Consider the following 57,671-nt stretch of genomic DNA (forward strand, 5'->3'; position numbering starts at 1 on the left):
CGGAATTCTTGCAGGAGTTACAGCAGGGGCTGCCTTGTCTGTTGACTATGTAATGACTGTAGCGGTAAGTATTTCATCCGGAGTTGAGCAGTTTACAACGGCTTTTAAGGGCTTTAAGCCGTACTCGGTTGTCATAGCAGTTGCTATGGTAATTTTGCTTATGATAGGTAATTTAAGAGGAATAAGAGAGTCTTCAAGAGTTTTTGGTATTCCTGCTTATGCATTTATAATCGGTATGGTTGTTATGATAGCTGCCGGTTTTGCAAAGGTGGCCGGAGGATATGTTCCTCCACCGGCTGCGGATATGCCTGACGTTGTGAAACCTTTGACCTTAATGTTAGTGCTGACTGCTTTCTCAAATGGTTGTGCCGCTGTTACGGGTGTCGAGGCAGTAAGTAATGCAGTACCAAACTTCAAGAACCCAAGTACAAAGTATGCTAAAAGAGTTCTGTTTCTTTTGTCCATGGTTATTCTTGTTTTGTTCGGCGGAAGTTCTATAATAGCAAACATATACCATGTTAATCCATCTCATGGAAATGCTATGCTTGTAATGATAGCCGGTGAAATTTTCCATAATACCAAGTTTGATTTTATGTTCTATTATATAACTGCTACTACATTTATCATACTTGTTCTTGCAGCCAACACGGCTTATTCGGGGTTCCCAATGCTGATATCAATTATGGCAAAAGACGGATATGCTCCAAGACAGCTAAGTATGAGAGGTGACAGACTCAGTTATGACAACGGAATAATTCTGTTGTCAGTACTTGCAAGTGTCTTAATGGTTGTATTTAAGGCAGATGTTTCAAAATTGATAGGACTTTATGCAATAGGTGTATTTATCTCCTTTACACTGTCTCAGACCGGTATGTTTATAAAGTGGAAGAGGAGCAAAGAAAAGGGCTGGAAGCACAAAGCTATAATTAACGGGACAGGAGCAATTGTATCAGGTATTGTTGTTATAATCATTGCCTTTACTAAGTTCAGGGAAGGTGCATGGCTGGTTGTAATACTTATACCAATACTTATTTTGTTAATATTCAAGGTAAAGAAGCACTATGAAGCTGTTATGAGACAGTTAAGGCTCAAGCCTGAAGAAATCGCTAACTTTGATATAAATAAGGCTGTTTACAGAAACAGAGTTATTGTCCCAATAGAAAGTATTAACAGGTCAAGCCTGAGAGCACTTAGGTATGCAAGAACAATATCTGACAATATAACTGCTTTTAGTGTGGTCATTGATGAAGCAGATGCAAAAAAAATAAAAGAAAAATATAAAGCATTGAATATGGATATTCCTATAGTTGTCAAGTATTCGCCTTTTAGAAAAGTTGTTGACCCGATGCTTAAATTCATTGAGTCGGCTGAGTACGACTATCAGAACGGTGATATGATAACTGTTATACTTCCGCAATTCGCTGTTAAGAAATGGTGGCATAGATTCCTTCACAACAATACCAGATATTATGTTGAAAAGGAACTTTTAAAGCATAAACATATAGTTGTATCAGTTATGCCTTTACAATTAAGGGACGATGATTTTGTTCTTAACAGTCGTAAATATGATTGATTAGCATGTTATAGAGAAATAAATAATATCATTATATAAATGAGGCGTGTTAAATGAAATATACTATTGGTATTGAATTGGGAGTCAAAAATATAGTTGCAGGTATACTTGACAAAAATGGTAAATTAATTCGCAGAGATACTGTGCCCACGAATAAAGACAGAGAGTTTCAGGAAATAATTAAGGATGTTTGTACATTAATCAAAAAAATAGCTGAAGATGAAGATATTGAAATAAAAAATATCAAATATATAGGAGTAGGATGTCCCGGAGTGACCGATAATAAGAGCGGCATTGTTATAAAAAACTACTCCCTGAATTTCACGAATGCTCACATCAGAAATGAGATTCAGAAGCACATAAATCTCCCTGTCTTTGTTGAAAATGATGCAAACTGTGTAGCTATAGCCGAATATCTGCTTGGTGCCGCATACGGTACTGAAAGTTCACTTATTATAAAAGTAGGAGTGGGCATAGGCGGAGGAATTATTATTGACGGAAGTATATATAACGGATTTAACTTCGGTGGGACAGAGTTCGGCCATATGGTTATAGAGTATAATGGAAGGCAATGCAGCTGTGGTAGAAAAGGTTGTTGGGAGCAGTATGTATCGGGGTCTTCTCTTATTAATCAAACCAAACAACTGGCAGCAGATAATCCGGATTCCATTTTAGGAAAAATGGTTATGAATAATGTTGCACAGATAACTGAATTAACAGTATTTGAAGCTGCGAAGGCCGGTGATGAAATGGCCAAAAAGCTTTGCTCTGAGTTCATTGAGTATTTTGCTGAAGGCTTAACAAACATTGTAAATATATTAATGCCTGAAGTTGTAATAATTGCAGGGCCTATAAGTAAATTGGGAAATACTATTGTAAACCCGTTAGTCGAGCTTTTAAAAGATAGAATATATTCCAAAGAACTTAATCTTCCGGAATTTAAAATGGCTGAGATGGGTAATGCGGGTATTGTAGTAGGTGCGGCTATGTTAGGGTCTTTTAAGGACGAAAAACTTGATGACTTAGTATAAAATTTGGGAGGATTGTTATTTATGGCTGAAATAAAGTTTGAAATAACCGAAAATATTGGTACCTTATCAGAGTCCGGCAAAGGCTGGTACAAGGAATTTAATTTGGTCAGCTGGAATGATAGAGACCCAAAGTATGATATCAGGGATTGGTCTCCGGAGCACGAAAAGATGGGGAAGGGTGTTACACTCACAAGAGAAGAAGTGGTAGAACTGAAGAAACTTTTAAACAGCTTGGACATATAGAAGTTGGGAAATAATAGAGCAAATAAAAGCATAATAACTCGTAAAAACCTATTTTAAGTAGGTTTTTGTATGCTAGATTTTTATTGCATATAGGTTATTATGCTATTTTATTTGCTATTTTTTGCCTGCAATATTATATAGTAAAAAATCAAAACAAAAAACGATATAGGCAGAAAATAAATCTTAATTAAAGCATACAGGCTTACATTTAGATACATCAAAATAATAACTTGTTGACACAATATCTTGAGAGTGATAGTATAATTGCACAACATATTGTTGTGGGAGATGAATACAATACATATTCAAAACATAAAATAAATAAGGTACAACAGCATAAACAAGATGTCCCAAGCTACTGCGATGTTGCTTGTGGTCGTATTTATTGTGCAATTTCCTCTGCACATTTTTATTTGTGCGCATATTTTGCTTTTTGGCAAAAGGAAAAATAATTACTATACTGCAAAAGAAAAAAATTGAGAAGGGTGGCTAGCCACATGATAACCAAAATCAGAAAGCGTGACGGAAGAGAAGTACCATTTAACATTGAAAAAATTGCCAATGCTATTTTTAAGGCAGCTAGTGCTACCGGAGGTAAAGATTACAGGACGGCAATGGAGTTGGCAGAAAGAGTTGCTGATTTCATTGAATCAAGTCTTGACAGAAGGATACCCAGTGTTGAAGAATTACAGGATGCAGTTGAAAAAGTGTTAATTGAGACAGGCCATGCAAAAACGGCCAAGGAGTTCATTTTGTACAGGGCTGACAGAACAAAGGTACGTGAGATGAACACACGCTTAATGAAGGTTTATGAAGAGCTTACTTTCAAAGATGCAAAAGATAATGATTTAAAACGTGAAAACGCAAACATAGACAGTGATACTGCTATGGGAACTATGCTTAAATATGGCTCGGAGGGTGCAAAACAATTCTATGAAATGTATGTACTTAAACCGGAGCATGCGCAAGCACATAATAATGCGGATATACATATACATGACCTGGATTTTTTGACCTTGACTACTACCTGCTGTCAGATAGATATACAGAAGCTGTTTAGAGGTGGTTTCAGTACAGGACACGGATACCTGAGAGAACCAAACGATATCAGCAGCTATTCAGCCTTGGCTTGTATTGCAATCCAGTCAAATCAGAATGATCAGCATGGTGGTCAAAGTATTCCGAATTTTGATTACGGAATGTCAATGGGTGTTGCAAAGACATTTGAAAAGGGATATAAGCAGAATTTAAAGAAATCGTTGGAATTACTCCTCGAAAATGATTTTTCAAAAGAGATTGCAGAAGCCCGTGAAGAAATATATAAAGAATTCGGTATAAGGCCGGCATTAAATAGGATGGAAGCATATGTTAAAGCAGAAAAGAAAATTCTGCTGAAATATATTCCTGATGAGTCCTTGCTTGAAAAGGCTCAGAAATTTGCAGTAAAGAAAACTGAAGAAGAGACTGACAGAATCACATATCAGGCTATGGAAGCATTTGTTCATAACCTTAACACTATGCATAGCAGAGCAGGAGCACAAACGCCTTTCAGTTCCATAAATTACGGGACTGACACTTCTCCGGAAGGACGGCTTGTAGTGAAAAATCTTTTACTGGCTACCGAAGAGGGTCTTGGAAATGGTGAAACTCCAATATTTCCAATACATATATTCAAGGTAAAGGACGGAATAAATTATAAGGAAAGTGACCCGAACTATGATCTTTTCAAACTGGCTTGCCGTGTCAGCGCAAAGAGATTATTTCCTAATTTTTCTTTTATTGATGCTCCATATAACCTAAGATATTATAAGGATGGAGATCCCAATACAGAGATTGCGTACATGGGTTGCAGAACCAGAGTTGTTGGAAATACGTATGACCCGGACAGGGAAGTGATATTCGGTAGGGGTAATTTGAGTTTTACAACTATAAATTTGCCCAGAATAGCCTTAAGAAGCAATAAAAATCTTAATATTTTCTTTGAAGAATTGGATAAGAAAATAGATTTGGTAACTGACCAACTTTACGAAAGATATCTGATTCAAGCAAAGAAAAAGGTTAAAAATTTTCCTTTTCTTATGGGACAGGGAGTATGGATTGATTCTGAAAACCTTGACTGGGAGGATACAGTAGGTGAAGTATTAAAGCATGGTACACTTACAATGGGCTTTATTGGCTTAGCAGAGTGCCTAAAGGCTTTAATCGGAAAACACCATGGAGAATCTGAACAAGCTCAGAATCTTGGACTTGAAATTGTAGGCTATATGAGAAAGAGGATGGACGAAGCAAGCGAAAAGTACAAAATGAATTTTTCTCTTATTGCAACTCCGGCAGAGGGTACGTCCGGCAGATTTGTAAAGTATGATAAGAATGTATTCGGCAGCATTGATGGTGTGACAGATAAGGAATATTATACAAACAGTTTCCATGTGCCTGTTTATTATAAGATAAATGCAATTGACAAGATTAAAACCGAAGCTCCATACCATGAGTTAACAAATGGAGGACACATAACCTATGTCGAAGTTGACGGTGATCCACTGAACAATCTTGAAGCCTTTGAAAAAATAATAAAGGCAATGAAGGAGTCGGGAATAGGATACGGCTCAGTAAACCATCCTGTTGACAGAGACCCTGTGTGCGGTTATACGGGGATAATAGGCGATACATGTCCTAAGTGCGGAAGAGATGAAGATGAGGATAGGCATTTTGAAAGAATCAGACGTATTACCGGTTACCTTGTAGGAACACTTGAGCGTTTCAATGATGCTAAAAAAGCCGAGGTACGTGACAGAGTAAAACATATGTAAATAATTCAATAAATAATATAAAATATGCCAAATGTCACATCATTTGGCATATTTATTGTGGTGATAAAGATGAGCAAACAGATAAGAATATCAGGAATAATCAATGAGTCTATTGCTGACGGCCCGGGAATACGTATGGTAATTTTTGCACAAGGCTGCAGACATAACTGCAAGGGTTGTCACAATCCCCAAACTCATTCCTTTGACGGCGGTGAACTTATTGAGATTGAAGCTATAGTGGAGAAAATACGTAAAAATCCACTTTTGGACGGAGTTACTTTCAGCGGAGGAGAGCCATTTGAACAGGCAGATGCTTTTGCGGTTCTTGCCGGGGAAATTAAAAAACTCGGACTAAATGTTATGGTTTATTCAGGGTATACCTTCGAACACTTGATTAAAAATCAAAATCATATAAAAGGCTGGACGGAACTGCTTAATAACATAAAAGTACTGGTTGACGGCCCATTTATAGAGGAACAAAAGGATCTTATTCTTAGGTTCAGAGGTTCTGCAAACCAACGTATTATTGATATGGAAAAAAGTCTGGCAAGTGGAAATATAGAGCTCGCTGATTTGTAAATAAAATTATGGATACCGGGGCTATTTACAAAGACAATTATTAGACCTAAAATAGTATAGGTAAATAAGGAACGGCAGGTAAAATAACATATTATTTTTACTTTCCGGGAATGGAGTTAAAAATGGTGAAATTATTTCCGCCTAAATCTAAAAAAAGGATTGAATTGGGATATATTTGGACTTTTGTATTAATAGCTGTTTTTACAGTGCTTTTAACAATAACAGGCTTTCTGCTTCAGCCAAATGATTTCCATACCATAGCCGCAAATGTACTCAAACATCCTTCTTTATTTATACTTAACGGGTTTCCTGTTTTTGCAGGCATATTGTTTTTTTACTTTGTATTCAATAACGTGTTTTTTTCATTTGCTTTGGTTTCGACAGTATTCCATGCATTATCTCTGATAAATCGGTTTAAGATTATTTTCAGAGATGATCCTTTTGTACCTCAGGATGTTTTTCTTGGTGCTGAGGCAGCTAATATAATGTCAGATACAAAGATGAAGCTGGATATTACTTTAATCTCGGTAGTACTGATATTTTCTTTAGTCATGTTGGTATTAGGAGTATTTATAAAGTTTAAAAAAATAAAAGTACCCGTTAAAATAGCAGGATGTGTTGCTATTGTTGGGATAGCAATTTTATCAAATACCTTTGTATACAGCTCCAGACAAATATACGACAGAATGCCGTCTAAGTCGAAAGCAAATGTAGCAGCTGTTTTTAATGATATTGGTTTCAATTATTGCTTCTTGTATAATATGAGTGCATACAAGATGGAAGTACCTGAAAAATACAGTAAGGCTGCTGCAGAAAAGTTGGTTGAAAAATATACAAAGACAAAAGCTGCACCAAAAGTGAAGGCTAATGTGATAATTGTTATGAACGAAGCCTTTTCTGATATAAGCTTGGACAAAGCCTTCAAGTTCAGCCCTGAGGATGATCCTCTCAAAAATTTCAAAGCTATAGACAAGGAAAAAAATGCGGTGTCGGGGCATCTGGTAGTACCTAATTTTGGCGGTGGGACAGCAAATACCGAATTTGATGTAATGACGGGAATGCAGACAGTAAACCTGAATACAGTACCAACATCGTCTTTCAGACTTATTCACAGGAATATTAAATCCATTGCCGGAATATTAGGCGGTGATTCATATAAGAAATATTTTATGCATCCCGGTGACAGTTGGTTTTATAACAGGGCAAACGTATATAGTTTCCTTGGGGTGGAAAACCAGACCTTTATAGATAAATTTAATAAGCCCGAAGACTTAAAGGGTTCATTGATATCAGATAAAGCAGCAGGGGAAAAGATAATCAGTCTGTACGAAGAAAATACTGATTCAGGAAAAAATCCGGTATTTAATTACAATGTAACTATTCAGAATCATATGCCATATACCGCTAGTAAGTACGGAGGCTTAAAGGTCAAAGAAGTGCCCACGGACAAACAGCTGTCCTCTCAGGCCAAAACCCTCTTATCAAATTATTTTGAGGGTGTAAGGGATGAGGATAAGTTGCTTAAAACCTTAACGGATTACTTCAGAACAAGACAGGAACCTGTTATCCTTGTATTTTTCGGGGATCATAAGCCTTCATTGGGAGACAGTTACCTTGCGTACAAAGAAGCCGGTATTGATATAAATGAAAGCGGAACAATAGAACAGGCTATGAAGAGCCGTGAAGTGCCATTTATTATCTGGGCAAACGATAGTGCAGGCAATAGTTTGGATTTTGCTAGTTCTGCCCGAAACCTTGGCTTGCCGGAGGATAATATAATCAGTGCCAACTATCTTGGAGCAATTGTTCTGCAATTAATGGGCTATAACGGATACGATCCTTATTTTGATTTTCTGAATGAATTGAGAAAGGAACTTCCTGTTATAACACGATACAATTTTAAAACAAAGAACGGGTACACTGATAAGCTCACACAAATACAGAAGTCTATGGTGCAAGACCTGAAAATATGGCAGTATTACAGGATGACCAGCGATAAAGCAGAATGAGATAAATAATAAGGGATTGAGGCAAAACAGAAAGCTTTTCTGTTTTGCCTCAATCCCTATTAACATGAGTATAGCTACAACACTTCTCGCATTGAAATTCCTTCGGTATTAAAACATATTGCTGCACCAACTGCAGTTGCATACTCTGCATGTTCAGGTATTTGGAAGTTAACGTTGTATAATGCACTGAGCTGATCAAATATGTTTTTAGCTTGAGGTACATTTGTAAGATTCCCTGTGAGAACAACATCTTTGGTATTATCAATTCTTGTATTAAATACAGCTACCATTCCTATTGTCTGAAAAACAAGGTTTATAATTCCCAGTGCTAAATCCGCTTTTGTTACAAGGTCGCTTAATTTCCCAAAATTAGATGCAGTGGTTTCACTGGGCAGGGTTTCAAGAACTTCCTTGGATATGTCACCAATAGTTAAGTCAACGTTAGATAAATTTCCTTCGGAGGCTGTCTCAATAAGTTCATCAAAATGTCGCACATTGAGCATCCTGTTTGAAAGTCCCAGAAGTGTGCCACCGCCGATACCGGTTCCTCCAAGATGTACAGCTGCATTATTTTCAGCTTTAACGAGTGCGGTGCCTGTCCCCATACTTACGATGATGGCCTTTTTCAAATTACTTAGAAACAGACCGCCCAAACCAATAGCCATAAATTCGTCGACTTTAGCTGTAGGTATGCCGAAAAGCCTGCTGTCTACAAAGGATGAACCAACGCCGGTTACCATAATCTGCTCAATGTCCTCTATTTTAAACGAATTTATACTTAAGAATTTGCCAAAAGCTCCGTAAACCGATGCAATGGGGTCATTTGCACGAACAAGAAAAGGACTAATCATTATTTTACCGTCAAAACCCACAATCTTGGTAGTACTTCCTCCAAGGTCAATTCCTATTACCTTACCCACAAAACCACTCCTCATTTTAAAAATTATGCTCTTGTAAACATTTTAACCAATGCAATACCAACCCCTGTGATACCTTCACCGCCAAGAAGCCCTGAAGCTGCAACAGTACCGGCATCATCCTCTGATGACTTACTTCTTACACGGTCTGCTATAAACCTTATTACTCCACCTATAAATACTGCAGATGAGATTGTAAAGGGAAGGAAAACTCCTATACCGAGAGTTGCAGTTGGAAGCCCCAAAAGATATAGCACAGCCCCTATGGCCACGGCAATACCAAAAACAACAGGATATCCTATTCCATTAATCATTGCTGAGACACTTACTGCCTGAGCTGCGGGTAAGGCAGTCTTTGAGCCAACCTCACCAAATTGATTGATAATTGCAAACAAAGAAAGGGAAGCTACAACAGTACCTACAACGCCTCCGACAATCTGAGAAATCAGTTGTGCTTTGGGGTTGGTTCCCAAAACCTGACCTGCCTTATAATCATTGAACAAGTCTCCTGAGAAGCCGCTGGCAATAGCAGTACAAGCTGCAATCATCAGTGCATCCGTGGCATCAATTTTAACAAAAACCCTTATAGCCAGAAGAAGGATTATGCCAAATGTTTCCATGGGATTTATACCTGTCTGGCCCGTAATAGTTGCAGCCATTAAAGAAACGACGTAAATACCTATAATCAGTAAAACAGAAGGTAGCACAGGAATTCCTGTGGCAACTGTAAAAATGAAAGCTATGACAGTGCCCGATACAATCAAAATTCTTCCGGGATTGAAAATGTTACTTTTATTTTTAAAAATTTTGGCTTTTTCTGAGTAAACATCCTTTTGTCTGTTTTTTAGTTTTTTGATATATGAATATATTATCCCTACCAAAACACCGAGACCGGTACCTACCAGAAGTCCTATACCCGCACTGATTGTAAAGGAAGATGCGGCTTCTTTATTTGGAAACCACCCCAGTCTTAAGCCAAATGGAATTATAAATACGTTTGAGAATAATGCACCCAGAAACCAAACCCCTGTATAAAGTGCTCCGAGAATGTAGCCCATACCCACTGCCATAGGAGAATTCCATACACCAATAGGTGAGTTTTTATTAAACATAAATGCATTGGGAATCAGCCCTATCTGATCTCTTAGAAATGTATAAACTGTTGAAATAAACATTGTTCCAAAAAGAACTACGGATTTTTTACCGCCATCGTCGCCTGCTTTTATAGTTTCAGCTGCAGCTTGTCCGATTGGAAAGGGCAGAGCGTTTTTTACGATATATCTGTATCGCAGAATGTAGGAAGTAACACTGCCTAAAAGCATACCTGCAATAGCAATAGCTAATACCTTAATATAGTTTGATGAGAAATCTGCAGAGCCTTTCCAGATACCCATAATCCATAAACCGGGCAGAGTAAAGGCGATTCCTCCGGCTACCATTGCACCTGCAGACATTGCTGTCTGCGTTATATTGATTTCATTGTTAGTCGTTTTTCCAAAAAGCTTCAGAAGACCCATCGACAATACCGCTACAAAAATTGTGGGCCATGGAAGGGCACTCATTCTCAAAGCGACATACATGGAACTTGCAGTTATGACACAAGAGCCCAGAGCGCCGATTATCAAACTCCTCAGTGACAATTGCTCGACGCCCATAAAATTTCTTTCCTTATTATTCAAAATAAAACTCCTCCCCATTCAGTAAACATGTTATACAAGTTTTATGCCATTTATTCATAGCTAAACAGCATCAAATAAAAGAAGTAGCATATGGCGGATACTTCTTTTAATAATAAAACATTACACTTACATAAATTGGAAAAAGATTTAAGTTTGAAAAACAGATATGAAGTACATCATAGAATCAACCCCCGTTCTCATTCCCTAATGGGATATAAGTCGAATTAAATACAGTTAGTAAAAACATGTCTGGTTTCATAATGAATACCAGCTAATAAGATATGATACCATATTAGAAAAACCAGTGCAATCTTAACAAATGTGCAATTATTATTTTTGGGAAAATAGAGGCAATAGTTAACTTTATATACAAAACAAGGGCTTAATGTGCTAGTATTAAGTTAAGTGATTTTATAAATGAAAGGAGTAGAGTGAAAAATGAGTCCTGATGAAATGAGGCTTGCAGTATTGATAGATGCAGAAAATGTGCCTTATAGCAATGTTAAGGGTATTATGGAGGAGATTGCAAGGCACGGTACCCCTACGATAAAAAGGATTTACGCTGATTGGACCAAACCAACTATGTCAGGTTGGAAAAATGTGCTATTGGAGAATGCAATAACGCCGATACAGCAGTACAGTTATACATCAGGCAAGAATTCTTCTGATTCGGCTATGATTATTGATGCAATGGATATTTTATATTCAGACCAGGTAGAAGGTTTTTGCATAATATCCAGTGACAGTGACTTTACCAGACTGGTTACCAGACTGCGTGAAGCAGGTAAAAAAGTATATGGAATAGGGGAAAGGAAAACCCCCAGTCCTTTTATTGCAGCTTGTGACAAGTTTACATATATTGAAATAATAAGTGCCTCACTTCAAAACAGCAGGACATTTGATAGCGGGGTCAAAAAAGAGGAAATAACAGAAAAGGAACAAAGAAGCGGTACTATATCCATTGGCAAGGATATAATAAACCTAATATCCGTTTCAATTAATGATGTTGAGGATGAGAACGGCTGGGCGTTTCTAGGCGATGTAGGCAATCTTATTATCAAGAAGCAGCCTGACTTTGACCCCAGAAACTTTGGTTTTTACAAGCTGACGCATTTGATAAGAAAGCTAAAAGAATTTGAAATAGAAGAACGGGATACCAACAATTCTAAAATTAAACACATTTACGTCAGAAACAGAAGCAAACGTACAGACTAGATTTGTAAAGTAAAAATACTTGACAATATACTATGATTGTTTTAAAATAAGCTGTAAAGTAAAAATACTTGACGATGAGTTTGATTAACCCCACATTAACTAATGGAGGTTAATATGAATAAGATATATGAAACTTCACTGCTGCTTGATTTTTACGGACAGCTCCTGACAGATAGGCAGTATGAAATACTTGATCTGCATTATAACAATGATTTTACTCTGACAGAGATTGCAGAACAGCTGAATATCAGCAGACAGGGTGTATATGATAATGAAAAGCGCGGAAGGGCGCTGCTGGTAGAATATGAAAACAAACTGGGACTGCTCGGTAAATTTTCACAGCAAAAGCACAAGGCACAGAATGTGCTTGAGATGATGAAGAAACTCAGGCCTGATGAATTGGGCAAAGAAAACACAGATATTATTGAAAAAGTAATTACTGAAATAGAAGATTTGGCAAATAATATATAATAGAGGCTTTTGTTTAGCAGATTGGAGGTTTTTAGATGTCAGTTTTTGAGGGTTTGTCAGGAAAGCTCCAGGAGACAATAAAGAAAATTCGCGGACAGGGCAGAGTATCCGAAAAAGATGTAAAGGATATGATGAGAGAAATCAAGCTGGCTCTGCTTGAAGCCGATGTAAACTTTAAGGTTGTTAAAGAATTTATAAGCAAAGTATCTGAAAGAGCGGTAGGTTCTGATGTATTGGAGAGCCTTACACCGGGGCAGCAGGTAGTTAAGATAGTTCATGAAGAACTGATAGAATTGCTTGGCAGGGAGCAAAGCAAGGTAACCTTTGCATCAAAACCCCCCACAATTTTTATGATGGCAGGGCTTCAGGGTGCAGGTAAAACCACTACGGCGGGAAAACTTGCAAATCTCTTGAGGAAACAGGGGAAAAACCCTTTGCTTGTTGCTTGTGACGTATACCGTCCGGCAGCTATAAAGCAACTTCAAGTGTTGGGTAATCAGTTAAATATTCCTGTATTTACACTGGAGGACAATCAGAATCCTGTTCAAATAGCTAAAGAAGCAGTTAGCTTTGCAGAAAAGAAACAGCATGATTTGGTTATAATTGATACGGCAGGAAGACTCCATATTGACGAAAAACTTATGGATGAACTGTTAAATATAAAGAATTCAGTTAAACCCCACGAAATACTTTTGGTTGTTGACTCCATGACAGGTCAGGATGCAGTAAACGTGTCTGAAACCTTTAATAAAAAGCTGGGTATTGACGGAGTAGTTCTTACGAAGCTTGATGGTGATACAAGAGGCGGTGCTGCTCTTTCTGTTAAATCCGTAACAGGTAAGCCAATAAAATTTGCCGCAATGGGCGAAAAACTCAACGATATTGAACCGTTTTTCCCTGACAGAATGGCATCCAGAATACTTGGAATGGGCGACGTTCTCAGTCTCATAGAAAAAGCTCAGGAAGCATATGACGAGAAAAAGGCTATTGAACTGGAAAAGAAAATGCGTACCATGACGTTTACTCTGGAGGATTTTCTGGACCAGATGCAGCAAATAAAGAAGATGGGACCTATCGGTGATTTGCTTGGCATGATGCCGGGTGTGGATTCAAAGGCTTTAAAGGACATAGATATTGATGAGAAGCAGATGGGACGTACGGAAGCTATTATACAGTCAATGACAAGAAAAGAAAGACTGGATCCGTCAATAATAAACGGAAGCCGCAGAAAAAGAATTTCTGCGGGAAGCGGTACTACCATACAGGAAGTAAATGCACTCTTAAAGCAGTTTGAACAGATGAAGAAAATGATGAAAATGATGAGTGACATGGGCAAGAAAGGTAAAAAAGGCGGGCTTGGAAAGTTTAAGATGCCTTTTTGATAAATGATTTTGATTATAATCCTTTGAAGGAGGTGAAAATAAATGGCAGTAAAGATTCGTTTAAAGAGAATGGGTGCTAAGAAGAACCCTTTTTACAGAGTAGTTGTTGCTGATTCAAGATACCCAAGAGACGGTAGATTTATCGAGGAAATCGGTACTTATAATCCTGTTGTAGAACCAGCTCAGGTTAAAATTGATGCTGAAAAGGCTCAAAAATGGATAAAGAACGGTGCACAACCAACTGATACAGTTAAGTCACTTCTTAAGAAGCAAGGTATTATTGAATAATTATCTAAAGTATAAAACAAAGGGGCTAAAAGGCCCTTGTGTTTTATTTGGCTGGGGTTAGCCTCTTTTATTCTCTTACATACCGAGAATAAAGGAATTCATTTAGTTACAATTCGAAAGCCGCTTTAGGCTCATGGAGGCTAATATGATGAGAGAATTACTTGAAAGTATTGCAAGAGCCCTTGTGGATTATCCGGATGAGGTTTTTGTAAATGAAATTCAGAATGAAAAGTCCATAATACTTGAACTCAAAGTTGCAAAAGACGATATGGGCAAGGTTATAGGCAAACAAGGCAGAATTGCCAAAGCAATCAGAACTGTTGTCAAGGCTGCTGCAGTCAAGGATAACAGAAGAGTGGTTGTTGATATCATTCAGTGAGATAAGGGGCATAAGCCCCTTTACTTGCGTTTGGAAAGTCATATTTTTGGTAAAGGCATGGTGACAATATGCTGGAATATTTGATTGTAGGACAATTGGTAAATACCCATGGCGTAAAGGGTGAACTGAAGGCAACAGCCCAAACTGATGATCCTCAGAGGTTCAGAAAACTAAAATGGGTTTATATAGATAAAAATGGCAGTCTTGAGAAGTGCAATATAAGTGGTGTTAAATTTTTCAAGCAATTTGTTATAATAAAATTTGAGGGCATAGACAGCATTGAAGAAGCTGAAAAGCTCAAGGGCTTTTACCTTAAAGTGGACAGGGCAAATGCCGTAAAGCTTCCTGAAAACTCATTTTTTATAGCTGATATTCTTGGACTGAAGGTCTATGATGAAAACAATCAGCTTCTTGGAGAATTAAAGGATGTAATACAGACAGGCAGTAATGATGTATATGTTGTAAGAGATTCCGAAGCAAAAGAAATTCTTGTACCCGCACTAAAGAGTGTTGTGAAAGAGATTTCTATTGAAGAAGGAAAAATTTCAGTTATATTACCGAAAGGACTGCTTGATTGATGAAATTTGACGTACTGACGCTGTTTCCGGAGTTATTTGTTAGCGTAATGGGAGAAAGCATTATCGGGCGTGCCCAGAAAAACGGCCTTGTTGAAGTAAATGCGGTAAATATCAGAGACTATTCAAAAGACAAACACAGAAAAGTTGATGACTATCCTTTTGGCGGAGGCAATGGAATGGTAATGATGTGCCAGCCTGTTATAGATGCCTACAAAGCCATAACAGAAGAAATGGAGCAAAAGCCTAAAGTATTGTACATGAGTCCACAGGGCAAAGTATTAACTCAGGATATGGCCAAAGAGCTGTCAACGCAGGAACATCTGATTCTTTTATGCGGACACTATGAAGGCATTGACGAACGTATAATAGAAGAAATAGTTGACGAAGAAATTTCTATTGGAGATTATGTACTTACAGGCGGTGAGCTGCCGGCTATGGTTCTTATTGATTGCGTAAGCAGACTTATTCCCGGAGTATTATCAACGGAAGGCTCTTTCAGTGACGAATCACACTTTAACGGACTTTTGGAATATCCTCAGTATACAAGACCCGCAGATTACAATGGAAATAAGGTTCCTGATGTATTATTGTCGGGACATCATGCAAATATAGATAAATGGCGGATGCAGCAGTCCTTGAACAGAACCAGGGAAAAGAGACCTGATTTGTATGAGAAATTTAAATAATAAATATACAGGCATTCCTTTAAATTAAAAGGAGTGCTTTTTTTATTTTGAATAAATTAATATAACTATTGACAAATAATTCAAGTAGTAATATAATATCAATAACATATTAAACATATATGAATTATAAATTTACTAGGAATTATTAATGTTTAATTGAAATGAAAAGGTGGTGCTGTTATGGGTCAACATCAGCAAAGTATTGAGCAATCAAAAGTACCAATCTCAGAACAAGATATTCAAAAACTATATGATATGGCCAAATCAATAAGATATGGCTCAATTACTTTGGTCTTTCAAGATGGAAATCTGATACAACTGGAAAAAAATGAAAAGGTCAGGGTAAAATAATAGAATATATAGATTTAGTTGACTAAAAAAATTAGAGGCTAGGTTAAAACCATTGTTGGTTTTGCTTGGCTTTTTTTATTGTACATACACATAAAGGGGGGGCGGTACTATGACAAACTGCAAGGTTGAAATCGAAGAAGTGAAAACTGTTGGGAAATTTGATCATCTTTTGGGAAAACACCCGTGTTTTAGTGAAAGGGCACATTTTAAATACGGAAGAATACATTTGCCTGTTAGTCCTACCTGTAACATTCAGTGTAAATTCTGCAAAAGGTGCTTAAATAAAATTGAAAACAGACCGGGCGTTGCAGCAAAAGTACTTACTCCCAAGGACGCGGTTACAATTATAGCTAAAGCATTGAAACTTTGCCCTGAAATAAGCGTGGCGGGTATTGCAGGTCCCGGGGAAACACTTGCTACCGAAGATGCTCTTGAGACTTTTGAAATATTGGACAATAAATACCCTGATTTAATCAAATGTCTTAGTACAAACGGTCTTATGCTTGACAAATGCTCCGAGAGAATTATTAATGCAGGGGTATATATGACAAGGTTTTACACACATATAGGTAAAGAATAGTCAGGACTAATTAATCAAACATCCAAAGGGGGATTTAGTATGGAAAGTGACATGATAACAGAGGCAGACTTGCAAAGCTTAATTAGTACGCTGGTAATACACGGAGGGACAGAAGGTGATGAAAGAACAGGTGCCGTAAGTGTACCAATATATCAGACCTCAACCTACAAACAGCAGGAGCTTGGTGTAAATAGCGGATATGAATATTCAAGAACGGGCAATCCTACAAGGGAGGCCTTGGAAATACTTATAAAAGAACTGGAGGCCGGAGCGACAGGTCTGGCATTTGCCTCAGGAATGGCAGCTATAACTGCAGTATTAATGCTGCTCAAAAGCGGAGATAGTGTTATAATACCCAGCAATATCTATGGAGGAACCTTCAGAATACTTGACAAGATTTTTAAAAATTTCAATATAGATTATGAAATAGTAGATACCTCTGATTTAGAAGAGGTAGAAAAACGGATTAATCCAAAGGTGAAGGCAATATTAATAGAAAGTCCTGCCAATCCTTTGCTTACAATAACAGATATAAGAGGTATTTCAGAAATCGCCCATAGACACGGGGCCTTGGTTATAGTTGACAATACTTTTATGACTCCATATCTCCAAAGGCCGTTAAATCTGGGTGCAGACATAGTACTACACAGTGCTACAAAATATCTGGGAGGGCATAGTGACGTAATTGCGGGGCTGGTTGTGGCAAAGGGCAACAACATTGGAGAGCGTTTAAAATTTATACAGAATGCTACAGGAGGCGTTCTCTCTCCTTTTGATTCGTGGCTCCTTGTAAGAGGAATAAAGACGCTGACGGTTCGTATGGACAGACATGTTGAGAATGCAGAATATTTAGTTGAATATCTGAAAAACCATGCCGGAGTAACAAAAATATATTATCCGGGGTTACCCGAAAATGAGGGATATTCCGTTCATAAACAACAGGCTTATGGCCCGGGAGCAATGATTTCCTTTGTACTGTCAGAGGATTATGATATAAAGGAGTTTTTCAGAAATATAAAAGTAATAACCCTTGGCGAAAGTCTGGGCGGAGTTGAATCTCTGGTGAGCCATCCGGCTAGTATGACACATGCTTCTATTCCTTATGAGGTAAGACAAAAAGTGGGAATCGTTGACAACCTTATAAGACTATCTGTTGGGATAGAGGACAGTGGCACACTTATAAACGATCTGGAAAATGCTTTTAAAAAAGCAGGAAAGTGAGGTTGTTTATGAGATATTACAATGATATTCGAGAGCTTATAGGCGGTACACCCCTTCTTAAACTTAATCATTACAATATAAAAGTAGATGTAAATATTTATGCAAAATTAGAGCTTTTTAATCCCGGAGGCAGTGTAAAAGACAGAATGGGTGTTGCACTAATAGAAGACGCAGAGAACACAGGAATCTTAAAAAAAGGTTATACAATCGTAGAGGCTACAGCCGGAAATGCGGGTATTGGAATAGCTTTAGCTGCATTAAACAAAGGATACAGGATTATTTTTGCAGTTCCTGAGAAATTTTCACATGAGAAACTGGTTATAATGCAGGCATTGGGAGCTGAAATAATACATACCCCCCTTGAAAAGGGAATGAACGGTGCCTTTGAAAAAGTAGAGGAACTGCTGGCAGAAGTAAACAATTCCGTATGCCTTAGCCAGTTTACCAATCAAGTGAATCCAAAGATTCACTATGAAACCACAGGACCTGAAATATATAGTGATATTGAAGGGAAAATAGACTATGTAGTGGCCGGAGCAGGTAGCGGCGGTACAATAACAGGAGTAATGAAGTACTTGAAGGAGCAAAATAAAAATATAAAAGGGGTACTGGCTGACCCCGTTGGCTCCACAATGGGAGGAGGATTGCCGGGATGTTACTCAATAGAAGGAATAGGAAATACGTTTATGCCCGAAACCATGGATTCCTCCCTGATTGATGAAGTAATAAAAGTTAATGACAGTCAGGCTCTTGAAGAGGTGAAACTCCTTGCTAAACAAGAGGGTTTGCTTGTAGGAACTTCTTCAGGAGCTGCAATGTATGCTGCAAAGGTCATTTCGCAAAAGGTTGAAAATGCAAATATTGTAGTTATATTTCCTGATCGTGGTGACAGGTACATAAGTAAAAACATCTTCAAATAAACAATACATCCTCCAAAAAAGGGGTATACACGGCTGTAAACCATATACCCCTTTGATTTTTTGCAATTAAAGATTCAAATTTAAGTCTCAATTGACAATTGCTGATATGTTTTGTATAATTAGAAATGTATGGATAATAAGTATGAAAGGAGTTGTTTAAATGTCTGTAAAAAATGTTGAGGTGGTTTTTTATTAATTAAATATTGCACAGTATATAGATTATACCGTGCAGCTTCTTTCGAGCAACCTATATCGTGTATATATGCAGTTATGTGTCGGCACGCATTTAAGTAGCGTGTTTTTTTATTGCACTTTTTGCATTGTAAAATCTCTTTTATACCCGCAGGTGGTCGTGTCTGCGGGTTTTTTGTATGCTTTTTAGGGTTGCGAAAAGGTATGAATGGAATAATAAATTTATTTAGAAAAATTATAAAATGGAGTGATGATAATGGCAAAAAAGAAAACTACTTTTGATTATATGAAAGAAATACGTGGAAGCTGGGTTATAAATCCCAGAACCAGAGTTCAGGAGAACAATATGAGAAACAAAAAGAAAAGAAGGCAGGAAGAAAAGAAAATTATAAAGGATGGGCAATAAATGAATATAAATGAATATGGCTGGGACGAGTATTTTGAGAGTGAATGGAACAAAATGCAGGCCCAAAACATGTACCCGGCAAGAATAATAGCTGACTACGGGCAAATGTTGAGAGTTGTTACCCACAAGGGAGAAGTATTTGTTAACAGACCCTTGCATAAGGATAATAACTATTTACATCTTGCCGTGGGTGACTGGATTGGCCTTGAAGAAACTGAAACTGCTGAATTTCCGTTAGTACGCTTTGTACTTTCAAGAAAGACAAAGTTTTCAAGGGCTGCTGCAGGTATAGAAGCAAAGGAGCAGATAGTTGCCGCAAATGTCGATACTGTTTTCCTTATACAGTCATTAAACAGGGACTTCAATATGAAACGACTGGAAAGATACCTTATAGCAGCCTGGGACAGTGGAGCACTGCCTGTTGTAGTGCTTACCAAGGCGGACTGCTGTGATGACATACCGCAGAAGCTGGCTGTAGCAACGGCATCTGCACCGGGTGTTGAAGTAATAAGTATCAGCAGTAAGACGGGGGAAGGATTAGAAGAAATAAAAAAATTTCTGTTACCAGGTAAAACAATAGCCTTACTGGGTTCATCAGGAGTGGGCAAATCAACACTTTTAAATACTCTGGCGGATAAAGAACTTCTAAAAACACATGAGATAAGGGAGGACGACAGCAGGGGCAGACATACCACTACTCACAGGGAACTTGTACTTTTACCCGGGGGAGGAATACTCATGGATACACCGGGAATGAGAGCACTGTCCATTTGGGAGTCCGACACGGGTATGGAAATAATGTTCGGGGATGTGGAAAAACTTACCGGTCAATGCCGGTTTTATGATTGTAAACACCAAAATGAACCGGGATGTGCTGTCAGATTTGCACTGAACTCCGGGGAACTTGACATTGCCAGATGGGAAAGCTGGCTTAAACTGCAAAAGGAAATGGCACACCTCGAGGCTAAAAAGGAGGGAAAGCTGAGATTACAGGAAAAGCAGTGGGGACGACAGATTTCAAAGCTTCAGAAGGAATTACGAAAAAAGTAAGAGTAGACATAACCGAGATATAAATTAAGTATTATAATTTAGAATTTTTACTTTACAGTATATATTTTCTTATGTTATAATATCACTCGTGTGTAATACGGATGGTCCTCTGCACTTATGATGCACGAACATCTAGGAGAGGGAGGAGGAAACAAATAATGGATATATTGAAGTCAATCGAAAATGAACAAATAAGAACTGACCTTCCTAAATTGGAAATTGGTGATTTTATCAAAGTTCATGCTAAGATTAAGGAAGGAAACAGGGAAAGAATACAGGTATTCGAAGGTACTGTTATAGCTTTAAAAGGTTCCGGATTAAAGGAAACTTTTACAGTTAGAAGAGTATCCTACGGTGTAGGTGTTGAAAGAGTATTCCCTGTTAACTCACCAAGAATCGACCATATTGATGTGGTTAGAAAAGGTGTTGTTAGAAGAGCTAAGCTGTACTATCTGCGTGATAGAGTTGGTAAGGCTGCTAAAGTTAAGGAAAGACTTGACAAAAAATAAGTATTAGAAACAAAAACCTAGGAGCGCTTGTTCCTAGGTTTTTAGCTATACAAAAAAGTAAATAATAATATTTATTTAAATCATATTTGAAAAAAGTGTTATATTTATATATAATAGTAACGTTCTAATGGAAATTTGGAAATCCTGATTGTATAAATTAAAAGGTGGTGTTTCAATGGAAAACCAGAATATTGATGATAAAGATCAATTGAATATGGAAGATAAGGAACAATTGGACTTGGATAAAAATATTTCTGAAATTAACTCAGAAGACTCTGAAAATAGTGAAGTTGTTGAAGAAGAAACAGGTAATGCCAAAAAAAAGACTTCTTTAGGCAGAGAGATTTTTGAGTGGTTTTTGGTGATTGTTGCAGCGTTAGTTATATCCATGGTAATAAAGGCCTTGGTATTTTCAACCTACAAGGTTAATATGGTATCAATGGAAAATACACTTTTTGAAGGCCATAATGTAATAGTTTACAAGACAGGTTATTTTTTCAGTCAGCCAAAACATGGGCAGATAATAGTCTTTACACATGAAGAAGGCCAGTTTAAAGGCTTGCTTAAATATTTGCCTATAGCAAACCCCGGGGAAGTTGATTATATAAAAAGAGTAATCGGAGTACCGGGAGATGAGATTGACATCAAGGATGGTTATGTTTGGAGAAAATCCTCCGGAGATAAAGATTTTGTTAAGTTAGATGAGCCATATGCAAAGGGGCTTACAGATTCACATGGAATGCAGCTTCCCTATAAAGTGCCTGAGGATAAGTTATTTGTAATGGGCGATAATAGGGAACAGAGCCTTGATTCAAGGCAAATTGGTCCGGTTGATATTGATTCTGTCATAGGACACGCTGTAGTAAGGATATGGCCTTTATCAAAATTTGGCGGTTTAAAGTAATATAACTTCATATACAAAGGAGAAATTATGAACATTCAATGGTTTCCGGGGCATATGGCAAAAACAAGAAGGTTGATAGCCGAGAATTTAAAGCTTGTTGATGTTATTATTGAGCTTCTTGATGCGAGAATACCATTTAGCAGCAGAAATCCTGAAATTAATTCATTAATAAATAATAAGCCCAGACTGATTGCTTTCAATAAATCTGATCTTGCAGATGACAGAATATCAAGACAGTGGATAAAGTGGTATGCTGAGCAGGGTATTGATTGTATTCTGATTAATTCCATAAATGGAAAGGGCCTTAACGAAATTAAAGCCAGAGCCAGAGAATTAATGTCTGAAAAAATAGAGCGTAACAAAGCAAAGGGTAAGCTATTTACTCCTGTGAGAACCATGGTTGTGGGTATCCCCAATGTGGGTAAATCTTCCTTTATAAACAAGATTGTCGGTAGGGCAACGGCAGTTACCGGTGATAGGCCCGGAGTAACCAGAGGCAAGCAGTGGATAAGAATAAACTCAGAAATAGAGCTGCTTGATACACCGGGAATACTCTGGCCCAAGTTTGAAGATCAGGAAGTAGGCATGAACCTTGCTTTTACGGGAGCCATTAAGGATGATATTATGGATACTGGTGAGGTTGCCATGGAGCTTCTTCACAGGTTGTCAAAAACATACAATACTGAACTTTGTACTCGCTTCAAGCTTGAGCCTGAAACTATAAAAGATATGAAGCCTCTTGAGCTGTTGGAGACGGTTGGACGTAAAAGAGGGTGCATTGTTTCAAAAGGTGAGATAGATTATTCAAGAATTTCAGCTATAGTTCTGGATGAATTCAGGGGTGGTAAGATAGGACGTGTAACCCTTGAGAAGCCGGGGGACAGGGCTGAAACAAAGACTGAATAGAAATAGAAAAGGTTGCCCTTTTAGGGCAGCCTTTTTATGGCAGGAGGCATTATTTATAACACCAGCCATTACAAATAATATATAAGAAATTAAATGTGTTTATTATATTGTATATATTGGAGAATAAAAATGGGAAATTTAACACTAAAGCAAATTCAGGAAGAGGCTCAAAAGCTTACGGTTCATGAAGCAATTGAGTACTTGTCGTCTTTACATAACACAGGTTTTAAAGTAGATAAACTTTTAGAAAAATATTATAAAATAAAGCAAAAGCACGAAAAGGAAATGGAAAGACTTCATAAAATGCTCTGTTTTGAAAGACAGGCTATAAGTGAAGGCTTTGATTATATTGCAGGCGTTGACGAAGCAGGGCGTGGACCTCTGGCAGGCCCTGTAGTGGCGGCTGCTGTAGTTTTACCCAAGGGACTGACAATAGAAGGTGTAAATGATTCAAAAAAACTTTCAGAGGCTCAAAGAGAAAAATTATTTGATGAAATAAAAGAAAAAGCTCTTTCTTATGGGATTTCAGTTGTTGATGAAAAATACATAGATGAGGTTAATATATTAAATGCAACAAAAATGGCAATGACTGAAGCCTTAAACCGACTTGACCCCATTGCTGACTGTATTCTTTTAGATGCTGTAAGTCTTGATAATATAAGTACAAAGCAGGTTCCCATTATAAAAGGTGATAGCCTTAGTCTGTCCATTGCAGCAGCATCAATCCTTGCAAAGGTTACAAGAGACAGGCTTTTAATGGAATATGATGCAAAATATCCACAGTATGGATTTGCTGCACATAAAGGATATGGAACTCCTCAACATATTTCTGCTATTAAAAAATTTGGTCTTTGTCCGATACATAGATTAAGCTTTGTTAAAAATTTCGTGGAGTGATACGTATTCTTCAAAAGATTTGCATAGCAATTTATTGTATGGCTGGAGGATAAGAGATTGAGAATAGATGGGTTAGCAGCAGGTCAAATAAATATTTCAAATAACAATACGGATATTCTGAATAAACTTAAACCGGGTGACGTAATCAGGGCACAGATACTTGAGAACAGCGGAGAAGAACTGACCATAAAGCTTTCAGACGGTTCTGAGGTAAATGCAAATGCCTTAAAAACAATTAATGCAAAAGAAGGAGACTTTGTCAACTTTGTTTTCAAGGGAACAGAGGATGGTAAGCTTGTTCTTGAGTCTTTAGGAGCAAACTCGTCCCAGCCTGTTAATGAGGCTCTTATAAATGCTAAAAGTGCTTTAGCTTCAATTAATGTGCCTATTTCTGATAAAAATATAGAAATGGCTATGGCATTACTTAAGCAAAACTTGCCTGTAACCAATGAAACCTTATTAAAAATGGCAGAACTGACTGGCTCAGGCAAGGGGTTAAAAGCGGATGCGGCTGCTTTTCTTATAGCATCAAAATTATCTGATAATAATAGTAATATTGAAAACCTCCAGAGCCTGCTTTCCGGCCGTTTAAAAATAACAGATAACATAAGTGGTCTTATAAAACTTGTTGAGGGTACAGGGGAGACTGAAGCCCCTAAAACGCCACAAGAAATTGTTAACAGACTTGCAAGTCTTGTAAAGGAAAACAATGAAAATATACCTGTTAAAGCAGCAGTTATTGATAATATCCTTGACAGGCTTATTTCAGGTATAAAAATGAAGCTGGGAAGTGGGGAGAGTATTGCTGAGGGAAGCAGTGCAAGTAATAGCCCTGCAGGAAAATCTGAAGCAGCACTCTTGAAGGGAAATAGTCCCGCCACAGGTGTACAAAATTCTGCTGTGGATGAAAATCAGCCAAATACGTCAAGTACTCAAAACAGTAAGGCTAAAACTGAAATCAATCAGTTATTACGTGAAGAGAAGGGTTTTAGCATAGATAAAAACATATCCTCTGAACCACTTTCAAAGGCAGACCTGCCGATTCTCAAGGATATAAGAAACCAACTTCAAACTATTGCAGAGGAACAAAAACTCACTCAAGAACAATTTACGGCTATTAAATATATTGCCAAGGAAATTAACAGTACTATTGACAAAATAGGATTAAGACAGCAGGAATTGGATAGCTTCAACTTAGATGCAGGTAAACAACATATTATAAAGGATGCGGTAAATACTCTTAAAAACCTGATTGTCAGAATAGACCGCCAAAACAACGAGGAAATTAATCCTGTAAAGCTTTACAATGACTTTGAAAGCTCCCTGACAATAGTAAAAAATGCCATACAGCATTTGCCTTCCGCAGCCAGGGAAGCAGCGGTAAACATAATCAATAACTTGGAGGGTAATGTTAATTTTATAAACCAATTGAATAATTACAGTTCATATGTTCAGCTTCCCCTGAGCATATTCAACAAAAACACTACCGGTGAGCTTTATATGCTTAAAAAAGGTTCCAAGGCAAAAAAGCTGGACCCGTCAAATTTGACGGTACTCCTTTCATTGGAAACTAACAATATCGGAAGGATAGATACCTTATTAAGCATAAAGGAAAAGGATGTCAGCACAAATTTCAGGCTTGAAGACAGCGGAGTTTTCAATATATTAAAGGACAGCCACAAGTTGTTGTACAATTCACTGCTGGAAAAGGGCTTTAGGTTAGTGGATTTTACTTATAAGCTCTTGGAAGACCCAATCAACATCGTAAATTTTGAAGAAGAAGCTAAAAAAGAGTTTATCAAAACGCCAAATAATATCGATATTTTAGTGTAAATACATCAAAATCAAAATTACGAATGGTGGGGATGACGGTTGAAGGAAGACAACGTAAAAAAACAAATAAAACATGCAGCAGCCCTTCAATATTCACCTGATTCTGACGCAGCTCCCAGAATAGTTGCAGCCGGAAAGGGTCAAATAGCAGAGAGAATTATTCAGAAGGCACAGGAAAATAATGTTCCGTTATATCAGGACACAAATCTGGCCCAAACTCTTTCCTCTTTAAGTATAGGGGATGAAATACCTCCTGAAATATATGAAGTGGTTGCAGAGATACTTATTTTTATTGGCTGTGTGGATGAAAGCTATGGAGATTTGTACGATGACTGATGCGAATAAAAGGGAAATTGGAGCAGTCGGTGAGAGAGAAGCTGCGGAATTCCTTCAAAGAAACGGATACACTATTCTGAAAATAAATTACAGAGTAGGACGTTTGGGCGAAATAGATATAATTGCCAATGATAATGAATACATATGTTTTATAGAGGTAAAAACCAGAAGAACAAGTACATTCGGATCACCCGGTGAAGCAGTGACAAAGACAAAACAGCAGAAGATTCGCCAAATAGCAGCTATCTATCTGACAAACACAAGAAAAATGGATAGTAACGTAAGATTTGATGTTATTGAAATATTAATGAATAAATCCATGGAAAGTGTAAATAGCATAAAAAGTATTAATCTTATAAAAGACGCCTTTTAAGAAAGTATCAAATTCATATTGTTAAAATGGAGATGACAGAATGACTTTTGTTGACGCACATTGTGATACCATTACAACTATAATGAAAACAGGTGAAGCCCTGAAAAGTAACACCGGACATATTGATATGGACAGACTAAAAAAGTATGATAGTTTTGTTCAGTTTTTTGCAGCATTTATTTCGCCTGAGCAGGCTAAAATGGGGGCTTTAAGGCGGGCACTTGATATTATCGACAAACTCTACAGAGAAATAGAAATTAATAAGAATGATATAATGTTATGCCGAGATTACAATGATATAGCAAATGCAATAAAGAGTCGTAAAGTAGCTGCTGTTCTTACCATTGAGGGCGGGGAAGCACTGGAGGGAAGCTTGGCTGTATTGCGTATGCTTTATCAATTGGGTGTGAGGGCAATAACTCTCACTTGGAATTACAGAAACCAGATTGCTGACGGTGTAGCTGACTCTGTTACAAAAGGAGGTCTTACACCTTTTGGAAGGGAAGTAGTTGCTGAAATGAACAGACTGGGAATGCTGGTAGATGTATCCCACCTGTCAGAGTCGGGATTTTGGGATGTAATAAGTCTTTCGTCATCACCCATAATAGCATCCCATTCAAATGCTATAAAGATTTGCTCTCACAGCAGAAACTTAACCGATGAACAGCTTCTTGCATTGAAAAAAAATGGCGGTGTAACAGGTATAAATCTTTGCCCATACTTCATAGTTAATGAGGGTAAAGCCGAAATAAAACATGTCATATCTCATATTGAGCATATTGTAGGACTTACAGGGGAAGATACTCTTGGAATCGGAGCTGATTTTGACGGAATAGATGAAACGCCTGTGGGACTTGAAGGAGTACAGTCCATATCGGATTTAATCAATGAATTGCTAAAATTAAATTATAGCGAAGCACTTGTAAATAAAATTGCAGGAGAAAATTTTTTAAGAGTGCTGAAAACAGTTATTAAGTAAGAAAAATTACAAGCCGCTAATCTCAACTGGACAGGAAGGGGGAGCATTAGCGGCTTATATTATTAATCTTGGAAATGCCTTTTGAAGGCATTCATTTCTGATATGGAAGCCTTATAGGCTTCTTTACTTTTCTGAAATAAGATAACTATGGTTTACATAATATTTTAATATGTAAATTATTATACAAAGCACATGGAGTAATGTCAATTGACTAAAATGTGTAATATCTGTGTTTTCTACTTTATTTCTCCATTAGGTGTAGGGGGGCTATAACCGCCTTTTATTGCTATATTTCAACATAAAAGGCTTTATAAAAAATTAACTGCAGTTTGATTCTTAGATTCCTGCATAAATTTTAATAAAAGTCTTTTAAAGAATATTAGGGGTTATTTTTTTGAATTAGCAAGAACATAAAACTTGCAAATATTAAAAATATGTATTAGAATTGATATATGTTTGTAACAGGTCAAAATGGCAGTTGGAGGAGATAATTATGAAGAGTTATAAAGATTTATCCAAAGAAGAATTAAAAAATGAAATTGAGATATTAGAAAAAAGATATAATGCTTTTAAAGCGCAGAATCTTAAACTCGATATGACCAGAGGTAAGCCCTGTGCTGAACAGCTTGATATAAGCATGGATATACTTGATATACCTGCAAAAGAACTCAGAAAGGCTGCGGATGGCACAGATTGCTTTAATTATGGAGTCTTAGACGGTATTCCTGAAGCAAAGGCACTTTTTGCTGAAATGCTGGAGGTAAATACAGATGAAATCATTGTTGGAGGCAATTCCAGTCTGAACTTAATGTACGATACTATTGCAAGAGCTATGTCACTGGGTATCTTGGGAAGCACTCCATGGTCAAAGCTAGATGGTGTAAAATTCCTTTGTCCGAGTCCCGGATATGACAGACATTTTGCTATATGTGAATTATTTGGAATAGAAATGATTACCGTAGATATGAAACAGGACGGACCGGATATGGATACCGTTGAAAAACTTGTTTCTGAAGACGAAAGTATAAAAGGTATATGGTGTGTACCAAAATATAGCAATCCTGACGGAATTACTTATACTGACGAGGTTGTTAACAGATTTGCGAACCTGAAGCCAAAAGCAAAGGATTTCAGAATATTCTGGGATAACGCTTATTGCGTACATCATTTGTCAGAAAATCCTGACAAATTGAAGAACATACTTAAAGCCTGTAAGGATGCAGGAAAAGAGAATATGGTATATATTTTCAGTTCAACATCAAAGATAAGCTTCCCGGGTGCAGGGGTTGCGGTAATGGCAACAAGTACAGAAAATTTAAAAGGAATCAAAAAGAGTCTTACTATACAAACAATTGGTCACGATAAGATAAATCAATTAAGACATGCAAAGTACTTTAAAAATCTTGAGGGTATTAATACTCACATGAAAAAGCATGCTGGCATATTGGAGCCAAAATTCAATACAGTTCTTCAAATTTTACAAGAAGAGCTTGGAGGCAAGGACATTGCTTCATGGAATAAGCCAAACGGAGGATACTTTGTCAGCCTCAATACTCTGGACAATTGCGCAAAAGAGGTTGCTAAGCTTGCAGGCGAAGCAGGAGTGGCATTAACTAAAGCAGGTGCTACATTCCCCTATGGAAATGACCCAAGGGACAGGAACCTGAGAATAGCTCCAACAATGCCTCCTGTTGAGGAATTGAAGAAGGCAATAGAAGTTCTGGCAATATGTGTTCAGCTTGTAAGTGCTTCTAAACTGTTAAATCAATAATTATTTTATAAATAGCTTGAACAGGTGCATTTTTCAAGCTATAATAATCCATGAGTTAGAATTGTAATGCCAATTACAATCTCATATTCATAAATGTCTAAAGCGGGAGAGTATCCCGCACTTTTTTTGCAACTTTCAAATCCGAACATTTTTAAATTTATTGATGCAAATATTCGGTATATGTTGTATAATATTTGAGTGATATGAGAAATGATTAATTTAAATATTTTGTTTGTTGGGGGATTGTTGAATGAAAAACGTTTATGAAAGTCCTTTTAATGCAAGATATGCAAGCAGTGAAATGCAGCAGATTTTTTCGCCGGATATGAAGTTTACTACCTGGAGAAAACTCTGGATTGCACTGGCAGAAGCAGAAAAGGAACTGGGATTGAATATAACCGATGTTCAAATTGAGCAAATGAAGAAGAATCAGGATAACATTAATTATGAAGTTGCCGAAAAGTATGAAAAAGAGTTCAGACATGATGTTATGTCTCATGTTCATGCTTTTGGTGAGCTTTGTCCCGACGCAAAGGCTATAATTCATCTTGGAGCAACCTCCTGTTATGTAGGAGATAATACAGATATTATAGTAATGAATGAAGCATTGAAGCTTGTAAAAAATAAAATGTTAATTCTTATTAAGAAACTTTCTGACTTTGCGATGGAGTACAAGGAGCTTCCAACTTTGGGTTTTACTCACTATCAGCCGGCACAGCTGGTTACAGTAGGTAAAAGGGCTACTTTGTGGATTCAGGAACTTCTGATGGATATGGAAGATTTGGAGCATGTACTTGAAAACATGAAACTCCTTGGCTCAAAGGGTACAACCGGTACGCAGGCAAGTTTTTTGAATCTGTTTGACGGCGACCATGAAAAAGTTAAGAACCTTGAAAAATTAATTGCTGAAAAGATGGGTTTTAAAAATGTATTTGCCGTTTCTGGCCAGACTTATCCAAGAAAGCTTGACAGCAGAGTTCTTGGTGTATTAAGTGCAATTGCCCAAAGTGCTTACAAATTCAGTAATGATATGAGACTGTTGCAGAGTATGAAGGAAATAGAGGAACCTTTTGAGGAAAAACAGATAGGTTCGTCTGCAATGGCATACAAGCGTAATCCTATGAGATGCGAGAGAATTTCTTCCCTTGCAAGATATGTTATAGTTGATGCTTTAAATCCGGCTATTACAGCGTCTACACAGTGGTTTGAAAGAACACTGGATGATTCGGCTAATAAGAGAATTTCAGTACCCGAGGCTTTTCTTGCAATAGATGCTATACTTAACATATATATTAATGTAGCAAGCGGATTGGTTGTATATCCTAAAGTTATTACAAAACACGTTATGGATGAACTTCCTTTTATGGCTACTGAAAACATAATGATGGAAGCTGTTAAGCGTGGGGGAGACAGACAGGAACTTCATGAATTGATTAGAACTCATTCAATGGAGGCTGGCAAGCGTGTCAAAGTTGACGGTGAGAAAAACGATCTTATAGAAAGAATTGCCGGAGATGCACGTTTTGGAATGACCCTTGAAGAACTGAATTCTGTTTTGGAGCCAAAGAACTATATAGGAAGAAGTCCGGAGCAGGTTGTTGAATTTATAGCTAATGAAGTTACCCCGATACTGGGTACAGAACACTTAGCTGATATTCAGGTTGATTTGAAAGTTTAGGAATATTTATGTTGAAGTTTGGTATTATGTTGTTATAATTATAAAGATAGGATGTCTATACATCATCCTATCTTTTATCATATTTTGGGAGTGATTCAATGATAAATAAATTTAGCAGCATACCGCTATATCTGCAGTTAAAAGATTTAATAATTAAAAAAATAGAAGATAATGAATTCCCTGCAAATTCCCAAATACCTTCCGAACAGGATTTATGCCAGATGTATGACATAAGCAGGCCTACTGTGAGACAGGCTGTCAGTGAGCTGACTAACAGTGGTTATCTTTATAAGGAGAAAGGAAAGGGAACATTTGTTTATGGCAGGAAAAATGTAATAGATATCAAGAATTACAGCGGGTTTACAGATTCAATACTTGACTGCCAGACTCCTGCTGAAAAAAACATTATTGATTTGAAAAACATGGAAAGTTCATCTGTTAGTCATCTAAATGAAATATTCAACTTTAACTCAAGTATGTCAGTTGCAGAAATAACTTATTTATCATTTATAAATAATCAGAGAAATGAAGTCTATTCTCTCAATAAGTCATACATATCTCTAAGTCTTTTTCCTGACATTATTTCCCAATTAAAAGATGGAAAATCTTCAATTGATATTTTAAGAGGAAAATACCCTTTAATTCCTGATAAAAGCAGGAGTATACTTGAAATAGTGTTTGCAGACCAGAATGATTCTCCGCTTTTGAGAGTTCAGCCGGGTCAGCCACTTATTAAGCTTCAGAATACACTGTTTTCAAAAAGCGGTCAGCCCGTTGAATATATAATATCAAAATATAGGGCCGATAACTGCAGATTATTGTTTGAAAATAGTAAATAACATATATATTTTACAGATTACATTAATTCTACTATAATAATAGAGGCAAATGTAATTTTACACGGAGGATAAAATGAGTTCTTACTATTTTAAAAATGAAAAAAAATATAAAAAAAGACGTGCACTTATTACTACAATAGGTGTGTTAGGAATAATAGCTATAGTTATGGCAGCATACCTTTTTATGAATAAAGGGAAAACAGCGGATACTGCTCCCACAAGTTCATCAAACTCTGCAACTGCACAGTCAAGTATATCCACGACAACACCAACGTCATCAGATTCTACTGCAGCAACAACATCAGGTTCAGACATCACATTAAACGGAGTCAAGACAACGGATCACGGCTTTCTTCCTAATATCGGTTCTGTTAAAAAAAGCGGTAAGATGGATGGACTAAAGAAAATAATAACTGACTACACCGCAGGGCTATCAGGAAAGTATGGAGTTACGTTTATTGATTTGGCTACCGGGGAGATGGTCAATGTTAGAGACACCGACAGATATATAGCAGCAAGTACCTCAAAGCTTCCTATCAATGTTCTTTTATATAAAAATATTGAGTCCGGTAAAGTTAAATTGGACGATATGCTTACTTATCAGAAGGAAGATGTTGAACCCGGTACAGGGATAATTCAGAAATCTGCTTTCGGAACCCAGTATACGGTTCGTGAAACATCAAAGCTGGCAGTAACAAAAAGCGATAACTGCGGTGTCAATATGATAATCAGGCTACTGGATATTCAAAATGTCCGTCAGTATCTGGTTGATCTTGGCGGAAAGGTCTATTATGATAATCACCATCGTTCATGCCCATACGATATGGCATTGGTAGCACAGGATTTGTACAAACACTATCTGAAAAATGAAGCTGTTTATGGAGAGCTTATAAATAACCTTGAAAATACAGATTGGCATGACAGGATTGATGCACAGCTTACAGGGGTCAAAGTTGCTCATAAAATTGGAAATCAGGTAAAAACTGCCAATGACGTGGGTATAGTATTTGCGTCCCATCCATATGTACTTTCGATTATGACAGATAATGTGGATTTTGGAACAGCTTGCAAGAATGAAGCAACATTGTCAAAAAAGATATACGATTATGTAGAGGGTTACGCAGGGAAAGACTAATTACTAAAAATAATATGAAATATACAAATTGCAAAAGCTCATTCACAAGTCATGTGCAATGGGCTTTTTAAATTTTCAGACAATCTATGAGTAGTTGGGTATAATAGATATATGTTTACCAAGGAGGCTCCTAAAAATAATGCAAAATTTTATATTTAATTTGATACATCATGTAATAGACAGAAATGTTATTGTTACATATCTATTTTTCTTTTTGAACGGAATACTTCAATTGATATTTCCGCCGTTTCCTTCAGATGTTATCATTGTCTTTGAAGGTTATCTTACAACATTGGGAGGACAATTCCATTTAGTACCGGTATTAATTATTTCAATACTGGGTAGTCTTGTGGGTTCTACTCTTGTTTATTGGTTCGGATATAGAAAGGGTAATGAAGTTTTAAGATATAAGATAGTGTTAAAATATATTGACGAAAAGCACATAAAACGTTCGGAAAAAGTATTTCATAAATATGGTAAATATGGGTTGATACTGAGTAAGTTTATTCCAGGGACAAGCACCATAATGGTTTTATTCTCAGGTGTTTTCAGAGTTAAAAAGAGAGTTTATTTTTCATATATAGTTATCTCAATACTATTACAGCAGATTATATATATGATTATAGGACGTCTTATAGGCAATAATCTTACCAGAGTAAACAAATTTTTATCATACTTTAATATTGTTTCTGTAATAGTATTAGCTTGTGTGATTATAGTAGGGTTTATATTCTACAAAGTTAAAAAGTCCAAAAAAAGTGTAAGTACAGATAACGAGTAATTTTTATAATGTTAAAATTTCCTTAGTTTAATTATTTATTATGTGAGAATAATACCTCTTAGTACAGCATTACAGAAAAATAATACTGGGAGGTGATTGTGAATGGATGCACCTTGTATGAAAGTTAAGTGTGGAGTCATAAACTGTGCCTACAATGAAGGTCAAATGTGTTATGCCAATGCGCTTGAGGTTAACTCAATGGATGGAGCCAAAGCCAGTATAAGTGATGAGACATGCTGCACAACATTTAAAGAGAAAACTTGATATATGATAACCTTGAATAGGATAATCGGTTTATTGCTGGTTATCCTATTCTTTAGATGGGATAAATATATTAAACAGGGAGAATTTAATTGAGCAGTAAATCTATAAAAAAAGGGTTCAGCAGAAACCATCTTATTATAATGGCACTTGGAAATATAATAGGTTCAGGCATATTTCTAGGAAGCGGAACAGTAATTTCAATAGCCGGACCTGGGGCAATCCTTGCTTATATTTTTGGCGGGATTATTATGGTGATGGAAGTAATGTTTATAACTGAAATGACTATTATTAATCCCGCACCGGGGTCTTTCAGAGTACATGCGTCAGAAATTTTTGGTCCATGGATAGGGTTTGTAAATGGTTGGATGTTTTGGTTCAGCGGTGTTCTTGGAATGGCCAGTGAAGTTGCTGCTGCGGCAATTTTTACAGGATTGTGGTTTCCCGGTATTCCACTAGGGGTGTTCTGTGTTATTTATGCACTGGTAATGACGGTAATAAATCTAAAGGATGCCAGAGGCTTGAGTATAATTGAGAGTTTTCTTGCTTCGGTTAAAGTTTTATCTCTTGTTGTCTTTATAGTATTTGCGCTTACTACTATAGTAGGTATAACCTCTTTTGGAGGAATTAAGCTGCTTCCTGTGTTTCAATCAGCCAACAGCTTTATGCCTAATGGATTCAGAGGCATTTTTGCATCTATGATTATGGTTATGTTTTCCTTAACAGGTACTGGTATCATTGGCATTGCAATTGCCGAGTCAGAAAATCCTGAAAAGGATGCACCTCCTGCAATTTATACAATAACTATTACGGTTATAGTTCTTTACACCCTTTCAATATTTTTTATTATATATTTGATGCCATGGAAGGCATTCTCAACTTCAGAAAGTCCTTTTGTTGAAATTTTAAAAAGGGCAGGGATACCTTTTGGCGGTGATATTTTAAACTTCATTGTATTGACTGCCGCACTATCCGGACTTAACTCATCAATGTACAGTGCTTCAAGGATGCTTAATTCACTTAGTATGGGTAAACAGGCTCCAAAGAAATTTTTAGTCAAAAATAAAAACGGTGTTCCTGTTTATGCACTTGGACTAAGCAGTGTTGTTCTGCTTTTAACTGCTATTATTTCGTATATAGTGCCATCAAAGGTATTTGAAATTCTGGCAACAGCCAGTGGATTTACTGCACTGGTTAACTGGCTTACAATTTCCATTACTCACTTTTTCTATAGAAGGAAGACTATAAAAGAAAAACCTGACAGACTTAAATATAAAGTTCCCGGATGGCCATTTATAAATTTTATAGCTGTAGCATTTATATTAATTGTATTTGCCACATCGCCATTATACCCGGGACAGATATCAGGACTGGTAGGAAGTATAACTTTGTTTGGGGTATTAATAATTATTTATGGTATTTTAAAGTCAAAAAAGATAATAAATTAATTATGTTGATATCATGTAAAGAAGTAATTACAAGCAAAACTTATTAAAAACGACAAAATATTCTTTAATTATTGTTAATTATTGCTTATTTATTTAACTTATTACAGATTTCTAGATATAAATGTTAGTTATCATATTGCATATTATTATAATTTATGGTAATTTAATATCTAGAATATTACAAAAGAGGTAAATAATTAACGTAATATAGTGAAAATTTACCTTATGGCATGTAGAAAAAAAGCACAAAAAATAAAAAAATAGAAGGGCGAAATTTATAAAATATTACCAAAAATCCTGTTGAAAAAATGTTAAAAAAGTACTTGTCATTTAATTACATAAATGGTAATATGAATTTGAGGCATTTACGACTATACAAAAAATATGAAAAAAGCGTTTAAAGGGGTAATGAATTATTAATTTGTTAAAACAAAAAAGGATAAAATTTGATAATGGTAAGCACCTATGGTAAACGGCTTAAACATATTCATTTCAAATATCTGTAAGATTCGCTTTTATAAGTATTAACTCTCTAAGTTATATTCTTTCTAACAATCATTATATCTTATTTAAATTTACGTCTATAAAACATTTGGCTACTTTAGCTGTAAGCATTATGACAGAATAGTACCTTCTTTTCAGAAAAAGTCATCGTTATATAAAAATCTAATAAAAAGTGATTATAAAAAGTATCAGGGTAATCGTAACAGTTAACTGAGATTATGCGGTTATCTTTGAGAATTTTATGAACAGTTGAAGCATTTCTGAATTAATTTAAATTATGAAAAACCACTTAGCCAATAAAGATTAAGGAGGTGAAATATTTATTCAGTTATATCAGTATGCTTAAAAATGTAACATTTTTAAGTAAGGCTGTTTAAAAGTATCTTTAATAAAAGTACCTTTTATTAATAACTGCCTTAAACTGATAAGAGGCTGAATATTGGTGATAAAACCCATAGTCAGAAGGCCAAATGGTTTTCATGTAAAATAAAAAATAGGAGGTTTACAAATGCGTAAAAAGTCTTTAGCATTTTTGTTAGCACTAACAATGTTGGTGACATTATTAGGAGCTCAACTTACAGCTTTTGCAGCAGGAAATGGTGCCGTGTCAGTTCAATTTAATAATGGCGCTTCATCGACATCATCAAATTCCATATACGCTAGATTTAAAGTTACAAATACAAGTGGTTCACCAATCAACTTGGCAGATTTGAAACTTAGATATTACTACACTCAGGATGCTGACAAGCCATTGACATTCTGGTGTGACCATGCAGGTTATATGAGTGGCAGCAGTTACATAGATGCTACTTCAAAGGTATCTGGAGAATTTAAAACTCAAAGCCCTGCTGTTACAAACGCAGACCACTATCTTGAAGTTTCATTGAGCAGTGGTGCAGGAAGTCTTCCTAATGGCGGATCCATAGAGATTCAAACAAGATTTGCCAGAAACGACTGGAGCAACTTTGATCAATCAAATGACTGGTCATATACTTCAGCCGGTTCATACATGGATTGGCAGAAAATTGCTGCTTTCGTAGGAGGAACCCTTGCTTTTGGTTCAATACCAGACGGCGGTGATCAAAAATTACCTACAATCAATCCTACTTCTATTTCAGCAGATGCAGGAGCATTTGCAGATACTAAGATAGCTATTACTCCTAACGGTAATACTTTCAATGGAATTAGTGAATTAACAAGCAGTCAATATACTAAAGGAACAAATGAAGTAACAATATTGGCTAGTTACTTGAATACACTTCCAGCAAATAGTACAAAAACTCTTACTTTCGATTTTGGTTTGGGCAGTAACAATCCTAAGTTGACTGTTAATGTTGGCAAGGGCGGAAGCGGAGATTCTCTTAAAGTTACAGTAGGAACAGCTTCTGGCGCACCTGGTGACACAGTAACAGTTCCTGTTACATTTGCTGATGTAGCAAAAATGAAAAACGTTGGAACATGTGATTTCTATCTTGGATATGATACTTCATTGTTAGAGGTAGTATCAATAACTGCAGGTCCGATAGTTACGAATGCTAAAGTAAACTTCTCAAGCAATGCAAAAGATGGTAAAATCAGCTTCCTGTTCGTGGATGACACGCTTACAGATGAATCGATAACTGCAGATGGTGTTTTTGCAAACATTATATTCAAATTAAAGAGTGTGTCAACAAAAACGACTACACCGGTAGCATTTAAAGACGGTGGAGCTTTTGGTGACGGAACTATGGCAAAAATATCTTCAGTTACTAAGACTAACGGTAGTGTAACAATAATTCCAGGCGACCAACCTACTAAGGAACTTAAAGTTACAGTAGGAACAGCTTCTGGTGCTCCTGGCGATACTGTAACAGTTCCTGTTACCTTTGCTGATGTAGCAAGCGCAGGCAATGTAGGAACATGTGATTTCTATCTTGGATATGATGCTTCATTGTTAGAAGTAGTATCAATAACTGCAGGTCCAATAGTTAAAAATGCAGATGTCAACTTCTCAAGCAGTGCAAAAAATGGTAAAATCAGCTTCCTGTTCGTGGATGACACACTTACAGATGAAGCGATAACTGCAGATGGTGTTTTTGCAAACATCAAATTTAAATTAAAGAGTGTATCAACAAAAACTACTACACCGGTAGCATTTAAAGACGGCGGAGCTTTCGGTGACGGTAATATGGCAAAAATAGGTACAGTTACTAAGACTGACGGTAGTGTAACAATAATCCCAGGCGACCAACCTACTAAGGAACTTAAAGTTACAGTAGGAACAGCTTCTGGTGCTCCTGGTGATACTGTAACAGTTCCTGTTACCTTTGCTGATGTAGCAAGCGCAGGCAATGTAGGAACATGTGATTTCTATCTTGGATATGATGCTTCACTGTTAGAGGTAGTATCAGTAGATGCAGGTCCGATAGTTACGAATGCTAAAGTAAACTTCTCAAGCAGTGCAAAAAATGGCAAAATCAGCTTCTTGTTCGTGGATGACACACTCACAGATGAATCGATAACTGCAGATGGTGTTTTTGCAAACATCACATTCAAATTAAAGAGTGTATCAACAAAAACTATTACACCGGTAGCATTTAAAGACGGCGGAGCTTTCGGTGACGGTAATATGGCAAAAATAGGTACAGTTACTAAGACTGACGGTAGTGTAACAATAATCCCAGGCGACCAACCTACTAAGGAACTTAAAGTTACAGTAGGAACAGCTGAAGGTAAAGCAGGAGATACAGTAACAGTTCCTGTTACCTTTGCTGATGTAGCAAGTGCAGGTAATGTAGGAACATGTGACTTCTATCTTGGATATGATGCTTCATTGTTAGAGGTAGTATCAGTAGCTGCAGGTCCGATAGTTACGAATGCTAAAGTAAACTTCTCAAGCAGTGCAAAAAATGGCAAAATCAGCTTCTTGTTCGTGGATGACACACTTACAGATGAATCGATAACTGCAGATGGTGTTTTTGCAAACATCACATTCAAATTAAATAGTGTATCAGCAAAAACTACTACACCGGTAGCATTTAAAGACGGCGGAGCTTTCGGTGACGGTAATATGGCAAAAATAGGTACAGTTACTAAGACTAACGGTAGCGTAACTATAAATGTTGGAGATACTCCAGTAGACCCAACAATCACTCCTGCAACTGCATCTTTCGATAAGTATGCTCCTGCAGATATAGCTGTAACTCTTACACCAAACGGAAATACCTTCAAAGGTATCACAGATTTGACATCAGGTACAGATTATACAGTATCAGGTAATGTTGTAACAATTTCAAAGAGCTACTTGAGCACTCTTGCAGTTGGCTCAAAGACTCTCACATTTGATTTTGGTGTTACAAATAATCCTACTTTAGTATTAACAATTGTTGATACTACTCCTCAACCTACTAAGGGACTTAAAGTTACAGTAGGAACAGCTTCAGGTAAAGTTGGAGATACAGTAACCGTTCCTGTAACTTTTGCTGATGTAGCAAGTGCAGGTAATGTAGGAACATGTGATTTCTATCTTGGATATGATGCTTCATTATTAGATGTAGTATCAGTAGCTGCAGGTCCGATAGTTACGAATGCTAAAGTAAACTTCTCAAGCAATGCAAAAAATGGCAAAATCAGCTTCCTGTTCGTGGATGACACACTTACAGATGAATCGATAACTGCAGATGGTGTTTTTGCAAACATCACATTCAAATTAAAGAGTGTATCAGCAAAAACTACTACACCGGTAGCATTTAAAGATGGCGGAGCTTTCGGTGACGGTAATATGGGAAAAATAGGTACAGTTACTAAGACTAACGGTAGTGTAACTATTGATGTTGGAGATGTTACTCCAGAAGACCCAACAATCACTCCTGCAACTGCATCTTTCGATAAGTATGCTCCTGCAGATGTAGCTGTAACTCTTACACCAAATGGAAATACCTTCAAAGGTATCACAGGTTTGACATCAGGTACTGATTATACAGTATCAGGTAATGTTGTAACAATTTCAAAGAGCTATTTGAGCACTCTTGCAGTTGGTTCAAAGATACTCACATTTGATTTTGGTGTTACAAATAATCCAGTTTTAACTTTAACAATCGCTGACAATACTCCTGTTGTTGTAGACCCAACAATTACTCCTGCAACTGCATCTTTTGATAAGTATGTTCCTGCAAATGTAACTGTAACTCTTACACCAAACGGAAATACCTTCAAAGAAATCACAGGTTTGACATCAGGTACTGATTATACAGTATCAGGTAATGTTGTAACAATTTCAAAGAGCTATTTGAGCACTCTTGCAGTTGGTTCAAAGACACTCACATTTGATTTTGGTGTTACAAATAACCCAGTTCTGACTTTAACAATCACTGACACTACTCCTGTTGTTAAAGGACTTGGAGTAAAGATTTCTTCTGTAGAAGGAAAAGCTGGTGATACTATAACAGTACCTGTAACTTTGAGCAATGTTGCTAAATCAGGTAATATAGGAACATGTAATTTCTATATTACATATGACCCTACTTTATTGCAGGCAGTATCAGCTAAAGCTGGTGATATAGTAGTCAATGCAGTTATGAACTTCAATGGTACCATCAATGCTACTAAAGGTACAATTAGTGTTCTTTTCATTGATAACACTTTAACTGATGAACCTATCATTGCAGATGGTACAATTGTAAATCTTACTTTTAAAGTTTTAGGTACTTTAAGCACAACAACTCCTATCGCTTTTAAAGCAGGTGGAGCATTCGGTAATGGTGACATGGCAAAAATCTCCGATATCACATATACAGACGGAAGTGCAAAACTTAATTAGTTATTGAATTTAAATTTTCCATACTTTATGGCTGAAAAGCCATAAAGTATGGAGCTTTAAAAAACTTATGGCAGTACAACTGCCATAAAATTCAAATAATAAGGAAGGTGTAAAATGAATAAGAATTTTAAACGAGTAGGAGCAGTTGCAGTTGCTGCTGCAATGTCATTATCTATAATGACAACAACAAGCATTAATGCAGCAACAAATCCGGTAAACAAGGTGTATCAAGATCGTTTTGAATCAATGTACAGCAAGATTAAAGATACTTCAAACGGATATTTCAGTGAGCAGGGAATTCCTTACCACTCAGTAGAAACATTAATGGTTGAGGCTCCTGACTATGGACATGTTACAACAAGTGAAGCTATGTCCTACTATATGTGGTTAGAAGCAATGCACGGAAAATTTTCAGGAGATTTTACAGGCTTTAATAAGTCTTGGACAACTGCTGAAAAGTATTTGATTCCAACAGAACAGGATCAGCCTAATGCAAGTATGAGTAAGTATGATCCTAACAAGCCTGCTACATATGCTCCTGAATATCAGGACCCAAGCAAATATCCGGCTAGATTGGATTCCAGCCAACCTGTTGGTAAAGATCCAATTAACTCACAATTGACATCAGCATACGGAACTAGCATGCTGTATGGAATGCACTGGATACTTGACGTTGATAACTGGTACGGATTTGGACAAAGAGGAGATGGAACATCAAAGCCATCTTACATCAATACGTTCCAAAGAGGTGAGCAGGAGTCAACTTGGGAAACTATTCCTCAACCATGCTGGGATGCAATGAAATTTGGTGGAAAGAACGGATTCCTTGATTTATTTACAGGGGATAATTCATATTCAAAACAATTTAAGTATACTAATGCTCCAGATGCTGATGCTCGTGCAGTTCAGGCAACTTACTGGGCTAACCAGTGGGCAAAAGAACAAGGTAAGAGCATAAGTACAGATGTAGGTAAGGCAACTAAGATGGGTGATTACCTGAGATATTCATTCTTTGATAAATATTTCAGAAAAATCGGACAACCTACTCAGGCTGGTACAGGATATGATGCAGCAACTTATCTGCTTTCATGGTACTATGCATGGGGTGGTGGAGTTGAAGCCAACTGGTCTTGGATAATCGGTAGCAGTCATAACCATTTCGGTTATCAGAATCCATTTGCAGCTTGGGTACTTTCAACAGATGCTGACTTTAAGCCTAAGTCAACAAATGGTGCAACTGACTGGGCTAAGAGCTTGGACAGACAGCTTGAATTCTATCAATGGTTGCAGTCATCAGAAGGTGCTATTGCCGGTGGTGCTACAAACTCATGGAATGGTCGTTATGAATCACTTCCTGCAGGTACTTCAACATTCTACGGAATGGGCTATGTAGAAAACCCTGTATATGCTGATCCAGGCAGTAACACTTGGTTTGGTATGCAGGTATGGTCAATGCAGCGTATAGCTGAATTGTACTATAAGACTGGCGACGCTAGAGCAAAGAAACTCTTAGATAAATGGGCTAAGTGGATTAACAGCGAGATTAAGTTTAGTGCTGACGGAACATTCCAGATTCCTGGCACACTTGATTGGGATGGACAGCCGGATACTTGGGATCCAACACAAGGATATACCGGAAATTCAAACCTGCATGTTAAGGTTATAAACTATAATACTGACCTTGGTTGTGCTTCTTCACTTGCAAATACATTGACTTACTATGCTGCTAAATCAGGGGATAAAACTTCTCAAGATAATGCTAAGAAGCTCCTTGATGCAATTTGGAATAACTACAGCGATTCAAAGGGTGTTTCATCTTTAGAACAACGTAGCGATTACCACAGATTCCTTGACCAGGAAGTTTTTGTACCAGCTGGTTGGACAGGAACAATGCCTAACGGCGATGTAATTAAGCCTGGTATTAAGTTTATAGACATTCGTTCTAAGTACAAGCAGGATCCTGAATGGCAGACAATGGTTGCTGCATTACAGGCAGGACAGGTTCCTACACAGAGATTACACCGTTTCTGGGCACAAAGTGAATTTGCAGTTGCAAATGGTACTTATGCAATACTCTTCCCAGATGGAGTAACTGTTACTAAGGGTGATGTAAACGGTGATGGTACCATAGATTCTATCGACCTTGCAACGCTTAAAAAATATCTGTTAACCGGCGACAGTGCTTTAATAGTTGTTGATAATGCAGATATGAATTCAGATGGTGACATAAATTCTATCGATTATGCTCAATTAAAGAAGGCAATATTGGCTAATCAATAGTACTTAATTAATGCTATAACGCATATGTAACCTTAAAGTCCGGACGGTATTTGATGTGATTAACTATTTCATTCTTGTACTGTCCGGGCTTATGAGTTACAAAGAAAATACGATAAAAGGATTAATATAAGAACATGATCAAAAGTACAAGTTTAAAAAGAATTAAATCACTTTTGATGGCTGCTATATTCAGTATTTCAATAATATCCGCTGCTATCGTTTCAAGTGCAGCTGATCAAATTCCTTTCCCATATGACGCAAAATATCCGTACGGAGCCTACAGTTCCTTGGCTGATAGCCAGTCAAATGCTGATAACTTACTTCGCAGTGAATGGGAACAGTGGAAAAGTGCACATATTACTTCAAACGGAGCTAAAGGTTACCGCAGGGTTCAAAGAGACGCATCTACAAACTATGATACGGTTTCGGAAAGCCTTGGTTATGGTATGTTGCTTGCGGTTTACTTTGGAGAACAACAATTATTTGATGACTTATATCACTATGTTAAATTGTTTTTAAATACAAATGGACTTATGTCCTGGCGTATTGATTCTAACGGAAATATAATGGGAAAAGACGGTGTAGGTGCTGCTACAGATGCGGATGAGGACATTGCGGTATCCCTTGTATTTGCTTACAAAAAGTGGGGAACAAGCGGAGGATTTAATTACCAATCTGAAGCCAGAACTTATGTAAGTAACATATACAATAAAATGGTAGAGCCGGGTACGTATGTAATAAAGTCAGGGGATTTGTGGGGCGGTTCGGATGTTACTAATCCATCATATTTTGCTCCTGCGTGGTATAGAATCTTTGCTGATTTTACAGGTAATTCAGGATGGATTAATGTAGCAAACAAATGCTATGAAGTTGCCGATAAAGCAAGAAACAATAATACCGGACTCGTTCCTGATTGGTGTACGGCAAATGGTACTCCGGTTTCTGGACAAGGTTTTGATTTCTATTATGATGCAATTCGTTATCAGTGGAGAACAGCTATTGATTACAGTTGGTACGGAACTGCAAAAGCGAAGACAAATTGTGATGCTATATCAAACTTCTTTAAGAATATTGGTTATGCTAATATAAAAGATGGCTACACCATATCGGGAAGTCAGATAAGTTCAAATCATACAGCTACTTTTGTGAGCTGTGGTGCTGCAGCTGCAATGACTGGTACCGACACTACATATGCGAAGAACATCTATAATGAGTGTGTTAAAGTAAAAGATTCAGGTAACTACATATATTTTGGGAATACCTTAAGAATGCTGAATCTTTTGTATACTACGGGTAACTTCCCCAATCTATACAATTACAATTCTCAGCCACAACAGGGCTTAAAAGGCGATGTCAATAATGATGGTGTTATTGATTCACTTGATATTGCTGCCCTAAAGAAAGCCATTTTAACTCAAACAAATTCTAATATTAATTTAACAAATGCTGATATGAACAGTGACGGAAATATTGATTCCATTGATTTAGCTCAGCTAAAAGTTAAACTGCTTAAATAGAATTAACTATTTAAAGGAAATATGTCAAATTTAATTTTAGGGAGTGATTGCAAATTGCTTAAGACTAAAAGAAAATGGGCAAAAGCTATTGGCGTTGCATTATCGATTTCAGTTTTGTCTTCTTTGGTTTCGTTTATACCTCAAGCAAATACATATGCTGCAGGAACATATAATTATGGAGAAGCACTGCAGAAATCAATTATGTTTTACGAATTTCAACGTTCAGGTGATCTTCCGGCTGATAAGCGTGACAACTGGAGAGATGATTCCGGTATGAAAGACGGTTCTGACGTAGGAGTTGATCTTACAGGAGGATGGTACGATGCAGGTGATCATGTAAAGTTTAACCTGCCAATGTCATATACCTCTGCAATGCTTGCATGGTCTTTATATGAAGATAAAGATGCCTATGATAAAAGCGGTCAGACTAAATATATAATGGATGGAATAAAGTGGGCTAATGATTACTTTATAAAATGTAATCCCACAGCTGATGTATATTACTATCAGGTAGGTGACGGAGGCAAGGACCACACATGGTGGGGCCCGGCTGAAGTAATGCAGATGGAAAGACCATCTTTTAAAGTTGATGCTTCCCATCCGGGTTCAGCAGTATGTGCTTCCACTGCAGCTTCTCTTGCATCAGCAGCAGTAGTTTTTAAAGACAGTGATCCTACTTATGCATCAAAGTGCATAAGTCATGCTAAGAACTTATTCGCAATGGCTGACAAAGCCAAGAGTGATGCGGGTTATACAGCTGCTTCAGGCTTCTACAGCTCAGGTGGATTTTATGACGACCTTTCATGGGCTGCAGTATGGTTATATCTTGCTACAAATGACAGTACTTATCTTGATAAAGCAGAATCCTATGTACCGAATTGGGGTAAAGAGCAACAGACAGATATTATAGCCTACAAATGGGGACAGTGTTGGGATGACGTACATTACGGTGCTGAACTTCTACTTGCAAAGCTTACTAACAAACAGTTATATAAGGACAGTATAGAAATGAATCTCGACTTCTGGACAACCGGTGTTAACGGTATGCGCGTTTCTTATACACCAAAAGGTTTAGCATGGTTATTCCAATGGGGTTCATTAAGGCATGCAACAACTCAGGCATTTTTAGCAGGTGTTTATGCTGATTGGGAAGGTTGTACACCAGCAAAAGTATCTGTATATAAGGATTTCCTGAAGAGTCAGATTGATTATGCCCTTGGAAGTACAGGAAGAAGTTTTGTAGTAGGATTTGGAGTAAATCCTCCTCAACATCCTCATCACAGAACTGCTCACAGTTCATGGACAGATCAAATGACTTCCCCAACATACCATAGGCATACAATTTATGGTGCATTGGTAGGAGGACCGGATAATGCAGACGGTTATACTGACGAAATAAACAATTTTGTCAATAATGAAATAGCTTGCGACTATAATGCCGGATTTACAGGCGCACTTGCAAAAATGTATAAGAGCTTTGGAGGAGATCCTATTCCAAACTTCAAGGCTATTGAAAAAATAACCAACGATGAAGTTATTATAAAAGCAGGTTTGAATTCAACAGGTCCTAACTATACTGAAATCAAAGCTGTTGTGTACAACCAGACCGGATGGCCTGCAAGAATAACAGACAAGCTTTCATTTAAGTACTTTATGGACTTGTCTGAAATCGTAGCAGCAGGAATTGATCCGTTAAGTCTCACAACCAGCTCAAACTATGCTGAAGGTAAGAATACAAAGGTTTCCGGCGTATTGCCATGGGATGTTTCAAAGAATATTTACTATGTAAATGTTGATTTGACAGGTGAAAAAATTTATCCGGGAGGTCAGTCAGCCTGCAGAAGAGAAGTTCAGTTTAGAATTTCAGCACCACAGGCAACAACCTATTGGAATCCTAAGAATGACTTCTCATATGATGGATTACCAACCACCAGTACTGTAGACACGGTTAAAAATATTCCTGTTTATGATAATGGAGTAAAAGTATTCGGTAATGAACCTGACGGCGGCTCGGTAGATCCTGATCCTGAAATCTTGTACGGTGATGTAAACAGCGACAAGAGTGTAGATGCATTGGACTTAGCTGCTATAAAGCTATATTTACTTGGCGGCAGTTCAAGTATAGATGTTAAAGCGGCAGATACATATAAGGACGGAACTATTGACGCCATAGATCTTGCCACTTTGAAAAAATTCTTGTTGGGGACAATTACTAAATTGCCTCAGGGTTAAGAAGAAGCTTTTGTAAGTATAAGAAGTTTTTAATGCTTGCATTACTTATGAAATGTAAGCTTAAAAAATAAAAAAATTTTTACTAGGAGGTAAATATGAAAAAAAGGTTAGTGAAGAAAGTTGCGATGCTTGTGGCAATCGTGCTGGTTCTATCTTCTTCAATAGGACAAGCATTTGCCCTTGTTGGAGCAGGAGACTTAATTCGAAACCACACCTTTGACAACAGAGTAGGTCTTCCATGGCATGTGGTTGAATCATACCCTGCAAAGGCTAGTTTTGAAATTACATCTGACGGTAAGTACAAAATAACTGCTCAAAAGATTGGCGATGCAGGAAAAGGTGAAAGATGGGATATACAGTTCCGTCACAGAGGGCTCTCATTAGTAAACGGGCATACATATACTGTAAAGTTTACAGTTACTGCCAGTAGAGCCTGCAAAATCTACCCTAAAATAGGTGATCAGGGCGATCCATATGATGAATACTGGAACATGAATGATCAATGGCAATTCCTTGAGTTACAGGCTAATACTCCTAAAACTGTAACACAGACATTTACACAGAAAAAGGGAGACAAGAAGAACGTTGAATTTGCTTTCCACCTTGCTCCAGATAAAACTACATCAGAAGCACAGAATCCATCAAGTTTTCAACCGATAACTTATACTTTTGATGACATTTATATTCAGGATCCTCAATTTCCTGGATATGAACCAGATCCAATTGAACCTACTAATGTTGTACGTTTAAATCAGGAAGGATTCTATCCTAATTCTGATAAGATAGCAACAGTAGCTACAACTTCAACAACTCCAATTAACTGGCAGTTGGTTAATAGTGCAGGAACAGCAGTTTTAAGCGGAAAATCAACCGTTAAAGGCGCTGACCATGCATCAGGTGACAATGTTCATATCATTGATTTCTCAAGTTACAAAACAGCTGGTACCGGTTATAAGATAGTAACAGATGTTCCTGTAACAAAAACCGGAGACAATGAGAGTATGAAGTTCAACATTGGAAATGATATTTATACAAAAATGAAATACGATTCAATGAAGTATTTCTATCACAACAGAAGTGCTATTCCAATAGAAATGCCATACTGTGATCAATCACAATGGGCTCGTCCTGCAGGACATACAACAGATATACTTGCTCCAGATCCAACAAAGGATTACAAGGCTAATTACAAACTTGACGTTACAGGCGGTTGGTACGATGCCGGTGACCACGGAAAGTATGTTGTTAACGGTGGTATTGCAACATGGACTGTAATGAATGCATATGAACGTGCTCTTCATTTGGGAGGAGATACTTCAGTTGCTCCGTTTGCAGACGGTACATTGAATATTCCTGAAAGCGGAAATGGCTATCCTGACATACTGGATGAAGCTCGTTATAATTTAAAAACATTATTGAACATGCAGGTTCCGGCAGGAAATGAATTAGCAGGTATGGCTCACCACAAAGCTCATGACGAACGTTGGACAGCTCTTGCTGTACGTCCTGACCAGGATAAAATGGATCGTTGGTTACAGCCTCCAAGTACAGCAGCTACATTAAATCTTGCTGCTATGGCTGCACAAGGTTCACGTCTCTGGAAACAGTACGATGCCGCTTTTGCAACTAAGTGTTTAACTGCAGCAGAAACTGCATGGGATGCTGCTGTAGCACATCCTGCAATATATGCAACAATGGAACAGGGTGCCGGCGGTGGAGCATACGGAGATAACTATGTTCTGGATGATTTCTACTGGGCAGCATGTGAATTATATGCTACTACAGGCAGTGACAAGTATTTAGACTACATAAAGAGTTCTAAGCATTATCTCGAAATGCCTACAGAATTAACAGGCGGCGAGAACAATGGTATTACAGGAGCTTTTGACTGGGGTTGTACAGCAGGTATGGGAACATTAACACTTGCACTTGTTCCTACAAAACTTCCAGCAGCTGATCTTGCTAAAGCTAAAGCTAATATTCAAGCAGCAGCTGACAAGTTTATAGCAATAGAAAAAGCTCAGGGTTATGGTGTACCACTAGAAGAGAAAGTAATTTCATCTCCTTTTGATGCATCTACTGTTACAGGTTTCCAATGGGGATCAAACTCCTTTGTAATTAATGAAGCAATAGTTATGTCATATGCTTATGAATATAGTAATGTTAATGGCACAAAGAATAGCAAATATATCAATGGTGCTATAACAGCAATGGATTACCTCCTCGGACGTAACCCAAATGTTCAGAGCTTTATAACAGGTTATGGTGATAACCCCCTTGATAATCCTCATCACCGTTTCTGGGCATATCAGGCAGACAACACATTCCCGAAACCACCTCCAGGATGTTTGTCAGGCGGACCAAATTCCGGTTTACAGGATCCATGGGTTAAGGGTTCCGGTTGGCAGCCAGGTGAAAGACCCGCTGAAAAGTGCTATATGGATAATATTGAATCTTGGTCAACAAACGAAATAACCATCAACTGGAATGCTCCTCTTGTATGGATGTCTTCTTACCTTTCTGAAGTAGGACCAAAGATTGGTGATACAGATATTCCTAAAATTCTTTTAGGTGATATTAATGCTGACGGTGAAAGAGATTCATTGGACTATGCTGCATTGAAGAGAGCTCTGTTAACACAGGACTTTTCTCATATAGATTTAGCAAATTCTGATATAAACAAAGATGGCGCCATTGATTCAGTTGACTTAGCTAGACTAAAAGGATTCTTGTTAGGAAAGATAGAACTATAATTTTGAAGTAATATATGGAACAATAGGAATGCTTTATGCATTCCTATTGTTCCTATCCTATTATAAGTTTCAAGTCTTTGAACGGATATGTTATTTCCTTTAATTAAAATGTCTATAGTCATTTTATAGTAATAAATATATTGAATAAACAAGGAGAAAAGCCATGAAAAAAGTAATATTGGCAATATTGATAATTGTTTGTGTGACTGCTGCAGTAATATTTGGAGTAAACCATTTTAAATCTGATTCAGAAACATCAACTTCAACAATAAGTAGTACAGCATCATCATCTCCATCTGCTTCGGTGTCCACATCTTCATCAGCAAAAAGTTCAGATTCAAAATCAACTAAATCAACAGCCGCTAAGGACAGTAAAGATACAAAGAGCAATCCAAAGGACAAAACTCCTGGCGGAGAGGCAGAAATATCAATTGGAAAAGTAAGCGGAGCTACAGGTTCAACTGTAACAATTCCTGTAAAGCTTAATAAATTACCTGAAAAAGGAATTGGAAGCTTTAATTTCAATATTAAGTATGACAAAGATGCTCTTGAAGTTGTTGAGGTAAAACCAGGTGAAATTTTTGGAAGTAACAATTCAAACTTTGATTATACAGTTATTGATACAACCGGATTGGTTAGCTTTCTTTATACAAGCAGCAATAGTGGAAAAGATGCTATAACTAAGCCGGGAGTTATCACAAATATCACTTTCAAAATAAAGGATAGTGCCAAGAAGGGATCAATAATAATTTCACGAGGTACTGCAGGTGCATTTGGAGATACTGCACTCAAGAAGATTAATGCAGTATTTACTGAAGGTGAGATAACAGTTAAATAACTGATTTATGCGTGGAGTGTGTAAATATGGATAAAATGAAAAGAGTAAGTATATATGCCCTTATCGTTGCCATAGTAGTAACCATAACTCAATTTAGTTTTCAGTATGAATGTTCTTCTGCAACAGCCGCTTTTAACTATGGAGAGGCTTTGCAGAAATCTGTTTTATTTTATGAAGCACAGAGATCAGGCTCATTATCAACATCAAATATACCGACCAGATTATTGTGGCGTGGAGATGCTCAATTAACAGACGGACAGAAGGAAGGCTTAGACCTTACCGGAGGTTGGGTAGACGCAGGTGATAATATCAAGTTTGGTATTACATGTGCTTATACAACAAGTTTACTCGCTTTTGGTGCTATAGAGTATAAAGATGCATATGAAAAAAGCGGTCAGATGAAATGGCTTCAAAACCAGTTAAAATGGATTAATGATTATTTTATTAAGTGTCATCCCGAGCCAAATGTTTTTTGGGCTCAGGTTGGTATGACGGCAAATGATCATAATAACTGGGTTCCCATTGAAGTTACACATATAATAAACGACAGGTCAGCAATAAAGCTGGATGAACAGCATCCGGGAACGGAAGTAGCTATGGGAACAGCTGCGGCAATGGCTGCATCATCAATGGTATTCAGAAACACCGATCCGACATATGCTGATAAATTGCTTGAGCATGCAAAGCAGCTATATGAATTTGGAGATAAATACAGAGGTGTTTTTTCTGATGTAATAGCTAAAGTTGATCCTCAAGGAGCAGCTGCTTATACCTCACACAGCGGTTATAATGATGAACTGGTATGGGGTTCAATCTGGCTTTACAAAGCCATGGAAGCTAAGTCTTCAGGAAGCGGGTCTGATTACCTTGCGAAAGCAAAAGAATATTATAATGGAATTGGTAAAGAAGCAAATCAACAGGTTCATAAGTATAAATGGGCACATTGTTGGGATGACCAATCATTTGGATGTTATATTCTAATGTCTCAGATTGACCCTGAAACAAGCTTGTACAAAGAAGATGCAGAACGATGGTTAAACTGGTGGACTGGAGGTAGTACGGAAAACAATGCCGACGGCACCAAAATTTCTTATACTCCGGGTGGACATGCAAAATTGGACAGTTGGGGTTCTTTTAGATATGTCTCTACAACAGCATTATTTGCTTTTGTTTATTCCGATAAACTTAATGATACTGTAAAGAAAGCACGTTATCATGACTTTGCAGTAAAGCAAATAAATTATATATTAGGTGATAATCCCCGCAAAGCAAGCTATATAGTAGGCTTTGGCCAGAATTATCCTCAACATCCTCATCACCGTACGGCTCATAGCCCATGGGGACAAGAGATGGATACTCCAGCAGAACATCGTCATATTTTATACGGTGCACTGGTTGGAAGTGTTGATTCAACAGATGGATTCAATGATATTATTAGTGATTACGTTAGCAATGAAGTAGCCATAGACTATAATGCAGGACTTACCGGGGCTCTTGCAAGAATGTATACTGAATTCGGCGGAACTCCTATACCGGACAGTAGTTTTCCGTTACCTGATAAATCCTATCTGCCTAAAGATGAATGGCCTGTATTTGCAAAGACATATTTTAGCGGTACAAGTGGTACCCAATTTTCATTGTCAGTAGAAAATCGTTCAGCGTGGCCGGCTCGTCCAAGTGACCAATTAAAAATCCGGTACTTCTTTACCCTTGATGCCAATGATATAAGCGATATCAGCATAAAGGCTCCTGCATGGGTTAAAGTAACGGGACCAAATGCGTGGGATAAGGATAAAAAAGTTTATTACTATACTCTTGATTTGTCGGGTAAGAATATATATCCGAGTTATGGTTGGGGTGCCGGAGGACCTGAACTTGATTTTACAATAAGTTCAGCTTCCAATACATGGGATGTGTCAAATGACTGGTCCTATGGAAGTTGGGATACAACATACATAAATGGTACAAGAAAATATGCTCCGAATATTCCAATATATGAAGGTAACAGTTTTATAAAACTGGCCGGAAATGAACCGTCAGGCGGAAGCGAAGAACCTGTTGTTGTACCGGGTGATATTAATAAAGACGGAAATATTGATGCATTGGATGTTGCATTATTAAAAAAATATTTGCTGGGTTACTCTTTGGATTATGATATATCTGCAGCAGATATGAATTCCGATAAAAGTATTGATGCTCTGGATTTAGTACTGCTCAAGAAAGCTCTTCTGTCCCAATAGCATTTTTTTAAAATAAATATTCTAAAGTTATTGTCCGATGCCCGGTAAAGTATTTACCGGGTGATGGCAATGCCAGAAGTAATTAAATAAATTATTCCAATATAGGTTTAAGTAACATAATAATTAAAAAAGGGGGTATTATTTTGGATTTAAAGAAGTACGTCAAAAAAACGACAGCTATTGCTACGGCATTGGCGGTTGTTTCGTCAGTGTTTTTGAGTAGCAGTGCTTATGCAGGCTCAACAACACCTCCTTTCAACTATGCAGAAGCATTGCAAAAGTCACTGTATTTTTATGATGCTGAAAAATGCGGCCCCGGAGTAACCGGTGGCAAGATAGAATGGAGAGGCGACTGTCATGTGGAAGATTGTGAGCTTCCATTGGTTCCTATGAAAGACCATATAGGAACTAATATGTCACAGGCTTTTATTGATAAGAACAAGGCTTTTCTGGACCCGGACGGAAACGGAAGCCTTGATTTACATGGAGGCTTCCATGATGCAGGGGACCATGTTAAATTTGGATTGCCTCAGGGCTATGCTTTATCAACGCTGGGATGGGGATTCTATGAATTTAAGGATTCCTTTACAAAAATCAACGAAGAAGATCATATGAGAGATATACTCAAGTGGGGAAATGACTATTTCTTACGTTCCACATTTATGGATAATAAAGGAGAGGTAGTTGCATTTTGTTTCCAAGTTGGAGACGGAACTGTAGATCATGCATGGTGGCAGCCACCGGAACTGAATAAAAAAGAAGATGTACCAAGGCCAGCATACTTTGCAACCTCTGAGACCCCTGCCAGTGACCAATGCGGACAAGCATCAGCTTCATTGGCAATAAATTACTTGAATTTCAAGGATTCAGATCCAACATATGCAGAGAAATGCTTGGATACAGCAAAGGCTTTATACAGGTTTGCCGTAAAAAACCGTGGTTTGGGTGATTCAGGAGGATTTTACGGTTCTGCGTATGATGAGGACGAACTGTCATGGGCTGCTGTATGGCTGAACATTGCTACGGGAGAAAAATCATATATAAATGATATTACTGCTATTACTGATGGTAAATATACCGGATATATGGGCAAGATTATCAAATCTACTCAAGACAATTGGCAGAATATATGGGTACATTCATGGGATGTAGTATGGGGAGGAGTTTTTGCAAAACTGGCTCCTATAACAAATGATCCAATGCATTGGTACTTATTTAGATGGAACCTTGAATATTGGTCAGGTATCCCTCATGAGAATACTACAGACCAAACATTTATGGCCGCAACTCCGGGAGGCTTCAAGGTTGTAAATACCTGGGGCTCTGCAAGATATAATGCGGCAGCTCAGCTGTGCGCGGTTGTATATACAAAATATAAAGATAAGATGGATGTTACTGAATGGGCGAAGTCACAAATGGATTATATTCTTGGCGATAACCCAATGAAGAGAAGCTATGAAGTAGGATTCTCCGATATCTCTGCAAAGCATCCTCATCACCGTGCAGCCCACGGCTCAAAGACCCTCAGCATGAATGATCCTGTTGAACACAGGCATACTTTGTGGGGTGCATTGGTAGGAGGTCCTGATTCAACTGACAGTCATAATGATGAAACGACGGATTTTGTATCCAATGAGGTTGCAATAGATTATAATGCAGGCTTTGTGGGTGCACTCGCAGGATTATACAAATACTACGGAGAAGGTATGAAACCATTGGAGAATTTCCCTCCAAAGGAACCGGCTTCTGATGATTTCTATGCTGAATCAAAGCTTGAGCAGGAAAATAAAGAAAGAACTCAGGTTACTATAAACGTTCATAATGAAACCAGCAGACCGCCTCAATTTGTAGATAAATTAAAAGCCAGATATTTCTTTGACATATCTGAAATGCTTGCGGCAGGCCAAACTATAGATGACTTAAAAGTTGCGGTTATGTATGACGAAGGTAAAGCCAACGACGGAAAGGAAACAGCAATCAAAGGGCCTTTTGTATGGGATGCTGAAAATGGAATATACTACGTTGAAATAGACTGGACAGGAAATGCCTTCTATGGAGACCGGGAATTCCACTTTGGATTGGTTGAAAGCTTGGATTCAAACTGGAAATCTCACTGGGACCCAACCAACGACTGGAGCCGAAAAGGCATAGGCAAGGAATATGCTATAAACCAGAATATTTCTGTTTACAGGGGGGATGTAAAAGTGTATGGAAATGAACCGCCAAAAGGCAATGTAGGAGTAAAACTTGGAGATTTGAACGGGGATGGAAGTGTTGATTCCATTGACTATGCAATAATGAAAAAATACCTACTGTCACCAACAGGGGATGTAGATCTCAGTGTATGGGATATGAACAATGACGGTGAAATCAATTCTATTGACCTTGCTTTGTTAAAGAAAGCTTTAATTGGATAATAGCGGTCTTTATATTTTAAAAAGTAAGGAGGATTATTATGAAAAAAATTGTTACCTTGGCACTTACAACTGCAATGGCATTACTTGCAGTATTGCCGTTGCCGGCTTCTGCTGAGAAAACATACAAACTTGGTGATGTTGACAATGATACTTTTGTTTCAGCCCTTGATTTGGCAGCAGTGAGGCAACACATCCTTGGATTAAAAACCTTAACGGGTGAGGCATTTAAAGCAGCTGATGTAAATGCCAACGGGGAAATTGAAGCATTGGATTTATCAGAACTAAAGCAATTTCTTCTGGGAAAAATAACAAAATTTTCTGGAGAAGGACAGCAACAGCCGTCGGGAGTAGGGATAACCTGGATGGACGGAAAGACCTTGTACCCCGTTGGAGTAAACTATGCGTGGTACAATTGGTCATATGAGTTTTCAGATAATAACTGGAATTATAACTTCTCCAGAATAAAGAGTGATTTAGACACAATGTCTACTAAAGGAATACACGCTCTGAGGTGGTGGGTATTCCCGGACTTAGCATACGGTCCGTTATGGTCAGGTCCAAATGAAGGAAGTCTTTGTACAGGACTCCCTGAAAAGTGGGTTGACCATATGAAGGAAACCTGTGATTATGCATATTCGAAAGGCATAAAGATTTACTGGACAATAACCAGTTTTGATTGTGCAAGAGCAGATGATGCCTATGATCATGACGATATTATTGATAATTCTACGGTGCTTCAAAGTTTCCTTGACAATGCCATGAAACCCATACTGCAAACATTAGGTACACATCCGGGCGTACTGGGCTGGGATATTATCAATGAGCCGGAATGGATTATAAAAAAAGAAGATAATGGCGAGCCGAACAATAAGGGAGAAATCTTTCCACTTTCTGCAATGAGAAACTACATAAAAACTACATGTGAATTTATACACCAGTATGCTAAACAGCCTGTGAGCTTCGGAAGTGCAAATATGAAGTGGTTGGGCGCACAGTATGATTTATGGGACGGATTGGGTCTTGATTTTTATGATTTCCACTGGTATGACTGGGCGACACCATATTTTAACCCTGTTACAACCCCAGCTTCAAGTCTGAAACTGGATAAACCGGTAATAATAGGTGAAATGATGCCTGACACCCAGGGTTCTTCACTAAAAATGACACACAAGCAGGTACTGGATGCCATATACAAGAATGGTTATGCCGGGTATATGCTTTGGTCATGGAATGATGGAGCTTTTGACTGCAAGCCTTACGTTGGAAATAATTTTATTGATTTTGCAGCAGAGCATCCTGACGTAGTGAAATAGATTTATTTCAGCAATATAACCTGTCCGGTAGAAGATATTTCTGCCGGACAGTACTTCACATATTATTAAAGGGAGGGATAGTTTTTGAAAAAAAAATTAAGTAAATTAGGTGCATTGATCATTTCTGGAGTTATGTTAACTACTTCTTTTTTTGGCACAGGTACTTCCTTTGCTGCAAGTACATATGATTATTCAACTGCATTAAAGGACTCAATTATTTTTTATGATGCAAATAAATGTGGTCCCAAAGCAGGAGAAAATAATGTATTTGACTGGAGAGGCCCATGCCACACAACTGATGGAAGCGACGTAGGTGTTGATTTGACAGGTGGCTATCATGATGCAGGAGACCATGTAAAGTTTGGTCTGCCTCAAGGCTATTCGGCAGCAGTTTTAGGTTGGTCTCTGTATGAATTCAAGGATTCCTTTGATGCAACCGGAAACACTGCAAAAATGCTGCAACAGCTGAAGTATTTTACAGACTACTTCCTTAAATCACATCCCAACTCAACAACATTCTATTATCAGGTTGGAGAGGGAAATGCCGATCATACGTATTGGGGTGCACCTGAGGAGCAAACAGGTGACAGACCTTCATTATATAAGGCTGATTCCAGTCATCCAGCTTCAGACATTCTGAGTGAGACCTCTGCTGCACTTACTCTGATGTACCTCAATTACAAGAACATTGACTCCGCTTATGCAACAAAGTGTCTTACTGCAGCAAAGGAATTGTATGCAATGGGTAAGGCGAACCAAGGTGTTGGTAACGGACAGTCCTTTTATCAGGCTACCAGTTTTGGCGATGACTTGGCTTGGGCAGCAACATGGCTGTATACTGCAACCAATGATAGCGCATACATTACTGACGCTGAACAGTTTATAACATTGGGAAATACAATGAATGAAAATAAGCTGCAAGACAAATGGACAATGTGCTGGGATGATATGTATGTTCCTGCTGCTTTGAGGTTAGCTCAGATTACCGGAAAGCAGATATATAAGGATGCCATACAATTTAATTTTAACTACTGGAAAACTCAGGTAACAACTACTCCGGGAGGATTAAAATGGCTTTCAAACTGGGGCGTTTTAAGATATGCAGCAGCAGAATCCATGGTTATGCTTGTTTATTGCAAGCAAAACAATGATCAATCACTTTTGGATTTAACTAAAAAACAAGTAGATTATATTCTGGGTGATAATCCTGCAAAAATGTCCTATTTAATTGGTTTTGGAAGTAACTGGTGTATTCACCCTCACCACAGGGCAGCAAACGGTTACACTTATGCAAACGGAGATAATGCAAAGCCTGCTAAACACTTATTAACCGGAGCGCTGGTGGGAGGACCTGATCAGAATGATAAATTCCTTGACGACGCAAATCAGTATCAGTATACAGAGGTAGCCCTTGACTATAATGCAGGTCTTGTGGGTGTACTTGCGGGGGCTGTTAAATTCTTTGGGGGTACAATTATTAATCCTCCTGCCAAAAAAGGTGATTTAAATAATGATACCTTTGTTGATGCTATCGACCTTGCACTCTGTAAAAACTATATTCTCACTCAG

Annotated in this window: 45 protein-coding genes and 1 pseudogene (2 of these 46 cut by a window edge); 44 read left to right on the top strand and 2 right to left on the bottom strand. The window is 37.5% G+C overall.

Going from position 1 to position 57,671, the window contains the following annotated elements; all coding sequences use genetic code 11:
- The 6 genes from P0092_RS10260 to P0092_RS10285 form a co-directional block, all read left to right on the top strand.
- Positions 1-1,573, top strand: the 3' portion of a protein-coding gene (locus P0092_RS10260; protein WP_004622288.1) for an APC family permease. It extends 308 nt beyond the left edge of the window; the window shows 1,573 of its 1,881 coding nt (coding positions 309-1,881); the start codon falls outside the window, past its left edge; it ends in the stop codon at positions 1,571-1,573.
- A gap of 53 nt (positions 1,574-1,626) precedes the next feature.
- Positions 1,627-2,604 (top strand): ROK family protein, encoded by a 978-nt coding sequence (locus P0092_RS10265; RefSeq protein ID WP_004622289.1) that lies wholly within the window; start codon positions 1,627-1,629, stop codon positions 2,602-2,604.
- A 21-nt stretch (positions 2,605-2,625) separates the two neighbouring features.
- A complete protein-coding gene (locus tag P0092_RS10270) occupies positions 2,626-2,847 on the top strand; it encodes a YdbC family protein (protein ID WP_004622290.1) in 222 nt (73 codons plus the stop codon).
- A gap of 497 nt (positions 2,848-3,344) precedes the next feature.
- Positions 3,345-5,657, top strand: coding sequence for an anaerobic ribonucleoside triphosphate reductase (locus P0092_RS10275; protein WP_004622291.1), 2,313 nt, complete (start codon positions 3,345-3,347; stop codon positions 5,655-5,657).
- Positions 5,658-5,726: 69 nt separating this feature from the next.
- Positions 5,727-6,236 (top strand): anaerobic ribonucleoside-triphosphate reductase activating protein, encoded by a 510-nt coding sequence (gene nrdG, locus P0092_RS10280; protein WP_004622292.1) that lies wholly within the window; start codon positions 5,727-5,729, stop codon positions 6,234-6,236.
- A gap of 122 nt (positions 6,237-6,358) precedes the next feature.
- The gene (locus tag P0092_RS10285) at positions 6,359-8,245 is read left to right on the top strand and encodes an LTA synthase family protein (protein WP_004622293.1); all 1,887 of its coding nucleotides are present in this window, start codon (positions 6,359-6,361) and stop codon (positions 8,243-8,245) included.
- A gap of 74 nt (positions 8,246-8,319) precedes the next feature.
- Here the strand turns inward: P0092_RS10285 and coaW are convergent, their stop codons facing one another.
- Together coaW and P0092_RS10295 are read right to left on the bottom strand one after the other, a co-directional pair.
- A complete protein-coding gene (gene coaW, locus P0092_RS10290) occupies positions 8,320-9,165 on the bottom strand; it encodes a type II pantothenate kinase (protein ID WP_004622294.1) in 846 nt (281 codons plus the stop codon).
- A 23-nt stretch (positions 9,166-9,188) separates the two neighbouring features.
- Positions 9,189-10,841, bottom strand: coding sequence for an OPT/YSL family transporter (locus P0092_RS10295; protein WP_004622295.1), 1,653 nt, complete (start codon positions 10,839-10,841; stop codon positions 9,189-9,191).
- Between the two features lie 438 nt (positions 10,842-11,279).
- Here P0092_RS10295 and P0092_RS10300 point away from each other — a divergent pair, with 438 nt between their 5' ends.
- The 38 genes and pseudogenes from P0092_RS10300 to P0092_RS10485 all read left to right on the top strand — a co-directional run.
- A complete protein-coding gene (locus P0092_RS10300; protein ID WP_004622296.1) occupies positions 11,280-12,056 on the top strand; it encodes an NYN domain-containing protein in 777 nt (258 codons plus the stop codon).
- Positions 12,057-12,170: 114 nt separating this feature from the next.
- Complete coding sequence (ylxM, locus tag P0092_RS10305; RefSeq protein ID WP_004622297.1) at positions 12,171-12,527, top strand: YlxM family DNA-binding protein; 357 nt, start codon at positions 12,171-12,173, stop codon at positions 12,525-12,527.
- 35 nt (positions 12,528-12,562) lie between these two features.
- Complete coding sequence (ffh, locus tag P0092_RS10310) at positions 12,563-13,909, top strand: signal recognition particle protein (RefSeq protein ID WP_276187190.1); 1,347 nt, start codon at positions 12,563-12,565, stop codon at positions 13,907-13,909.
- A 42-nt stretch (positions 13,910-13,951) separates the two neighbouring features.
- Entirely contained in the window at positions 13,952-14,197 is a 246-nt protein-coding gene (gene rpsP, locus P0092_RS10315; protein WP_004622299.1) for a 30S ribosomal protein S16, read from the top strand.
- A 148-nt stretch (positions 14,198-14,345) separates the two neighbouring features.
- Positions 14,346-14,576, top strand: coding sequence for a KH domain-containing protein (locus tag P0092_RS10320; protein WP_040759474.1), 231 nt, complete (start codon positions 14,346-14,348; stop codon positions 14,574-14,576).
- A gap of 68 nt (positions 14,577-14,644) precedes the next feature.
- A complete protein-coding gene (gene rimM, locus P0092_RS10325) occupies positions 14,645-15,154 on the top strand; it encodes a ribosome maturation factor RimM (RefSeq protein ID WP_004622301.1) in 510 nt (169 codons plus the stop codon).
- Positions 15,154-15,840, top strand: a complete 687-nt coding sequence (trmD, locus tag P0092_RS10330; RefSeq protein WP_004622302.1) for a tRNA (guanosine(37)-N1)-methyltransferase TrmD — start codon at positions 15,154-15,156, stop codon at positions 15,838-15,840. The genes rimM and trmD overlap by 1 nt, the downstream gene beginning before the upstream one ends.
- Before the next feature lie 180 nt (positions 15,841-16,020).
- Entirely contained in the window at positions 16,021-16,191 is a 171-nt protein-coding gene (locus P0092_RS10335; protein WP_004622303.1) for a YezD family protein, read from the top strand.
- A gap of 109 nt (positions 16,192-16,300) precedes the next feature.
- A pseudogene (locus P0092_RS10340) lies at positions 16,301-16,732 on the top strand (radical SAM protein); the annotation flags it as partial.
- A gap of 78 nt (positions 16,733-16,810) precedes the next feature.
- Positions 16,811-17,992: a trans-sulfuration enzyme family protein gene (locus P0092_RS10345; protein ID WP_004622305.1), complete on the top strand. Its 1,182-nt coding sequence runs from the start codon at positions 16,811-16,813 to the stop codon at positions 17,990-17,992.
- A gap of 8 nt (positions 17,993-18,000) precedes the next feature.
- Positions 18,001-18,912 (top strand): PLP-dependent cysteine synthase family protein, encoded by a 912-nt coding sequence (locus P0092_RS10350; RefSeq protein ID WP_004622306.1) that lies wholly within the window; start codon positions 18,001-18,003, stop codon positions 18,910-18,912.
- A 448-nt stretch (positions 18,913-19,360) separates the two neighbouring features.
- On the top strand, positions 19,361-19,510 hold the full coding sequence (locus tag P0092_RS10355) for a hypothetical protein (RefSeq protein ID WP_004622307.1): 150 nt from the start codon (positions 19,361-19,363) through the stop codon (positions 19,508-19,510).
- A complete protein-coding gene (gene rsgA / locus P0092_RS10360) occupies positions 19,511-20,560 on the top strand; it encodes a ribosome small subunit-dependent GTPase A (RefSeq protein WP_004622308.1) in 1,050 nt (349 codons plus the stop codon).
- 158 nt (positions 20,561-20,718) lie between these two features.
- Positions 20,719-21,069 (top strand): 50S ribosomal protein L19, encoded by a 351-nt coding sequence (gene rplS, locus P0092_RS10365; protein WP_276187191.1) that lies wholly within the window; start codon positions 20,719-20,721, stop codon positions 21,067-21,069.
- A gap of 175 nt (positions 21,070-21,244) precedes the next feature.
- Positions 21,245-21,973, top strand: a complete 729-nt coding sequence (gene lepB / locus P0092_RS10370) for a signal peptidase I (RefSeq protein ID WP_004622310.1) — start codon at positions 21,245-21,247, stop codon at positions 21,971-21,973.
- A gap of 27 nt (positions 21,974-22,000) precedes the next feature.
- Positions 22,001-22,879 carry a ribosome biogenesis GTPase YlqF gene (gene ylqF / locus P0092_RS10375; protein WP_004622311.1) on the top strand — a complete coding sequence of 293 codons (879 nt, stop codon included), beginning with the start codon at positions 22,001-22,003 and terminating at the stop codon, positions 22,877-22,879.
- A gap of 129 nt (positions 22,880-23,008) precedes the next feature.
- On the top strand, positions 23,009-23,776 hold the full coding sequence (locus tag P0092_RS10380) for a ribonuclease HII (RefSeq protein ID WP_004622313.1): 768 nt from the start codon (positions 23,009-23,011) through the stop codon (positions 23,774-23,776).
- Between the two features lie 57 nt (positions 23,777-23,833).
- Positions 23,834-25,609 carry a hypothetical protein gene (locus tag P0092_RS10385; RefSeq protein WP_004622315.1) on the top strand — a complete coding sequence of 592 codons (1,776 nt, stop codon included), beginning with the start codon at positions 23,834-23,836 and terminating at the stop codon, positions 25,607-25,609.
- Positions 25,610-25,648: 39 nt separating this feature from the next.
- Positions 25,649-25,945, top strand: a complete 297-nt coding sequence (locus P0092_RS10390; RefSeq protein WP_004622317.1) for an EscU/YscU/HrcU family type III secretion system export apparatus switch protein — start codon at positions 25,649-25,651, stop codon at positions 25,943-25,945.
- Positions 25,938-26,318: a YraN family protein gene (locus P0092_RS10395; RefSeq protein WP_004622319.1), complete on the top strand. Its 381-nt coding sequence runs from the start codon at positions 25,938-25,940 to the stop codon at positions 26,316-26,318. The genes P0092_RS10390 and P0092_RS10395 overlap by 8 nt, the downstream gene beginning before the upstream one ends.
- A gap of 40 nt (positions 26,319-26,358) precedes the next feature.
- Positions 26,359-27,297, top strand: a complete 939-nt coding sequence (locus P0092_RS10400; protein ID WP_004622322.1) for a dipeptidase — start codon at positions 26,359-26,361, stop codon at positions 27,295-27,297.
- A gap of 493 nt (positions 27,298-27,790) precedes the next feature.
- Positions 27,791-29,068 (top strand): aspartate aminotransferase type Ic, encoded by a 1,278-nt coding sequence (locus P0092_RS10405; protein ID WP_004622323.1) that lies wholly within the window; start codon positions 27,791-27,793, stop codon positions 29,066-29,068.
- Positions 29,069-29,318: 250 nt separating this feature from the next.
- Positions 29,319-30,746 carry an adenylosuccinate lyase gene (gene purB, locus P0092_RS10410; protein ID WP_004622325.1) on the top strand — a complete coding sequence of 476 codons (1,428 nt, stop codon included), beginning with the start codon at positions 29,319-29,321 and terminating at the stop codon, positions 30,744-30,746.
- A 98-nt stretch (positions 30,747-30,844) separates the two neighbouring features.
- Positions 30,845-31,585: a GntR family transcriptional regulator gene (locus P0092_RS10415; protein WP_004622327.1), complete on the top strand. Its 741-nt coding sequence runs from the start codon at positions 30,845-30,847 to the stop codon at positions 31,583-31,585.
- Between the two features lie 73 nt (positions 31,586-31,658).
- Positions 31,659-32,720 (top strand): serine hydrolase, encoded by a 1,062-nt coding sequence (locus P0092_RS10420; RefSeq protein ID WP_004622328.1) that lies wholly within the window; start codon positions 31,659-31,661, stop codon positions 32,718-32,720.
- 139 nt (positions 32,721-32,859) lie between these two features.
- A complete protein-coding gene (locus P0092_RS10425) occupies positions 32,860-33,501 on the top strand; it encodes a DedA family protein (RefSeq protein ID WP_004622330.1) in 642 nt (213 codons plus the stop codon).
- A gap of 102 nt (positions 33,502-33,603) precedes the next feature.
- The gene (locus P0092_RS10430; protein WP_004622332.1) at positions 33,604-33,765 is read left to right on the top strand and encodes a DUF1540 domain-containing protein; all 162 of its coding nucleotides are present in this window, start codon (positions 33,604-33,606) and stop codon (positions 33,763-33,765) included.
- An 89-nt stretch (positions 33,766-33,854) separates the two neighbouring features.
- Complete coding sequence (locus P0092_RS10435) at positions 33,855-35,210, top strand: amino acid permease (protein WP_004622333.1); 1,356 nt, start codon at positions 33,855-33,857, stop codon at positions 35,208-35,210.
- A gap of 1,012 nt (positions 35,211-36,222) precedes the next feature.
- Positions 36,223-40,512 carry a cohesin domain-containing protein gene (locus P0092_RS10440; protein WP_004622334.1) on the top strand — a complete coding sequence of 1,430 codons (4,290 nt, stop codon included), beginning with the start codon at positions 36,223-36,225 and terminating at the stop codon, positions 40,510-40,512.
- 114 nt (positions 40,513-40,626) lie between these two features.
- A complete protein-coding gene (gene celCCF, locus P0092_RS10445) occupies positions 40,627-42,792 on the top strand; it encodes a cellulase F (RefSeq protein WP_004622335.1) in 2,166 nt (721 codons plus the stop codon).
- Positions 42,793-42,926: 134 nt separating this feature from the next.
- On the top strand, positions 42,927-44,309 hold the full coding sequence (locus P0092_RS10450; RefSeq protein ID WP_004622336.1) for a glycosyl hydrolase family 8: 1,383 nt from the start codon (positions 42,927-42,929) through the stop codon (positions 44,307-44,309).
- A 54-nt stretch (positions 44,310-44,363) separates the two neighbouring features.
- Positions 44,364-46,541 (top strand): glycoside hydrolase family 9 protein, encoded by a 2,178-nt coding sequence (locus P0092_RS10455; RefSeq protein WP_004622338.1) that lies wholly within the window; start codon positions 44,364-44,366, stop codon positions 46,539-46,541.
- Between the two features lie 95 nt (positions 46,542-46,636).
- Positions 46,637-49,294 (top strand): glycoside hydrolase family 9 protein, encoded by a 2,658-nt coding sequence (locus P0092_RS10460; RefSeq protein ID WP_004622340.1) that lies wholly within the window; start codon positions 46,637-46,639, stop codon positions 49,292-49,294.
- A 163-nt stretch (positions 49,295-49,457) separates the two neighbouring features.
- Positions 49,458-50,132, top strand: a complete 675-nt coding sequence (locus tag P0092_RS10465; RefSeq protein WP_004622342.1) for a cohesin domain-containing protein — start codon at positions 49,458-49,460, stop codon at positions 50,130-50,132.
- A 26-nt stretch (positions 50,133-50,158) separates the two neighbouring features.
- A complete protein-coding gene (locus tag P0092_RS10470; RefSeq protein WP_004622344.1) occupies positions 50,159-52,372 on the top strand; it encodes a glycoside hydrolase family 9 protein in 2,214 nt (737 codons plus the stop codon).
- A 143-nt stretch (positions 52,373-52,515) separates the two neighbouring features.
- Positions 52,516-54,789, top strand: a complete 2,274-nt coding sequence (locus tag P0092_RS10475; protein ID WP_004622346.1) for a glycoside hydrolase family 9 protein — start codon at positions 52,516-52,518, stop codon at positions 54,787-54,789.
- 38 nt (positions 54,790-54,827) lie between these two features.
- Positions 54,828-56,102, top strand: coding sequence for a dockerin type I domain-containing protein (locus tag P0092_RS10480; RefSeq protein WP_004622347.1), 1,275 nt, complete (start codon positions 54,828-54,830; stop codon positions 56,100-56,102).
- Positions 56,103-56,186: 84 nt separating this feature from the next.
- Positions 56,187-57,671: the 5' portion of a glycoside hydrolase family 9 protein gene (locus P0092_RS10485; protein ID WP_276187192.1), read on the top strand. It continues 96 nt past the right edge of the window; only the first 1,485 of its 1,581 coding nucleotides appear in the window; its start codon is at positions 56,187-56,189; the stop codon falls past the right edge of the window.

It is taken from the genome of Ruminiclostridium papyrosolvens DSM 2782, from assembly GCF_029318685.1.
In the GTDB taxonomy this organism is placed as follows: domain Bacteria; phylum Bacillota; class Clostridia; order Acetivibrionales; family DSM-1351; genus Ruminiclostridium; species Ruminiclostridium papyrosolvens.

Coding starts and splice junctions, on each gene's coding strand:
- P0092_RS10265 (WP_004622289.1), top strand. CDS start 1,627: ATGAAATATACTATTGGTATTGAATTGGGAGTCAAAAATATAGTTGCA.
- P0092_RS10270 (WP_004622290.1), top strand. CDS start 2,626: ATGGCTGAAATAAAGTTTGAAATAACCGAAAATATTGGTACCTTATCA.
- P0092_RS10275 (WP_004622291.1), top strand. CDS start 3,345: ATGATAACCAAAATCAGAAAGCGTGACGGAAGAGAAGTACCATTTAAC.
- nrdG (WP_004622292.1), top strand. CDS start 5,727: ATGAGCAAACAGATAAGAATATCAGGAATAATCAATGAGTCTATTGCT.
- P0092_RS10285 (WP_004622293.1), top strand. CDS start 6,359: ATGGTGAAATTATTTCCGCCTAAATCTAAAAAAAGGATTGAATTGGGA.
- P0092_RS10300 (WP_004622296.1), top strand. CDS start 11,280: ATGAGTCCTGATGAAATGAGGCTTGCAGTATTGATAGATGCAGAAAAT.
- ylxM (WP_004622297.1), top strand. CDS start 12,171: ATGAATAAGATATATGAAACTTCACTGCTGCTTGATTTTTACGGACAG.
- ffh (WP_276187190.1), top strand. CDS start 12,563: ATGTCAGTTTTTGAGGGTTTGTCAGGAAAGCTCCAGGAGACAATAAAG.
- rpsP (WP_004622299.1), top strand. CDS start 13,952: ATGGCAGTAAAGATTCGTTTAAAGAGAATGGGTGCTAAGAAGAACCCT.
- P0092_RS10320 (WP_040759474.1), top strand. CDS start 14,346: ATGAGAGAATTACTTGAAAGTATTGCAAGAGCCCTTGTGGATTATCCG.
- rimM (WP_004622301.1), top strand. CDS start 14,645: ATGCTGGAATATTTGATTGTAGGACAATTGGTAAATACCCATGGCGTA.
- trmD (WP_004622302.1), top strand. CDS start 15,154: ATGAAATTTGACGTACTGACGCTGTTTCCGGAGTTATTTGTTAGCGTA.
- P0092_RS10335 (WP_004622303.1), top strand. CDS start 16,021: ATGGGTCAACATCAGCAAAGTATTGAGCAATCAAAAGTACCAATCTCA.
- P0092_RS10345 (WP_004622305.1), top strand. CDS start 16,811: ATGGAAAGTGACATGATAACAGAGGCAGACTTGCAAAGCTTAATTAGT.
- P0092_RS10350 (WP_004622306.1), top strand. CDS start 18,001: ATGAGATATTACAATGATATTCGAGAGCTTATAGGCGGTACACCCCTT.
- P0092_RS10355 (WP_004622307.1), top strand. CDS start 19,361: ATGGCAAAAAAGAAAACTACTTTTGATTATATGAAAGAAATACGTGGA.
- rsgA (WP_004622308.1), top strand. CDS start 19,511: ATGAATATAAATGAATATGGCTGGGACGAGTATTTTGAGAGTGAATGG.
- rplS (WP_276187191.1), top strand. CDS start 20,719: ATGGATATATTGAAGTCAATCGAAAATGAACAAATAAGAACTGACCTT.
- lepB (WP_004622310.1), top strand. CDS start 21,245: ATGGAAAACCAGAATATTGATGATAAAGATCAATTGAATATGGAAGAT.
- ylqF (WP_004622311.1), top strand. CDS start 22,001: ATGAACATTCAATGGTTTCCGGGGCATATGGCAAAAACAAGAAGGTTG.
- P0092_RS10380 (WP_004622313.1), top strand. CDS start 23,009: ATGGGAAATTTAACACTAAAGCAAATTCAGGAAGAGGCTCAAAAGCTT.
- P0092_RS10395 (WP_004622319.1), top strand. CDS start 25,938: ATGACTGATGCGAATAAAAGGGAAATTGGAGCAGTCGGTGAGAGAGAA.
- P0092_RS10400 (WP_004622322.1), top strand. CDS start 26,359: ATGACTTTTGTTGACGCACATTGTGATACCATTACAACTATAATGAAA.
- P0092_RS10405 (WP_004622323.1), top strand. CDS start 27,791: ATGAAGAGTTATAAAGATTTATCCAAAGAAGAATTAAAAAATGAAATT.
- purB (WP_004622325.1), top strand. CDS start 29,319: ATGAAAAACGTTTATGAAAGTCCTTTTAATGCAAGATATGCAAGCAGT.
- P0092_RS10415 (WP_004622327.1), top strand. CDS start 30,845: ATGATAAATAAATTTAGCAGCATACCGCTATATCTGCAGTTAAAAGAT.
- P0092_RS10420 (WP_004622328.1), top strand. CDS start 31,659: ATGAGTTCTTACTATTTTAAAAATGAAAAAAAATATAAAAAAAGACGT.
- P0092_RS10425 (WP_004622330.1), top strand. CDS start 32,860: ATGCAAAATTTTATATTTAATTTGATACATCATGTAATAGACAGAAAT.
- P0092_RS10430 (WP_004622332.1), top strand. CDS start 33,604: ATGGATGCACCTTGTATGAAAGTTAAGTGTGGAGTCATAAACTGTGCC.
- P0092_RS10440 (WP_004622334.1), top strand. CDS start 36,223: ATGCGTAAAAAGTCTTTAGCATTTTTGTTAGCACTAACAATGTTGGTG.
- celCCF (WP_004622335.1), top strand. CDS start 40,627: ATGAATAAGAATTTTAAACGAGTAGGAGCAGTTGCAGTTGCTGCTGCA.
- P0092_RS10450 (WP_004622336.1), top strand. CDS start 42,927: ATGATCAAAAGTACAAGTTTAAAAAGAATTAAATCACTTTTGATGGCT.
- P0092_RS10460 (WP_004622340.1), top strand. CDS start 46,637: ATGAAAAAAAGGTTAGTGAAGAAAGTTGCGATGCTTGTGGCAATCGTG.
- P0092_RS10465 (WP_004622342.1), top strand. CDS start 49,458: ATGAAAAAAGTAATATTGGCAATATTGATAATTGTTTGTGTGACTGCT.
- P0092_RS10470 (WP_004622344.1), top strand. CDS start 50,159: ATGGATAAAATGAAAAGAGTAAGTATATATGCCCTTATCGTTGCCATA.
- P0092_RS10480 (WP_004622347.1), top strand. CDS start 54,828: ATGAAAAAAATTGTTACCTTGGCACTTACAACTGCAATGGCATTACTT.